This is a genomic window from Bradyrhizobium sp. USDA3010, from assembly GCF_056429065.1.
Genome location: NZ_JBWJZD010000005.1, coordinates 281,968 through 331,155, shown reverse-complemented (window position 1 = coordinate 331,155; position 49,188 = coordinate 281,968). Strand labels below are relative to the sequence as shown.

Below are 49,188 nucleotides of genomic sequence, written 5' to 3'. Positions count from 1 at the left end.
GTCGGCCATCTCGACATGCAGCGCGTCGCGGTCGGCCTCGGAGTAGACGGCAACCGTCTCAATCCCCATACGGCGCGCAGTCTTGATGACCCGGCAGGCGATCTCGCCGCGGTTGGCGATCAGGATTCGTTTGAACATGCTCTTCTTGCTTGGGCTTTGGGCAGGATTCCTCCCCGCGCAATCCGGCACGGGCGATTGGGCGTAACCACTCCGTCGTACAGCAAAATGCCCCGGAGGCAAATGCAGACCGGGCCAGGCGCCTGGCCGGTTCTTGGCCAGTTCTTGGCCAGTTCTTGGCGGTAGCCTGAGGGGTATTTCAGCCCGAATAGGTCTTGAAGCGGCCGCGCGAATGGGCCTTGGCGACGGCCTTCATCAGCTCGCTGACCTCATTCTCCAGGAATTCATTGGCAACGATCAGCGCCCTGATGGTCGCGCGCAAATTGCCGCCGCAGGCGGAAATGGCCTGATCGACAGCCACTTCCAGCCCGTCATCGTCATTAGATTCGGGCCGTGCAGACATCATGGGGCATCCGGGATTCAGGTGGCACATGATGTTCCTATTTTGTTCTCACGTAGTCAATCGCATCTTTGCTCGGAAGCTGTCTGCTGAGGCGCCTTTCTCGTGCGCCGCCAGCGCGCGAGGCATTGCAGCGTCCAGATGTCGGTGATGACATCGGCAATGATGGTGATGATGAACTCGGCCATGTCAGCATCCCTTCGATGGCAATGTCCGGCCGTTTTACGTCGCGGAATGCCGATCGGGATGTGACGGCGCGCGCGCATCTTTCGCGAACAGTCCTTGGTTGGATCGTACCTGCCTGTGCTAGAAGTTCGGCTGCCCGCCAAAGACCTGAAGTGAGAAAATGCGGTTTCGGAATCCGGTCATCACGACGCTTCTCCTGACATGCCTGTCCGTAAGCCCTGTCCTGTCTGCGACGGCTGCGCTGTCTGCGACCGGTGGCCCCTCCGCCACGGCGATCGTCAAGGACGCCGGCACGGTTCAGCTCGGCAACACGGTTTATCGGCTCGACGGCATCGACGCCCCGGCGGCCGACCAGCTCTGCATCGACGAGCACGCCGACGTCTGGACCTGCGGGATTGAAGCACGCGACCAGCTGACAAAGCTGATCGGCGGCAAACCGATTCATTGCGACGACATCGGCGTCGATCCGACCTTCAAGAAGCGCCGCCTCGGCGTCTGCAAGCTCGAGGGCGACCCGACCAGCCTCAGCCAGGTGATGGTGCAGAAGGGCTACGCCCTCAACGTCGAGACATCGGCCACTGGCCGATTCAAGCCGGATCAAGCCACCGCCACGGGCAGTCGTGCGGGGCTGTGGAAGGGCTGCTTCGTGGCGCCGCGCGACTTTCGCCTCGGCAAGAAGGACGGCGCCCTGCTCGGCAACGCCTGCCCGGCCGACCGTGACACGCAGATCCGCAATGCGCTCTTCCCCGACGACCTGCCGATGCCGGCAAGCTGCAACATCAAGGGCAAGTATGCCGTCCGCGCCCGCGTCACCGGCAATGTCGGCATCTATCACCTGCAGGCGTGCCGCAGTTACCCGGGCCTCGGCAACCCGGATCGCTGGTTCTGCTCCGAGGAGGATGCGCAGGCCGCCGGGTTCCGCAGGGCCTATAATTGCCGCCCGACCAAAGGCAAATGAAGGGCAAGCGACGAGCAAAGTGATCGCCGCAAATCACGCTGGAAAAGCCGCCTCGTCCTGTGTGAAACTGCGCCGAGAGGTTGCCGGCGCGTATGACCCCACCCGATCCCGCTGATGTGCTTCCCGAAACTGCGGCAGCCGAACGGCTGCGGCAGCACCTTGAGGAGATCGCGCGCGAACGCGATCGGGCCCATCGCGAGCTTCAGGAGCGCGAGGCCGAGTTGGCGCGGATCCAGCGCATCGCGCGAGTCGGCGGGCTCGAGATCGATTTCCGCGACGGCGTGCGCAACCGCCGCTCCCCCGAATATCTGCTGGTGCACGGCCTGCCGCCCGAGGAGGTCAACGAGACCTACGAGAACTGGGTCGCGCGCATCCACCCCGATGATCGCGAACGAACCATCAGTCACCTGTTCGGCGTGCTCAAGGCCGGCGGCGAGGATTACACCGCCGAGTACCGCATCATCCGCCCGAACGACGGCGAGAGCCGCTGGATCCGTGTCGTCGCCAAGATCGACCGCGACCGCAGCGGCCGTGCGCTGCGGCTGGTCGGCGCCGATCTCGACGTCACCGATCAGATGCTGGCGCAGGAAACCCTGCGCGAGAGCGAGGAACGCTTCCGCCTGATCGCCGACAGCGCGCCGGTGCCGATCTGGGTGACCAAGCTCGACCGCACCCGCTCCTTCGCCAACCAGGCCTATCTGGATTTCCTCGGCCTGCCGTTCGAGGAAGCGGTCGTGTTCGACTGGCGCAAGGCGCTGCATCCGGATGATCTGCCGAACATCCTGCAGGAGCAGATCACCGGCGAATTGTCGCTCAAGCCGTTCGTGCTCGAGGCACGCTATCGGAATGCGGCGGGCGATTGGCGCTGGCTGCGCTCGGAATCGCAACCGCGTTGGGACCCGAACGGCAAGCATATCGGCTTCATCGGCGTCGCCCACGACATCACGGCGGCCAAGGAAGCCGAGATCGAGCTGCGCAAGCTCAACGAGTCGCTGGAACGGCGCATCCTGGAGCGCACCGCACAGCTCGAATCCCGCGAAGCGCAGATGCGCGCGATCCTGGAAACCAGCCATCAATATCAGATGCTGCTCAACCGGGATGGCGATCTGCTCTATACCAACCAGACCGCGCTGGCCGGCATCCGCGCCGAGGCCAGTGACGTCGTCGGCAAGCCGTTCTGGGACACGCCATGGTTCACTGCGACCGACGGCATGCCGCGCGTGATCCAGAATGCCTTTGCGACCGCGCTGCGCGGCGAGGAGGTCAAGATCGAGCTGCAATTGCAGCTGCCGATCGGCGAGCGCTATTTCGATTTCGCGATGCGCCCGTTGCAGGACCAGCACGGCACGATCGTCGGCGCGGTGCCGGAGGCCGTCGACATCACCGAGCGGCGGCTCGGCGAGGAAGCCCTGCGGCAGTCGCAGAAGATGGAAGCGGTCGGCCAGCTCACCGGCGGCGTCGCGCACGACTTCAACAATCTGCTCACCATCATCCGCTCGGCGACCGACTTCCTGCGCCGCCGCGAGCTGCCGGATGAGCGGCGACGCCGCTACATCGACGCGATCTCCGAGACCGTGGAGCGTGCCTCCAAGCTCACCGCGCAGCTCCTGGCGTTTGCGCGCCGGCAACCGCTCAATCCCGAAGTGTTCAATGTCGGAGCACAGGTCGATAGCGTGGTGCAGCTGATCCGTCCGCTGGTCGGCGCGCGGATTCACATCGAGGTCAGGATCGACGATCCCGACTGCTTTGCGATCGCCGATATCGGCCAGTTCGAGACCGCGATGATCAACCTTGCGGTCAACGGCCGAGATGCCATGAACGGCGAAGGCCAGCTGACGATCGGCGTGAGGAAGGTCAAGCACATCCCTGCGCTGCGCGCCCAGGCCTCGCGCAGCGGTGATTTCGTGACGGTCTCGATCCAGGATACCGGTACCGGCATCTCGCCGGATAATCTCGATGCGATCTTCGAACCGTTCTTCACGACCAAGGAGGTCGGCAAGGGAACGGGCCTCGGGCTGAGCCAGGCCTTCGGTTTCGTCAAGCAATCCGACGGCGACATCGAGGTGACCAGCACGCCCGGGCACGGCGCAACCTTCACCATCTATCTGCCGCAGGCGATGCGCCCGGCGGACGCCAAGGTCGCGGCCAGCGCCGGCATCGAGCAGGCCTCGATCGGCCGCGGCTATCGCGTCCTCGTGGTCGAGGACAACGACGATGTCGGCCAGTTCTCCACCGAGCTGCTCGAGGATCTCGGTTATTCGGTCAAGCGCGCGGCGAACGCCAACGCCGCGCTGTCGATCCTCTCCGAGAACGAGTTCGCCGCCGACCTCGTGTTCTCCGACGTGATCATGCCCGGCATGAATGGCGTCGAGCTCGCCGGCGTGATCCGCGATCGCTTTCCCGGCCTGCCGGTGGTGCTGACCAGCGGCTACAGCAACGTGCTCGCCGAGAACGCGCACAGCGGCTTCGAGCTGATCCAGAAGCCCTATTCGGTCGAAGCGCTGTCGCGCACGCTCCGCAAGGCGATCGCCGAGCAGCGGGCGACCGCCTCAAAACCCTGATCCCGCCGCCGGCCGCGCGCTACTCGATCACCACATGCGCGACGCCGAGCTGAAGGATGCCGAGCGCGCGGGCCGCCGTGGTCGAGACATCGATGATCCGTCCGCGAACGAACGGTCCGCGGTCGTTGACCCGGCAGCGGATCGACTTCCCGTGATACGACACAGTGACCATGCTGCCGAATGGCCGCTTGCGATGCGCGCAGGTCATCTCGCCACTCCTGCCGATGCCATGATAATAGGACGCAAGGCCGCTCTCTGCGCTCGCCATGCACGAGGTAAAGAGCAGCATGGCCGCGGACGTTGCTGCGGTCTTCATTGATTGCCTGCCGGTCGAGCCCCGCAATGGAACGCGGTTCCACCGTTTCGGTTCCGCGGCCGACACGTCGGCAGGTCGATTTTTTGAAACTTTTCAGTGAGAGCCGCTCAGGCGGCGTCCTCGACGCTATCGGCCGCGAGCAGTGTCCGGAGGTCTTGCGCCGGAACCGGCTTGCTGAACAGATAACCCTGCATCTGCGTGCAGCCCAGCATCTGCACGGTGTCGCGCTGCTGATCGGTCTCGACGCCCTCGGCGGTCGTGATCATGTTGCGGTCGGCCGCGATCGAGACCACCGCGCGGATGATCGAGGCCGAGCCGCTGTTGCGGGTGACTTCCTTGACGAAGCTGCGGTCGATCTTGATCTTGTCGAACGGAAAGCGCTGCAGATATTGCAACGAGGAGTAGCCGGTGCCGAAATCGTCAAGCGCGATGTGGACACCGAGCGCGCGGAGCTGGCCGAGCGTGACCAGCGCGGCATCGTCGTCGGCGATCAGCACCGCCTCGGTGATCTCGAGCTCGAGCCTGCGTGGGTCGAGCCCGCTCTCGGCGAGCGCGCTCGCGACCTTGAGCGCCAGCGTCTCCGACTTGAACTGGATCGGCGACACGTTGACCGCCAAGCGCACATGCGCCGGCCAGCCCGCCGCCTCGATGCAGGCGGTGCGCAACACCCACTGCCCGATCTCCTCGATCAGCCCGGTTTCCTCGGCGACCGGTATGAACTCCGCCGGGGAGATCATGCCGCGCACCGGATGGCGCCAACGCAGCAGCGCCTCGCAGCCGGTCACCTCGTCGCTGCGCAGGTCGACCAGCGGCTGATAGTGCAGCTCGAAGCGGTCCTCCGCCAACGCACTTCGCAGATCGGCCTCCAGCGCGCGGCGCAGATTGACCTGCTTCTCCATCGCCGGATCGAAGAAGCGATAGGTTCTGCGGCCGGCGGCCTTGGCCGCGTACATGGCGAGGTCGGCGCATTTGAGCAAGCCGATCAGGTCGGAGCCGTGACGCGGGGCGATCGCGATGCCGATGCTGGCGTCGCTCGACAGCCAATGACCGTGGCAGTCGAACGGCGTACGCAGCGACTGGTAGACGCGCGCGACCAGATCGCTGACGTCGTCGTCCGACATGATGTCATGCTGGACGATCGCGAACTCGTCGCCGCCGAGGCGTGCGATGAAGTCGTTCGACCCGACCGACTGGCGCAACTTGTCGGCCACGCGCCGGAGGAATTCATCGCCGATCGGATGACCCAGCGTGTCGTTGATCCGCTTGAACTCGTCGATATCGATGTAATGGATCGCGAATTCGCAGACGGTAGCCTCGCGCAACAATTCTTCCGCGTGACGCTGGAACAGCGTCCGGTTCGGCAGATTGGTCAGGGCATCGTAATGCGCGAGATACTCGATCTGCGCCTGCGCACGCCGCCCATCGGTGACGTCCTCGAGCGTGGTAGCCCAGCCCCCGTCAGGTGCGCGCTTGTAGATCAGGCGGATGCTGCGGCCGTCGGGCGTCATGATCACCGAGTCCCGGATTTCATCACCCCTGGGGTTGGTGAACCGCGCACAATATTCATCGACATCGCCGACGAATGAACCGAGCGCCTGTCGATGCAGGATCAGATCGCGCAGATGGCAGCCGGGCCTGGCGACATCGGGCGACAGGCCGAACATGTCGATGTATCGCTGGTTGCAGATCACGAGCCGCGCCGAGGCGTCGAACAGCAGGAGCCCCTGCGTCATGGTGTTGATCGCGGTGTCGAGATGCTGGCTCTTTTCGGACAGCCGGCGCTGCGCCGCGTCGTGCTGCCGCTGCAACTGGCGGACGATCAGGAAGATCGTCATGACGACGATCAGCACCGCCAGCACAGCGGCGCAGAACTGCAGCTTGGTCTGGGCGCGCCAGTCCTCCAGCGCGCTGGAGGTCCTCGTGGTGGCAAGGATCAGGATCGGAAAATGCGACAGCGACCTGGCCGCGCCGACATTCTCCTCACCCGAGGCGCCGACGAACCGTCCCGACAGGTTGCCGCCAAGGCTGATGACCTTCCGGAACAGCGGCTGGTCGATGATGTTGCGGCCGACCACGCCGGCATCCTGCGGATAACGCGCGATGATCGTTCCGTCGCGATGGATCATCGAAATCACGGTGTCGCCGTCCAGCGCCAGCGAGGCCACGAAATCCTCGAAATGGCTGGGCTCGACGCCGCGGCTCGCGAAGCCGATGATCTCGCCGTTGCGCCCGGTGATCTTGCGCGCAAAGATCGTGGTCCAGTTGCCGGTCACCTTGCTCATCGCGGGTTCGACGATGACAGGCGACGTCGGCCGTCCCGAGGTGAACTCCTGGAAATAGCGCCGTTCGGCAATGCTGACGTCGGGCACCGGCCACATCTCGGACGAGTTGATCAGCCATCCCTTGGCGTTGAACAGATTGAGCCCGCCGACATGCGGCAGCGCGGCCAGCCGCGTGCGCAGCATCTCGTGCTCGCTCAGGAGCGACATGTTCTTTTCGAACTGATCGGCGGTCTCGACCTGCTCCGACCGCAGATAGTTCACGATGTCGTCGTGGACATGCTGGAGGTCGCTGAGCTGCTGATCGAAATGCCGCGACAGCAGCAGCGCGGTGTTGTTGAGCTCGCGTTCGGACATCTCCAGCGCGCGCTCGCGAAACTGCAGCGCGAGATAGCCGGTGCCAAGTGTGATGGCGAGCACCAGCAGCGCGGCGCTCAGGACGAGCCACTGAATGGCGCCCATCCTTGTGGCGCGCAGCATACCCTTGATCGACAGCCGCCGGTGCTCCGGCTTCACGCTGTTCGTTGAGATAACCGACATTTTCCTGCCCCTGCGGGTGCCCTTGTACGGGAGCACAACCCAAGGGGTCGTTAGGAAAATCAGTTATCGGACTGTTAAGGTGGATGAGTAGCTGAGCGCGATCGGCACGGGCATCCTCGGGACGCGACCGCCTCAGGCGACCCCGGCCGCCTCCTTCAGGCTGCACTCGATCAACGCGCCCTCAATGCTGAATTTCGAGAATGGAGAGAACGGCGTCGCGGCCTTGAGCGCGGCGAAGAATTGCGAGTCGCCAGGACTCTTGAGCAGAAAACGGATGTGAGTGGCCGCCAGCGCATCGCGCGACAGCCAGACGACGCCGGAGAACAGCGCCACGAGCATCTGCGCGTAATCGCTGACATCGGCGAGGCCGAGATCGTAAATCGGAGACACATTGATGAACCGCGCGCTGAGCGCCGGCGACGTATATCGGCTCATCAACAGACGCCTCACCTGACAGACCGCGTGGACCCGTTCGCCGTCGGTCAGGTGATACAGCCCCTGACTGTCGCCCTCCCTGGCGGTCAGCGCTTCAAAGGCACTGATGCCGCCAAAGGTGGCAAAATCCTCCCCGACGCCTTCAGCGTCCTTCTTCCATTGTGCCTTGATATGACGCCAGGACCGCTCAGGATCCTTGATTGGCAAAAGCCGCATGGTTAGGGGGCTGTTAGCACGGAGGGGAGTCGTCGCTGGGATAATATGTCGCAGGCATTAAGCCTTTGCTTACAACGGTAGCCGGCTGCGCCGACATGACGACGGCCCGGCGACGTCCTGGCGTCGGTATGCGCGACCGCCCGAGCTCACGATCTGCAGCAGGCCGAAGCCTCGGGCGGCGCGGCCTGGGGCTGTGGCGCACAACAGGCGCTCTGTTGCCCGTCCAGCTTCTCGTGCGCGACACGCGCGGTCCGCTCGCCGCTGCCGTCGCCGTAGACGATGCTTTCACCGGTCGTACGGAAGGTCTCCCACGCGATTCCCGCGGGATCGTCGATCCACGACTTCTCGGACTTGGCATAGCAGCACACCGTTTGGCCCTGCTCGATCACCTCGCCGCCCGCCTTGCGGAGCCGGTCATAAACCTCGCCGAGTTCCTCGGCGCTTTCCACCTGAATGCCGAGATGATCGAGCCCCGGCTCGCGGCCGCGGGTCGAGATCGCGAAGTTGACGCGGGGATCGTCGAGCATCCATTTGGCATAGTCGGATTTCACGACCGTCGGTTCGGCGCCGAACAACGCCGAGTAGAATCCGACCGATTGGTAGATGTCCTTGACGGCGACATGAACATGCATGCGCTTCATGGGGGCAATCCTTTCGGGCGGCGACGCTGGATGGATATTCCAGCCCAAGCATGCTCAGATATCAACAGCGTTACAACAGGAGTCTTGCTGCGGAATGGATGCGCTCACGCTGTTCGGTTTGTTCGCCGTGACGATGATGCTCGTCTGCTACGCAGCCGAAGATCGGAGCCCCTGGTTCATCCTGGCTTTCGCGGTCTCCTGCGCGCTCGGCTCGGCCTACGGCTTCCTGCAGGGCGCCTGGCCGTTCGGGCTGGTCGAGGCGATCTGGGCTGTCGTCGCAGCGCGCCGCTGGCTGATGCGCCGAACCGCTGAGAGCGTGTAACGTTATAGTATCCGCGGCAATTCTGTCGGGGCGTCGAACTTGAATGCGCGCGGTCGCGGCGCTAATGAGGGCCCATGGACGCTTCGCGCACCATGATTCAGAATTCCGCTCATGCAACAGGATCGCGCCGCTGGCGCAGCCTGCTTGCGGGGCTGATTTCGCTTGCGCTGGTGCTGTCGTTCTTCCACGGCTGGGCCTTCGACGGCGATGACGATGCAGCTTCCGGATTCTCGATCGCACAGTCGATCAACGACACCAGCGGCAATGCTCCCGCGCATCCGGCCTCATTGCATGGCGATCACTGCCTGACCCACGTCGCCTCGGTGGCGCCGCAGGAGACGGCATTCCCGATCGCCTATGCGCCGCACAGCTATGGCGACAGCAGCATCGGGCTGCCGGCGTCAGCCGATCGTCTCTCTCCCTTCAAACCACCCCGCGCCTGATCCGGTCGGCATGACCGGCCGTGCGCCGCCGCCATCCGGTAGCACGCACGCTTCCGCACAGATCGATGTCGCGACAGCGCAGGCCCATCGGCATGCGCTGCGGAGAGGCGCATATGAAACGGGTTGTTCTATTTTTCGCCGGCGTGGCTGCCGGCGTTGTACTGATCATTCTGGCGGCCGGATGGATCGGCTGGCCGGTCAAGTTCCCGGCCGCGACGCAGGAGACGGCGGCCGCAGATTCACCGAAGGCCGAGGCCAGGCATGAGGCCCCCGGACATATCGAGCTCAGCGAAGACCAGATTCGTGAATCCGGCATCACGCTCGCACCGGCCAGCGGCGGCGTGCTGAAGCGACATTTCCTCGCGCCGGGATCGCTTATCCCCGACGCCGATCATATCGGCCGCGTCTCGGTCCGCGTGCTCGCGACAGTCACGGAACTGCGCAAGCGTCTCGGCGACGTGGTCGAGAAAGGCGAGATCGTCGCTGCGATCGAAAGCCGTGAGGTGGCCGACGCCAAGAGCGAATACCTCGCCGCGCGGCTCACCAACGACCTGCAGCAGACGCTCTACGCGCGACAGAAGACGCTGGTCGAGACCCGCATCGTCTCGGAAAACGAGTTCCTGCGCACGCGGCTGACCGCGAACGACGCCCAGATCAAGCTCGACGGCGCGCGGCAGAAGCTGTTTGCGCTCGGCCTGTCGGAAAGCGAGATCGCCGATCTGCCCAACCAGCCGCCCGAAAGCTTGCGGACGCAGTTCCTGCGCGCGCCGATCTCAGGCCGGGTGTCCGAACGGCGCGTCGACCTCGGCGGACTGATCGGGCGCGAGGGCCAGGAAAGCGAGCTTTATGTCATCGTCAATCTCGATGACATCTGGGTCGATCTGGCGGTCTCGCCGGAGGACATCAGCGCAGTTCGCGAAGGCGTGTCGGTCAAGATCCGCGCCATCGGCACCGAGGATGAAGCGAGTGCCGGCGTGATCTTCGTCAGCCCCCTGCTCGACCGCGAGACCCGCAATGCCCGCGTGATCGCGACCCTGCCCAACAAGGATCACCGCTGGAAACCGGGCACCTTCGTGACCGCAGAGGTGCCGCTGTCAGGCGCGCCGTCCACCGTAATGGTCACGAAGAAGGCGATTCAAACCATCAAGGGGACGCCGACCGTATTCGTGCGTGATGCCGACGGCTTCGAGGCGAGGTCGGTGCGGACCGGTCGCGAGGACGATGACGACATCGAGATCGTCGCGGGTCTTGCCGCCGGCGAGACCATCGCTGTGCAGAACACCTTCACATTGAAGGCCGAGGTCGAGAAGGACGAAGCGGAGCACGGCCATGATTGAGCGCATCATCGGTCTTGCGATCCAACGGCGCTGGGTCGTCGTCACACTGGCAGCGGTCCTGATGTTCCTCGGCGGCCTCGCATTGACCAAGCTCCCGATCGACGCAGTGCCCGACATCACCAACAAGCAGGTCCAGATCAACACCGTCGCCCCGGCGCTGTCGCCGGCGGAAATCGAGAAGCAGATCACCTTCCCGATCGAGACGGCGCTGGCGGGCGCGCCGGGGCTGGAGAGCACGCGGTCGCTCTCGCGTAACGGCTTCTCGCAGATCACCGCGGTGTTCAGCGAAGCCACCGACATCTATTTCGCCCGCCAGCAGGTCGGCGAGCGCCTGACCGAAGTTCGCGCGCGCCTGCCGCAAGGGATCGAGCCGCGAATTGGCCCGACCTCGACCGGTCTTGGCGAAATCTACATGTGGACCGTCCACTACTCGGGCCAGAAGGTGCAGACCGATGGTGCGCCGGGCCTGCAGAGCGACGGCCGCTTCCTGACGGCGGACGGCCAGCTGCTGCAGAGCGAGGTCGAGAAGGACGCCTATCTGCGCACGGTGCAGGACTGGATCATCAAGCCGCAGATCAAGATGGTACCCGGTGTCGCCGGCGTCGATTCGATCGGCGGCTACCTGAAGCAGTACCAGGTCCATCCCGATGCGGCGAAGCTGATCGCGCTCGGGCTGACCTTCGCCGACGTCGCCAAGGCGATCCAGAGCAACAATGTCAGCCGCGGCGCCCGCTATATCGAGCGCAACGGCGAAGGGTTCGTGGTCCGCTCCGGCGGCCGGCTCGAGAACATCGAGGAGCTCGGCGCCGTCGTCGTCACCACGCGCGGCGGCGTCCCGGTCCGGATCCGCGACCTCGCCGCGCTCTCGATCGGCGGCGAGACGCGCACCGGCAGCGCCAGCGAGAACGGCCGCGAGGTCGTGGTCGGCACCGCATTGATGCTGATCGGCGCCAACAGCCGCACGGTATCGGCCGCGGTCGACGCCAAGCTGCGCGCGATCACGCCATCCTTGCCGGCAGGCGTCGCAGTCGAGACCGTGCTCGATCGCACCCAGCTGGTCGACGCGACCATCGGTACGGTGGCGCGCAACCTCAGCGAAGGCGCGCTGCTGGTGATCGCAGTGCTGTTCGTGCTGCTCGGCAATTTCCGCGCGGCATTGATCACGGCACTGGTGATCCCGATCGCCATGCTGATGACGGCGATCGGCATGTGGCAGGGCCGCATCAGCGCCAATCTGATGAGCCTCGGTGCGCTGGATTTCGGCATGATCGTCGACGGCGCCGTCATCATCACCGAGAACAGCCTGCGTCATCTCGCCGAGAAGCAGCACGCGCTCGGCCGCGTGCTGACGCGCGACGAACGGCTGGCGACGGTGCGGGAGTCCGCTGTGGAAATGGTGCAGCCGAGCCTCTACGGCCAGGCCATCATCCTGCTGGTCTACGTGCCGCTCCTCACCTTCACCGGCGTCGAAGGCAAGATGTTCGAGCCGATGGCACTGACCGTGATCCTCGCGCTCGCTGCCGCCCTCGTGCTGTCGCTGACGCTTGTTCCCGCGCTGATCGCGATCGGCATCACCGGCCGCGTGCAGGAGAAAGAGCACTGGCTCGTTGCCGCATTGAAGCGCGGATACAGCCCGCTGCTCCGGCGCGCGGTTGCAGCGCCCCTGCCCGTCATCGCGGTGGCGGTGGTGCTGTTCGCCACCGCCCTGTTCGGGTTCTTCCGGCTCGGCCAGGAGTTCATCCCCTCGCTCGACGAGAAGAACATCGCCATGCACGCGCTCAGAATTCCGAGCACGGCGCTGTCGCAGTCGCAGGCGATGCAGCTCTCGGTCGAGAAGGCGGTCAGCCGCTTCCCGCAGGTGTCGTTCGTCTTCTCCAAGACCGGCACCGCGGAAGTGGCGAGCGACCCGATGCCGCCGAACGCGTCCGACACCTTCATCATCCTGAAGCCGCGCGCGCAGTGGCCGGATCCATCGCTGACCAAGGAGCAGTTGATCGAGGAGATCTCGAAGGCGGTCGGCCGGCTGCCGGGCAACGTCTATGAATTCACCCAGCCGATCCAGATGCGCTTCAACGAACTGCTCGCCGGCGTTCGCGGCGACATCGCGGTCAAGGTGTTCGGCGACGAGTTCGAGCCGATGCAGAAGGCCGCCAACCAGATCGCCGCCGCGCTGCGCGGCGTGCGCGGCGCGACCGACGTCAAGGTCGAACAGGCCGGCGGCCTGCCCGTGCTCGAGATCAAGGTCGACAAGGCGGCGATCGCCCGGCGGGGCCTGAGCGTCTCCGAGGTCCAGGACGTGATTGGTGCCGCGGTCGGCGGCCAGGATGCCGGCGTTGTCTACGAGGGCGATCGCAGCTTCGACATCGTGGTACGATTGCCGGAGAGCGTGCGCTCCGATCTCGAGGCGTTGAGCAATTTGCCGGTCGCCTTGCCGAAGGCAACGCCGAGTTCGCCGGTGCAGAGCCTGCCGCTCAACCGCGTCGCGCAGTTCTCCTTCACCGAAGGGCCGAACCAGATCAGCCGCGAGAACGGCAAGCGCCGCATCGTGGTGACGGCCAATGTCCGCGGCCGCGATCTCGGCTCGGTGGTCGAGGAAGCTCAGGCAAAGGTCACGCAATCGGTGCAGCTGCCGCCCGGCTACTGGATGACCTGGGGCGGCCAGTCGGAAAATCTCGCCGCGGCGCGCCAGCGCCTTGCCGTCGTGGTGCCGGCCTGCTTTGCGATGATCTTCCTGTTGCTGCTGGCGGCGATGGGCTCGGCGCGCGATGCGCTGCTCGTGTTCAGCGCGGTGCCGCTGGCACTCACCGGCGGCGTCGCGGCGCTGTGGCTGCGCGGCATGCCGTTCTCGATCTCGGCGGCGGTCGGCTTCATCGCGCTGTCCGGCGTTGCGGTGCTGAACGGGCTCGTGATGCTGAGCTTCGTCCGGCAATTGCGCGAGCGCGGTGTGCCGATCCGGGAGGCCATCGAGCAAGGCGCCCTCACCCGCTTCCGGCCCGTGGTGATGACTGCGCTGGTCGCCTCGCTCGGTTTCGTGCCGATGGCGTTCGCCACCGGCACCGGCGCTGAGGTGCAGAAGCCGCTCGCAACCGTCGTGATCGGCGGCCTGATCAGCGCGACGCTGCTCACGCTTGCCGTCCTGCCCGCGCTCTATGCACGGTACGGGCATGCCGGTAGCGCTGCGCGCAATGAGAGAACCGCGGTTCAGCCCGCGGAATGGCGGAATGACGGTGTGTCGACCGGCCGTCGCCAAGAAAAATCCGGCAGTTGCAGCGCCGATCCGGCGCTGTAACATTTCTGTCATGTGGCAAAACTAAACGAAGGCTGCGGCGGGCTGCCGCGGGGCTTCATCAGGGGGAATGACAAAATGCGCCATGCCATTACACTACTGTCCGCGAGCATGATCGCGCTCTCGGCCGGCGCCGCTTCCGCGCAAAATGCAAAGCCCCGCAACCTGATCCTGTTCGTCCCCGACGGCCTGCGCGGTGGTATCGTGACGCCGCAGACCGCGCCTGCGATGGCCGAGATCCGCGACAAGGGTGTCCACTTCAAGAATTCGCATTCGCTGTTCCCGACCTTCACGATGGCGAACAGCTCGGCGCTGTCGACCGGCCATTATCTCGGCGACACCGGCACCTTCTCCAACACGATCTTTACCGGCTACACCTCGGTGCCCGCCGGCGACACCGTGGTCCCCTTCATCGAGAACGACGCCGTGCTCGCCGATATCGACGATCACTTCAATGGCGACTACCTCAACGAGGAGACGCTGTTGAAGATGGCCCGCGGCCAGGGCTTCAGCACCGCCGCCATCGGCAAGCTCGGCCCGACCCTGCTGTTCGACCACACCGACCGCGGCAAGAACACGATCGTGGTCGACGATTCCACCGGCGGCAAGGCCGGCGTGCCGCTCTCCGACGAGATGAAGGACGCGCTGACCAAGGCCGGCCTGCCGCTCGCCACCCCGAGCCGCGGCGACAATGCCAAGGCCGGCGACGCCAAGACGCCCGGTACCACGGTGGCCAACGTCGCGCAGCAGGCCTACATGGCCGATGTCGCGACCAAGGTCGTGCTGCCGATGTTCAAGGCGCGCAACAAGCCGTTCGTGCTGGTGTTCTGGTCGCGCGATCCGGACGGCAGCCAGCACAACAGCGGCGACAGCCTCAACACCATCACACCCGGCATCAACGGCCCGACCTCGATGGCCGGCATCAAGAATGCCGACAACAACCTCGCCCAGCTTCGCAAGGCGCTCGACGAGCTCGGGCTTTCCGGCAACACCAACATCATGGTCTCCTCCGACCACGGCTTCTCGACGATCTCGAAGGAGAGCAAGACCAGCCCCTCGGCGAAGATCGCCTATGACGACACGCCGAAGGATTTCCTGCCGATGGGCTTTCTGGCGATCGATCTCGCCAAGGCGCTGAACCTGCCGCTGTTCGACCCCAACGACAAGAACGCCAAGGTCGCCGACAATGCCCATCCGAAGGCCGGCAACGGCGTGCTCGGCCAGGATCCGGCCAAGCCTGACGTCGTGATCGCCACCAATGGCGGCTCGGACCTGATCTATCTGCCGAACCGCGACAAGAAGCTCGCCGACCGCGTGATCAAGGCGCTGCTTGAGCAGGACTATGTCAGCGGCCTGTTCGTCGATGACAGGCTCGGCACCTTCCCCGGCACGCTGCCGATGTCGAACCTGAACCTGAAGGGCAAGGCGGTGACGCCGAACCCGTCGATCGTGGTCAACTTCCGCTCCTGGTCGAGCGGCTGCGAGATCCCGACCAACTGCTCGGTGCAAGTTGCCGACACCGTGCTGCGCCAGGGCCAGGGCATGCATGGCAGCTTCAGCCGCGGCGACACCTTCAACTTCACCGCGGCGATCGGCCCCGACTTCAAGGCCGGCTATGTCGATCCGCTGCCGGTCAGCAACGCCGATGTCGGCATGACCGCGGCGCAATTGCTCGGGCTGCGCGCGCCGAATAATGGCGGGTTGATCGGCCGGGTGATGTCGGAGGCGCTGCCGAACGGCATCGTGCCGAAGATGGCCGAGGGCACCATCATGTCGAAGAAGCCGTCGGCCAACGGCCTGCGCACCGTGCTGAAATTCCAGCGCGTGCTCTCGACCCGCTATTTCGACGTCGCCGGGTTCCCGGGGCGGACGCTCGGGCTCGAGGAGAGCGGCGGCAAACAGAAAACGGCGGGGAAGTGATCCCCGCCGCTCTCGCCTGAAGCCGTTGGTTCGGGATGATGCACAGGCATCATCCCGAGTGATCACATCATCCCGATGTCGAACACGTTGGGCAGCTGGGCTGCGAGCGGCAGCGCAGTCGCGCCGACCAGCGTCGCCACCATCGCCGCGAGCGCACGGCCGGTGCGGCGCTGACCGCGCATCCGGCCCGCGATCCATTCCAGAACCTTGGTGTCCATCTTGGTGCCTTGCGTCGGCGCCCAGCGATCGATGTTCGTGTCCGGCGACAGCGCCACCGTCCGCGGCGGCACCGGCAGGCCGGACTCGGACGCGGCATGATGGGCGATCGCCTTGGCGAGCAGGTCGTCGAACCGGCCGCCATCGCTGCGCTCGGCAGCAGCCTCGTTGATCGCGAACAACGCCTCGATCTCGGCCCGGCTGACCGGCTGATGCTCGACCGCGGCCGCCGTCAGGATGCGCGCGCACCAGGCAGCGTCATCGGCGTCGAGTGAGCGGGAGAAATGGATACGGCCCTTGGTGGTCGGGCCTTCGCCGGTGATCACGCCGTCGCGCACAATGGTCAGCGCATGGGCAGCGGTCTTGCGGCAGGACGGATGCAACGCACCGCTGAGAGCCTCAGCGGTCTTGGTACTTGGGGCAGACATTTTGGGAGCTTTCAATTCCTATCTGGGGCCAGCTTTTCCATGCGGGCGTAAACGAGTGGTTAATGATTCGAAACTTGCGTTCCGAGATTTTTAGATGGTTGCCATTTGGTCGCTTTGGAAGCTTTCGCGGTTCAGCCCTATAGCAGCCGGGGCCGGCGTGATGACGGCGATAAGCGGCTTTATCTGGGCATTTCCAAGCTTTTGTGCCGCATCTGATATTTCGCCGCAGGGGTAAGGATCAAAACAAGTTGCTTGGAATTCCTCCGCTATGAGAACAATCTCACCTTTTTCATGAACCCGTTCACTTAAGCGTTGTCCTGTCCTATATTGGAACAGACGGCATCAAATACAAATTAGCATGTAACATCAATGAGATGAGGTAAAATCATGACACTTCCGATTGGCGCGACCGCACCCGACTTCGAGGCCCAGACCACCGAGGGCAAAATCAAGTTCCACGATTGGATCGGCAACAGCTGGGCCCTGCTGTTCTCCCATCCGAAGGATTTCACCCCGGTCTGCACGACCGAGCTCGGCGCGCTGGCCAAGCTGAAACCGGAGTTCGACAAGCGCGGCATCAAGCTGATCGGCCTTTCGGTCGATCCCGCAGATCGCCACGCCAAATGGGCCGAGGACATCCTGGAGACGCAGGGCGCCGCCCCGAACTATCCGCTGATTGCCGACACCGACTTCAACGTCTCCAAGCTCTACGAGATGCTGCCGGCCTCGACGTCGGGCGATCCCCTCACCCGCACGCCGGCAGACAATCAGACGGTCCGCAACGTCTTCATCATCGGCCCCGACAAGAAGATCAAGCTGGTGCTGGTCTACCCGATGACCACGGGGCGGAACTTCCAGGAGATCCTGCGCGTCATCGACTCGTTGCAACTCACCGCCAAGCATCGCGTCGCCACCCCCGCCGACTGGAAGCAGGGCGAGGACGTGATCATCGCGGGCTCGGTCACCAACGACGAGGCCAAGACGATCTATCCGCAGGGCTGGAAAGAACCGAAGCCCTACATCCGCATCGTGCCGCAGCCGAAGTAACGGCCGGCACGCAGCGTCCGGGTGGCCCGCGTACAGCCTGTTATCGTCTGGTTTCGCGACGATCTGCGGCTGTCGGATCACCCGGCCCTGCATGAAGCGGCCAGCCGCGGCGCGCCCGTGGTCGGTCTCTATGTCCGCGACGAAGAAAGCCGCGCCCTGAAACCTCCAGCTGCGCGCCCCCTCGGGGGCGCGACGCGCTGGTGGCTGGCGCAGTCGCTGCGCGCGCTCCGCACGAGCTGCGAGGCTATCGGCGGAACGCTGGTGCTGCGCACCGGACCGGCCGCGTCCGTGATCGCCACGCTGGCGCGCGACATCCGTGCGGGCGCCGTGTTCTGGAACGAGATCGCGCATGCGCCGCATCAGGCGATTGCCGCAGACGTTGAATCCGCGCTCGCAAGTGACGGCATCGCTTCGCGGGTTTTTCCTGGCGACCTGCTCGTCGAACCCAAAGCCATCCGCAACAAGGACAACCGTAGCCTGCGTGTGTTCACACCGTTCTGGCGGCGTGCGCAGGTGCTTGGCGATCCGCCAGCGCCGCTGCCGGCGCCGAAGAAGCTCGCATCCGTCAGTGGCGTCGCGAGCGAAGCCCTCGACGACTGGGATCTCGAACCGACCCGGCCCGATTGGGCCGGCGGCCTGCGCGACACCTGGACTCCGGGCGAAGCCGCGGCGCAGGCAAGGCTGAAGGCGTTCCTCGATGAGAATATTCGCGGCTACAGCGACGACCGCGACCGGCCCGACCGCGACGGCACCTCGCGCCTCTCCCCGCATCTGCGCTTCGGCGAGATCAGCCCACGCCAGGTCTGGTATGCCGCCCGCTTCGCCGCCGCCGAGCACCCGCGCCTTGCCGGCGATATCGACAAATTCCTCAGCGAGCTCGGCTGGCGCGAGTTCTGCCGCCATCTGCTGTTCGACGTCCCCGACATGGCGGATCGGAATCTGCAGGCGCAGTTCGACGCGTTTCCGTGGAAGCGCGACGCCCGTGCGCTGAAAGCCTGGCAGCGCGGCCTGACCGGCTACCCGATCGTCGATGCCGGCATGCGCGAGCTCTGGCACACCGGCGTGATGCACAACCGGGTGCGGATGGTGGTCGCCTCATTCCTGGTGAAGCACCTGCTGATCGACTGGCGCGCCGGCGAACAATGGTTCTGGGACACGCTGGTCGATGCCGATGCCGGCTCCAATCCGGCGAACTGGCAATGGGTCGCCGGCTCCGGCGCCGATGCCGCGCCCTATTTCCGCGTCTTCAATCCGATCCTGCAGGGCGAGACGTTCGATCCCGACGGCGCCTATGTCAGGCGCTGGGTACCGGAGCTGGCGCAGCTCCCCAACGACGTGATCCATCAGCCCTGGAGCGCGACGCCGATCGAACTTGCGAGCGCCGGCGTCGAACTCGGCAAGACCTATCCGCCGCCGATTGTCGATCACAAGGAGGGCCGTGAACGCGCGCTCGCCGCCTACGCGAAAATCCGCGGCAAGGATTAGAGCAAAGGTCAGGACCGGCGGTTGACCACCAGCACCGCGGCGGCGCAGGCGGCCATGCCGGCGATCGATACCGAATCGAGCCGCTCGCCGAACAGGATGTAGGCCATCAGCGCGGTCACCGCCGGCACCAGATAGAACAGGCTCGCGACCGAGGTCGCGGCATGGTGACGGATCAGCCAATACAGCAATCCGATCGAGCCGATCGACAGCGCGAACACCAGCCAGGCGATCGCCAGCACGAACTCGTTGGTCCAATGCACGACATTGGTCTCGAACAGCCAGGCGCCGATGCCGAAGAAGATCGTCACCGCGATGTACTGCACCAGATTGCCGGCGCGCCAGTCGATCTGATTGCAGTAACGGCGCTGGTACAGCGTGCCAAGCGTGATGCTGATCAGCGAGACGCCGGAGGCAAGCCAGCCCCACCCCGCATCGCCCCTCATCGGCCGGTTGTGCAGGATCAGCACGACGCCGGCGAGGCCGAGCACGAGCCCGCCCCATTGCAGCGGCGTGACGCGCTCGCCGAGCCAGCGGTTGGCGATGGTCGAGGTCAGGATCGGCTGCAGGCCCGGGATCAACGCGGACAGGCCTGCGGGAATCGAATGCGCGATCGCAATCGCGGTGCCACCGAGATAGAAGCCGTGCACCAGGATGCCGGCCACCGCACTGTGGAAAACGCCTGTCCGGTCCGGCCATTTCGGCCGTGCGACCGCGGCGACGACCGTCATCACCACCACCACGAACGCCATTCGGATCGCCAGATAGGTCAGCGGCTCCGCATTGTTGATGACGTATTTGGTGCCGATGAATCCCGTGCTCCATAGCACGACAAAAATCGCCGGCGCCAGACGAGCGGCAGTTTCCTCGAAGCTCTTGTTCATTGCACGGCGTCATTGCCTGAAGATGAGGCAGCGGGCAATCGCGAATTTCTATGGCGTTGCTGGGTGCCCGAAGAACGGTGTCATCACCCGCGCATGCGGGAACTATCGCTGAAGGGCCTCAGGGTGAGTGAAGGGCGGCCCTATGCCACCCTCGTCATCGTCGGTGACGACCGCTACCTGCTGCTCGGGCGGACCATCGTACCCGATCCAACGCTGTTCGGCACCGCCTTCGTGCCGATCACTCACGATACCTTCCGCTACTGGAAGGCCGGATCGCTCGAGCATCTGCAGCGGTTGAACGATCGCGTCATGGAAATCCAGCGCATCCAGCAGGAGTTCGGCTATTGCGCCATCCCTGATGACGACGACCGCTCCCCGCCTTACCGGCCGGCTCTTCTGCAGCGGTCGAAGGAACTGGGCGTGATACGCACGACGTGACGGCACCCGAGGCAGCGCACGTCAACTCGCTCGTTCGAGAAACAAGTGGCTGTGAGCGTCACCCCGTGAGACCCGCCTTGCGCAATCCATCAAGGAAATGTTCGCGGTCGGAGGGATCGCGATACCGTTCGGCTCTGGCCTGGGCGAGGTCGAGAGTTCTCGCGGGCGCCGCGTTGCCACTCGCATTCAGTTCGCGACACCGTTGGCTGACGAACGCGTCAGCCTCGGCCCGCGCCTCGCCGAGTCGTCCCATCTGCGCATAGCAGGCTGCTAGGAGGCCGTGCGACCACCTGTCGAACGACCGCGCCTCCATTACCGCCTTGACCGCCTGCTCGTACTCGCGCCCTGAATAGAGGGCAAGCGCGTGATACCAGTGGTACAGGTTCGGCGGAAACGGATTGAGCCGCTTGGCTGTCCCGATCCACATCAGTGCCTCGCGCCACCGTCCCCAGTAGACCAGGGTGTTGGCGAAAACGGCGGCGACATCGGCATCATTTGGATTGAGTGCGAGTGCGCGGCTGAAATGGATTTCGGCCTTGGCGTCATCTTTCAGCAGGAACAGCAGCTGAGCGAAGACGCCATGAGACCAGGCGTCGCCGTCCTCGATATCAAGCGCGTTCTCGATCTCGCTCCGCGCCTCGTCCAGAGTCGCGGTGGTGGGTGATTCGAGAAACACGTCACAGACGATGGTCCAGGCGATGTTGACGTGGGCGCGGGCATATTGCGGGTCAAGCGCGACGGCGCCTCGAAAATATTCTCGGGCCTGCGCCATGGCATTCACGGTCAGCTGACGCCATCGCTCGTTTCCGAGCAGGACCAGATCATAGGCGGTAATGCTGGAGGTCGGCTTGCGTCTCGCGACCTCCCGGCCGGCGTCCTCCATCCGGCCCGGCAGGGCCGCGACGATCGCCCGTACAATCTCGTCCTGTAGAGCGAAGATGTCGTCGAGATCGCGCTCGTAGCGTTCGGTCCAGAGATTGTAGCCGCTCGCAGCATCGAGCAGCTGGATGGTCACCCGCACACGGCTGCCGAGCTTGCGCACACTGCCTTCGGCCACGTAGCGGACGCCGAGTTCGCGGCCAACCCGTTTGATCTCGGGTGTCCTGCCTTTGTAGGCGAAGCTGGAGTGACGGGCGACGACGAATAGTGACCTGAACCGCGACAGTTCGGCGATGATGTCTCCCGTGATCCCGTCGGAAAAATACTCCTGCGCGGGATCGCCACCCAGATTCGACAACGGAAGCACCGCGAGCGACGGCTTGTCGGACAGCCCCTGCGCCGGTGATACGGCAGCGCTCGGTTCGAGCACGGTCGCAACCGGGGGGCCAACATAGCGATAGCCGCGACGGGGCAGCGTCTCGATCCAGGTCGGGCCTCCGTCGATATCGGCAAATGCCCTCCGCAAGGCGGCGATCTGCACGGTCAGGTTGCTCTCCTCGATCGCAAGCCCCGGCCAGGCCTCCTCCATCAGCGCACCCTTGGAAACCAGCGATCCGGCCCGCTCGACAAGCAGCCGAAGCAGCACCACCGCGCGCCGCCCGAGCGCGACCGGTTCGGACTCCCGGAACAGCATCTCGGCCCCGACGTCGAGGCGGAAAGGACCGAATTCGTGGATCGTCGCCATGGCTCCGGAGACTACATTTTTTGCAACTTTTTCGGAACGGATTCAGGACCTCGGGGAAGCGGACGATCATGCTTCTGCAGCGGTGCCGAACCTCAAGGAGAACCCGATGCGCGATCCAGGCCATGCGGCCAAAACGGACGGTCCGATGACCCGTCCCGGTCCGGAGGTGAATGACGGTGACCCGACCCACGCTTGCCGCGTGCTCGATGCCGTCCAGGCGTTGGCTCCGTTCATCGCTGCGCAGCGCAACGCGTTCGACAGCGGACGGCGGCTGCCGGCCGCGGTTTTCGCCGCGCTGGCGGATGCCGGCCTGTTCCGCCTGTGGCTGCCGCAAGCGCTCGGCGGACCCGAACTGTCTCCCTTCGCGTTCATGCGGGTCGTCGAAGCCGCCTCGGCACTCGATGGCTCCGTCGGCTGGCTGGTCGGCAATGGCGCCGGCATGAGCCGGATCGGCGGCTACCTCGACGAGGCTGTCGCACGCGAGTGGTATGCTGACCCGCGCGCCTTTGTCGCAAGCGCGACCGGTGCGGTCGGCACGGCGAGCGCCGTCGCAGGCGGCTATCGCATTTCCGGGCGCTGGCCGTTCGGCAGCGGCGCGCATCACGCGACGCGCTTCATGGTGCTGGCCAGCGTCAGGCCCGACGATCCGGCTTCGCCGCTTCTCTGCTGCTATCTCGGGCGGGCGGACGTGACCATCCTCGACAACTGGCATGTGTCCGGACTGCGCGGCACCGGCAGTTGCGATTTCGAGGCGCGAGATATCTTCGTGCCAGCCGCTCACGCCCATCCCTTTCTCGGGCTGCAACCGACCCAGCCCGGACTGCTCTATCGCATGCCGCCGTCATCGGTGTTCGCGTGGAGCATCTGCGGGGTGCCGCTCGGCATCGCGTCCGGCGCCATGACCTCGTTCACGGAGCTCGCCAAAGGCCGCTTCGGAAACCGGGCTGCCCTTCGCGATCGCGAGACCGTTCAGGCGACGGTCGGGCGGACCAGAGCGATGCTTCGCGCCGCCCGTGCGCTTCTGGTCGATGCCATGAACGAATTGATGGCCGCAACCGACACGGGCGGCCAACGGCTGGTTGAGGCACGCGCGGACATTCGGATCGCCAACGCCCATGCGGCCGAGACTGCGACATCCGTCACCGAGATGCTGGCCGCCAGCGCGGGTGCCGTCGCCATCTTCGAGACCTGCGCCCTGGAGCGTGCGGTCGGCGATGTGCGCGCCGCGGCGAAGCATGTCGCGATGAGTCCGAACAATTACGTCATCGCCGGACGGCTGGCGCTTGGGCTCGATCCCGGCACGGCGAGGTTTTGACCATCATCCGGTCACCAACGGAGTTGCCCATGTCAGTGGTTTGCCGGCCGGCGCGCGCGCAGGATCTGGAATTCGCCGACGCCCTCGTCGTCTCCAGCATCAACGATCTCACCGAACGGCACGGCTTCGGCCCGATGGCGGTGTCGTCTCCACCCAATTTCCAGTTGTTTTGCATGAGGGACGATCCCGATGGTCTCTGGGTGGCGGAGGAGAACGAGCGGATCCTCGGCTTCGCCTGGAGCTGGGTCTGCGGAGACATGTGGTTTCTGGCGCAGCTGTTCGTGTCGCCCGATCAGCAAGGGCGGAGCATCGGCAACGAACTGATCAAGCGGACCATCGCGCACGCGGAGAAATCGGGCGCGTCCAACAAGGCGCTCATCACCTTCAGCTTCAACACGGTATCGCAGGGGCTCTACATCCGTCACGGACTGCTTCCGCGATTTCCCATCTACAGTGTCAGTGCGTCGCGCGAGCAGTTGATCGGTCATTTGCATGGTCCACGATACGACGTCACGCCGCTCGAGCCAGAGGCCTCGACCCTGCGCCGCCTCGCGCAAGCGGACGAGCGGATCCTTGGCGTCTCGCGCGAAAAGCATCATCGCTATCTGATCAATGACGGCGCGGCGACCGGGTTCAATCTCCACGATGGAAACGACTGGATCGGCTACGCCTATGTGGACGCCGGTGGTCATATCGGACCGCTCGCAGTCATGGAGCCGCACGCGGTCGCTCCCGCTTTGAGGACAGCGCTGTACCTGGCGGCCGGGAGCGGCGCGTCACAGATATCTGCATTCCTGCCCGGTGCGAGCAAGGCGGCGCTTGATGCCGCAATGGCGCACGGAATGCGGATCAAGTGTCCGATGCTGCTGATGTCGTCGCGAGAATTCGGCAATTGGGGCCAGTATCTGCCGCGCAATCCGGGCTTCATGTGACCCGCGCGGGTCTCGATTCGACCGTCGCATGGCGCCGGCCGTCATCTGAGGTGATACTTCCTGCCGTTGGTGTTCGGGTCGGTATTGTCGCTCGTCGAGAACATCAAGGCCAGCCCGAAATAGCCCCAGCTATCCCGGTAAAGTCCAAATCGGCCGGCGCCCTTGTCGATGATCTCCTGCTGGGTGCTGTTCGCCGGGCCGAGCAGCCTGTCGTCTTCATACAGTCGGGCAGTCTTGATCTCGCCATCCACGTATTTGACGGGGACGAGAAACGCGTGCCCCTGATAAAAGTGAAAGGTGCCGCGCAGCAGTTGCGGGTCGATCGGGCTCGCCGGAACCAGATAAAGCAATGCACTCGACGCCAGGGCAAAAAGCGTCGATCCGATCACGATGCGCGTACTGGCGGATATCCTCAACGGCACTTTCCCCGGGCTCTTGCTTGCCAAGCGTCTCCATAGCGCGCGGGTCCATCGCATACAACCGACGGGCATCCGCCGTCCCCTGTATGCGGTCTTGACCGGCCGCATGTCCGCATACAGCATCAGATCGTTGTCGCACGTCCGGCGAAGTTGCCAAGGACCGCCATCAGCGCGGTCGCAACGGCACAGCAGACGAGCGCAACCTCCCAGCCTCCGGTCGCATCGCGGGCAAGTCCGGCAAGCGGCGGGCCTGCAGCCGCGAGCGTATAGCCGAGGCATTGCGCCATGCCTGACAGCGCGGCCGCCTGATGGCTGTGCGCGGTTCGCAAACTGACGAATGTCAAACCGAGGATAAAGGCAGCTCCGGCTCCGGAACCGAACAGCGCGACCCACAGCATCGCAAGCGACGGAAGCTGCCACAATCCCAGCACCGAGACGCAGGTCGCGAGCGACACCGCGATTGCGATGCCGCGCTGATCCTTCATGCGGCGGACCATCGGACCGAGGATCAAGCCGGGAACCGCCGTCGCCAATTGCGACACACCGTGCAGCGTGCCCGCCGCCGCCGCTGAATAGCCTGCCTGCACGAGAATGGCGGGCAGCCATCCGACAATGATGTAGAACACCAGCGAGGTCAGGCCGAGAAAGCCGGTGACTTGCCAGGCGAGCGGCGAGTGCCAGATGCGCCCACGATGCGACGCCGAACCAGGCTCGGTCGCCGGAGCCGAGTGCATCCCCAGTTGCGGAGCCCAGACCATCAGCGCCACCAGCGGAAAGATCAGTGTGCTCGCAAGCGAAAGGTGCCAGTTCGATCCGGGCAACAGGGCGAGCGGGATCGCCACAACAGAGGCGAGCGCCTGCGCCAATGCGGACGTGATCGCGTAGGCGCCCGTCAGGCTGGCGATGCGGGTCGGGAAGTCCCGCTTGAGCAGGCTCGGCAGCAGGACATTCGCGACAGCGATCCCGGCGCCAAGCGTGGCAGTGCCGGCGAACAGCGCCCAGACCGGACCGGACGAGCGCAGCGCGATCCCGGCCGCCATGACCAGCAGCGCGCCGAACAGCCACCGCTCCATGCCGCATCTGCGTGCGACGATGGCTGCAACCGGTGAGATCGCGGCGAACGCAAGCAAGGGCAGCGTCGTCAGGATCCCCGCCTCTGCCGCGCTGACCCCGCTGCTCTCGCGGATCAGGCCGAGCATCGGCGCCACGCCGGTGATGGGCGCACGGAGCGCCGAGGCGATCAGCAGGATCCCCGCGACCAGGAGCCCCTGCCCGCCCAACGTCCGCATCGGCGCAATCATCGTCATCGCATGCTCCCAGCTATCTGCATGCGCGGAAACTATCGACTTGGCGCCCGGAAGAATTTACATATCTGCTCTATTGATCGCTAAATTCGGTCACGTCATGGGCTTTTAGCTCCGCTATGGGTTTTGAGCTTCGCTATGGGTTTCGAGCTTCGCTATCCCTGGCCCGACCTCGATCCGGATGACGTCGCGGCCCCGGCCCTCGCCGTGCGCCTCGACATCACCGCGAACAAGGTCGAGGCGGCCGAGCATGCGCACCGCAAGGGACAGCTGGTGTTTGCGCTCGGCGGCGGCGTGATGTGCCGCGTTCCGAACGGACTGTGGATGGTGCCGCCGCATTGCGGCGTCTGGCTCCCCGGCGGCACCCGCCACACCAATATCGCAACCGCCAATGCGCGGATCTTCTTCGTCTTCATCGAGCCCGGGGCCGCCGACCTGCCCGATCGCTGCTGCACACTGTCGATCTCGCCGCTGCTCCGCGAGCTTATCGTCGCGCTTTCAGATCGCATGCAGCATGACGTCGGCGATGCGACGCTCGTCACGCAATTGCTGCTGAACGAACTGCCGCAAATGCCGGTCCAGCAGCTGCATCTGCCGATCTCAGGCGAACCGCGCCTGCGACGGATCGCGGCTGATCTCGCCGACGATCCCTCTGATCGCAGCACGATGGCCGAATGGGCCGACCGTGTGGCAATGAGCGAAAGCAGCCTTGCGCGTCTCGTCCTGAGCGAAACCGGCCTGACGTTCGGCCGCTGGCGCCAGCAGCTGCATTTGATCGTCGCGTTGCGTGAGTTGTCGGCCGGCGCAAGCGTTCAGCAGGTCTCGACCGCGCTCGGCTATGAATCCGTCACGGCGTTCATCACCATGTTCAAGAAGGCACTCGGCAAGCCGCCGGCGAAGTATCTCAGCGACATCGTGCAAGGCGGCGGTTCGGCCTTTGCGGCGTGATGGGGCTCCGGCTGGGGTCTTTTCTGGCAAGGACGGCCGCCAATCGCCGGCTAAAGATCGCAAATGCGTGATCAGGCGCCACCACCGGTTGCCTTCATTTGGGCACGTATCGGGAACAGGCTGTGGAACCAGGACGCAAAGGCGGCCGCCGCAGGGGGTGCCTGCAATTGACGTATCGATCCCACAGCAGCTGGCAGGACGTGGATCTGCGCAATCTCGTTCGGGTCATCTCGGCCTGCACCCTCGGACTCTGGGCATTTGCGGCCGGCCTCCTGATCGGGACCTTCCTGTTTTCATGACTGGCTTGGTGGACGCGCCGCCCGGTCTACCCGCCGCTCAGGTGATGTGCGGCGACGAACAGGACGAGCGCGCTCAGCACCAACGCTGACGCGGCGCCGGCAACGCCGCGGGCGAGTTCGGCCTTCGAAAGATTGGACTTGGTTGCCATCACAACCTCCCGCGCGTGCGACCTGAGGCCGGTCCGTTCCGGCGGTGAGGCTCGCTCTCGCTGCTCGGACCACAATCGCAACATGAGGATGAACGCATCATGAGCAAAACGAATGGCCCGTGCTGCCGGTTCCAAATTCCGACCGTAGGGTTTCGGGTCGCGGGCACCGGCCGCACGCGGCAAGCGGGCAAAGCGGCGCTGGAAGAAGGTCGAGTGTGCGCGAGCGTCCGCACCTACCACTCTTCCGGACAGGGATCGACGATCTTCCAGAGATCGACGCCGTTCTTGATCTTTTTCATCTCGGTGGTGAGCCCGCCATTGCGGCGGATCCAGTCCTTCACCGTGTCGGGATAGTAGGACATCAGGTCGGAGGTGCCCTCGAGGCTGGTGACCTTGATGCCGAAGGTGAACGCCTTGTCGTAATAGGCCTGGTGGAAGCCGATGCTGGCCTTCGGCGTCACGCAAATCTTGTTCAGCGGCACGATGCCGAACACCAGCGTGCAGGCCGAGTTGCAGATGCCGTCGATCACGACGCGCTCGCGGCGCTCGCGGATCTGCTTGTACTTGGCCTTGTACTCCTCGACATAACCGCCATGGTCGCGCGTGATGTGCAGAACGGCCCGCGCCGGCGTGACCGCCAGAACCGAGAGCAGCAAGGCGACAAGGGGCGTGATGCGCATGGAATGTTCGAAACCGAGGGAAAGGCGGCCCGGGCGGACCTGACCGCAAGACTCTGGCCGGACTGTGTTGGCAATCCGTTAAGCATCCCCAAAAAGGCAAAATTTGGCGCGCTGTGGCTGATTTCCCGCAGCTTTTGGCCGGATTTCGGGTTAAATGAAGCGCTAGAGGACCTTGGACCGGCTGCGCAAGCCGATTCCAGCGTGAACGCCAGGAGGCCGCCAATGACCAAGACCAAGCTTTTCGCCGCCCTCGCCGCGACCGTTTCCCTGGCCATCCCGGCCCTCACCCCGGCTTCAGCCGCCGACCTCTCGGCCACCCCGCGCCACCACCGGCATCACCACCACGCGCATTGGGGCCTGCCCTACCACATCAGCTATCTGCACAATTACGGCCCGGGCCCGGCCGCCGGCAGCTTCGCCTATTACGACGGCCCGTCGACCAACAAGTGCTACCAAGGCTCGGCTGCCTATATCGGCCAGGATCGTCGCCGTCATCCCTGCTTCTGAGCTCAAAGGTAGGCCGGCGGGAGGCGTGGACGCCGTGCCGTCCCTGCTGGCCCCCGCAGCCCAAGTCTGATAATCGACCGCAACGCGCTCGTAGCTCAGCTGGATAGAGCATCGGATTTCGATTCCGAGGGTCGGGAGTTCGAATCTCTCCGAGCGCGCCATGTTTTCATCGATGGTACAACGGTTTAGGACGAACCGGTTTCGTTCTGGATGATCGTTTTCGTGCTGTGAGCAAGCTTAACTCGCTGCGAGCAAAATCAACACATTACCAACAGCTTCAAATCCCTCCGCGCAACAAGGGCGCAATAGGGCGGTTTGGCGTTTGTCCTGAAATGCGATGCGCACAATGAGGAACGACCCCGACGCGGACGACGCGCCGAGGTCGCTATTCTGTTAACTCCCGACCGGGTGGGGGTGTAAGGGTCGGGAGCCGACAGACTACCTCTGATACCGCCGCTCGTCCGCCCCTGAGCAACGCCATAAGGGTTACTCCGACCCAGCCTGCCGGAAAACGATATCCATTCGCCGCTGGTCGAGAGCTAGCCGAGCGAGGCCGTTAGCAAATCAGCAAGCAGGTCGGCGCAGGCTTCTCAGAGGGACGGGACCGATTTGGGGAACGTCTTACGGTCTCCGTTTCGGAGGAGCTGGCGTACGGGCCCTGGCGCCGGCTCCTCTCGTGCCGGTGCTCTGCGTCGGCTGCCAACACCACCACGGCCGGCTGAAGCTTTCCGACTTCCCGACCGGGACTGGTACGACATCTCGGCGCACCTCAAACGCACTTCCTGCGACAAGGTTCGGTGGGTCAATACTCGGCTGGACGGGGGGCGAGGTCGTCAACTTCGCGATGGGCGTTTCGGGCCAGCCCAAGTAGGCTGAAAGTTCCAAGTTGCCAGCCTCTGCTTAATCTGCTCGGCCTGCTCCTTCGTCAGTTTCTCAGCCAAACTGTAATCGTTCAATTGGGCCGCCCCCTTGCGTTGTCGATCGTAAACCATCCAGTCAGTGCTTCCCTTTCGAACGAGGAACCTTGGCTGCATCGGTGCCATGTAATTCACCGCAAACTCCCTCAGCAATATGAACGACGTAATATCTTCTTAAGTATAGCACTTGGCATTCGATGCTTTTGTGAACTTGCACACACACCGAACGCCTCGTGCGCTCCGCTTCGCTCCAATCGTCACCGGCGCAGGCTCATGAAAATATCGGGCTCGCGGATCACCGATTGCATCGAACGAGGATCCGCGGTTCGGACTACCGTCGTGCACGAGCCATTCGAAATCCTGATAGATTTGATTGCGAACGCAATTCCAAATTGCCGGCAAAAACTCTTGCGATCTCTTGTCGGCGTAATGATCGTACTGGCGCGCACGGAATCGATAATCCGTCCGGGCTCTGACCAAGATTCGCGAGCGATATAGATCGCTCCCAGGTCACAGAAGTGTGTCGCGCTCGCAACGTCACAACAGTTCCCTGTGTGGATGAGCGTGTTTGGACTTCACTGCGTCGCGCATTTGCCGTCTACTAATATCGGACCTTCGGTGGCGATTTTATTTCCAAGACGTCCATTTGAAGTCGGGGTCAAGGAGGCCGCTGTTCAGCGGCCAGCGGCCTCTTTCGTTATTTGAGATTCATCGATTGCAATGACATCTTCCGACGCCAATCTGCGTCAATCGGACTGCCATTAGGTCATGGGGACAAGATGATTGAAGAACGCAAACCTTACGTGGCATTTGGAGTAGACCCGGCCGGCGTCGCACGCGCAACGTATGAACTTCGTTGCAGTGACGACGAGGAGGCAAAGCGCCGAGCTGAGGGTTTTTTGGACGAGCACGAATTCGTCGAGTTGTGGATCGACTACAAAAGGATCGCTCGTCTGAAACGAAGCTAGGAAGAGCGTCGACGCGGCATCAAACTCCGAACGAATGCCTCATTTGAACGGAGGCCGTCAGCGTCTGGCCGTCATGCTCGCTTCAGCAAGGCGCCTTTTCTCGACCCCTGGAGAAGCTGCTTGGCCGTTCGCGAAATTTACCGGCTGAAGTCACCGGCCGGACAGCTTGCGCAGAACGAGCAGCAGTAGAAGCTGGCCCGCTCCGATGCCGGCGAGGCCTCCTGCAACCTTGAAGATTGCGTCGGCCAGGTGGCCGTGCCGGTCAGGGGTTAGCAATTGCATTGCTTCGAGCGTGAACGCACTGAAAACGACTAAGAGCACGACCAGCATGGCGCGCCGGGGATAACCCACCACAAGGGCCAGTGCCATCACCGCGAACGCGGCGAAATGCTCGACGTGCGGATCAGCAGCAAACGAGGGGCGGTCCCGGATCGGGGCCAGTGTGGCGAACGCAATAAAGGCCAGCGTTAGCCAGCCAATGACCATTCCGAACGTCCTGATCCTTGATTCAAGCAAGCAACAATTTCCAAGTCGTGGTGCCCTGGATGCACCGTCGCTGAATTAGCCCATCGCGCGTGTCAGCGACAGGCGGGATCGACGCAAAACCGGGTCGCCCGCAAGGACTAATCCCGATGGCTTTCCCGTAGAGCCCCCGTAAGTCGAAATTCCAACTCCTCGGTGCACAGCAAGCGCTACGATGAACAACGAGGGGGCGGCACCTCACCTTGAAGGGCAGCGAGGCCGTTATGGAGCGCTTATACTTGGGCATTACCGTTACCAGCACATACGTCTTGGTCACGATTGCGCTGATCGTGGCTTTCATGCACTGACCGGCAGGTAGGTCTCGCACGGCTGGTCTTGTGGCGAGCCACAACAACTTTCGCCGCTCACGCGCAACTATCGACGAAAGCCCCGAAAGCCGATCGAGATCCGGCGGGAAGTCGCCCGCCAGTTTGCGGCCGACATGCAGGCCGGCACCAAGTTGCGGTTGACAAACGACTTTTGAGTTGATGCGAACCGGGCCGATTAACTCTCCCGCTTAACGCTCCTTGGGCTTGGGCTTTCCTTCCTATCGACGCTGTTGGGAGCCGAGGTGATAGCTACCGCCATTTCAGGCGGCCATTTTGAATGGCGATTATTTGGATCGACGATCCGTCGGCCATCCAACCTCTGTCGCAAGGTGGAGAGCCTGCGCAGCCGCGCCAGAGCGCGCCGCTGAGCTAGCTGAGCAAACTTCTCTCGCCGAACCAGCGCCGGCAGGCGCGGCTGAAGCTCGTCGCGTCGGTGTAGCCGAGCGCGGCCGCCATCTCGTCGCGCGATTGGGTTCCCGCGGCGAGCATTGTCCGGGCGCGCTCGCGCAGCACGCCGTCGAGCAGCGGCCGGAAGGCGCAGCCCGCCTCCGCCAGCCGCCGCACCAGCGTCCGCCGCGAGGTGCCGACGAGGCGCGCGGCCTCCTCCTCGCCGAGCCGCTGCGGCAGCCGCGCCGCAATCAGGCTCTCGACGATCCGCGCCAGCGCCGCGGTGTCCGAGCGCGGCTTTTCGATCTCCTCGAGCGCTTCGATCGCCTTGGCGTGCAATTCCGGATCGGCAAACGGCGAAGGCCGCGCGCATAGCTGCTTGGGCACGTCGAAGATGAAGGCGGCGGCGTTGAACTTCACGGCGCAGGAATAATGCTGCATCAGCCGCTCCACGCCCGCAGGCGGCGGCCAGGGAAACTGCAAGGTCGCCTGATCGATCGCATCCTCGAGCAGCTGCACATAGACCGCGTGCACGTTGAGGCTGACCGCCAGCGCCACGGCGCGCCACAGCGCGCCGTCCATTGCCACCGCAGGAGAGATTTCAATCTGGATCGAGCGCGGCGTTGTGCGCAGTCGGTTGCGGATGAAGGGCGCGCGGGTCGACCCGAAGCGCGCGCCGGTGTTGAGCGCGTCCGCGATGGTCGGCGCCGTCCTGGTCGCGACGTCGAGCGCCCCCTGCAGCGATGTCGACCAGACCGCCGCGGCCGACAGCGGCCACAACTCGCCATGCCGGCGGGTGATGTTGGCGGCGAGGATCACCAGCGACGACACCGGCATATGAGCGCCGGGCTGGTCGAGCACGTCCTGCTCGATTGCAGTGCCCTGCAGCAACTCGTCGCGTTCGCCCCGCGTCTTGCCGAACGCCCGCACCAGCGCCCGCGCATAGCTCACGGACACCGGCGTGCGAATGGCATCGGCCTTCGACCCCTGCATTGCCTCGGCGCCCTCCCTCGCGAGCGTCCAGCCGAACACATCCGGTGGAACCGGTTTGGCGCAAAATGCCACAAGATTGGCCTGTTGGGAACTGGCGGCGCAGGCCCGTCTCGCGGCATCCTCTGCACAACAACGGCGAACGCCGCCTCGACAAGAGATGCTGGAGGGAATGCGATGATCTTCACGGGCACCAATGCCGCTGGCGAGACGATCACCTACCGGGACGGCAAGCGCTATCTGTGGATGCTCTCGTTCATTCCGCCGCTGATCCCGCTGTTGTCCTACTGGCTCTTCCTGCGGACGCATAATCCGCTGGTGACGCTGATTCCGTTCGTCTTCATCTTCATCCTGATCCCGCTGCTCGATGTCCTGTTCGGTGAGGACACCCACAATCCGCCGGCGGAAGTGGTCGCCGCGATGGAGGCCGATCCGTATTATCTGCGGCTGGCGCGCATCACCGTGGTGTTTCCCTGGATCAACTACGTTGCCCTGATCGCCTTCTTCGGCACGCAGGAGCTGCCGTGGTGGTCCTACGTCGCTTTGCTGCTCGGCGTCGGCACCATCAATGGCGGTGCGCTCCTGATCGGGCACGAGCTCGGCCACAAGGCGGACAGGCTCAACATCGTCTTCGGCATGCTCGCCAACTGCGCGGTGGGTTACGCCCATTTCCGCGTCGAGCACAATCGCGGCCATCACACCTGGGTCGCGACGCCGGAAGATCCCGCCAGCGCGCGATTCGGTGAATCGATCTATGCCTTCGCGACGCGTGAACTGCCGGGCGCCTTCAGGCGCGGCTGGCGCAATGAGGCCGAGCGGCTCACCCGGCGCGGCGAGCCGGTCTGGTCGGTCAACAACGAGATCCTGCAGGGCTTTGCGCTGACGCTCGTCGTCGCGGCGATTCTGATCGCGCTGTTCGGCTGGAAGGTCGCGCCGTTCATCGTCGCGCATCATTTCCTCGGCTGGTATGCGCTGACCCAGGCCAACTACGTCGAACACTACGGGCTGCTGCGCGAGAAGCTGCCGAACGGCCGCTACCAGGCGGTCGAGCCACGCCACTCCTGGAACACCAACCACATCGTCTCGAACCTGATGACGTTCCATCTGCAACGTCATTCCGATCACCACGCCAACCCGATGCGCCCCTACCAGTCGCTGCGCGATTTCGACGACATCCCGCGGCTGCCGAACGGCTACACCGGCATGTTCGGTCTTGCTGCGATCCCGCCGCTCTGGTTCCGCGTGATGGACCCGAAGACACTGGCGTGGGCCGGCGGCGACAAGAGCAAGCTCAATCTGGGCGAGCGGCCGGCGAACGCGTGATCGCGACGGACCGCCGCTTCATCGCGCCGATGCCGAGGAACGATCCGTTGACGGACGGATACTGGCTGGTGAATTCGAACGCATCGAAGCCAGGTGCTTCGAGTTCCTTCAGCGCTTTCCAGAGCAGCGTCGTATCCGGACAGGCCTGGGAGTGGATGTCGTGATGTACGATGATGCTGGCGTGGGAGCGCACCAGCAGCTGATCCTGGATCACACCGCGCAGGCCGTGATCGCCGTCGATGAAACCGAGGTCGGGCTTCAGCCGATCGACATGGGAACCGACCAGCGGTGACGTTGAACAGGCCTCGAGATAGATCGGCTCGATGTCAGTCTCCTCCTCCCTCAACGGCGCGAGCGCGCATCCCGGGCGGAGATTCTTGCCGCCGCCGGCTTTCATCCGCTCGGGATCTTCCGGCGCACGGCCTCCACGCCGGCGTCGGTGACGCGATATTTCCGTCCCATCTCCGGCAGGATCCAGCCCTTCTCGATCATTCCGGCAATGGTGCTCGGGCCGACACCCGCGGGAAACGGCCGGCGATGTCGGATCGCGTCGATCGCGACCCGCTCGAGATGGGTGGCGACATGCGAGGGGCGCGCGCGAAACGCCTTGGCGATGATGAGGACCGACAGCACCTCGGCGCGCCGGCGCACGGCCGAAGCGCTGCGGGTCAGTTCGTTGCTGATCTCGAGAGCGTTCTTGCCGGCCCTGGCGAGTTCTCTGAGCTTCTCATCCTCGTCAGAGCTCCAGCGCCGCACGATCCCCATCTGGCCCTCACCGCCTGGATACCCATCTCGAACCGATGCATACGCAGGCGGTGCTGATTTGCCATGTGACTTTCGGCACCTCTTGATGTGACGTTGGAGACTGTCGCCATCAGGAAGGCCGATTTCGAAAACGCTCCTAGTGCTTGCTGGGTTCAAGCGTGATGAGCACGCCGGTCGGTTCGGGCTCGTGCGGCCGCAGCGACGTCAGCTCCGGATCGCTCCACTCGGCAAGGCTCACCACCTCGCCGGTCTGCCCCGGCATGTCGGAGGACTGGGCGGGTTCGAGCACCTTGAGCCCGGTGGTGTCGACGAAGAATGTGTGCTCGCCGAACACGCTGTTCAGTTGCGCCACTGCCGGATGATCATCCGGAAGCACCTGAGCGTTCAGTTGCGTCATGGTCTGCTTGACTTGCGTGGAATTGAGCTTCATCCGCTGCTCCTGCTTGTTGGTTCCGGCCTTGGATTTTTCCCTGGCTGGTTCCTCCCCGCCCGCGCCCGTCGCCGCGGGCTTCGAAGTCTCGAACCGATCAGGCAACGAAACGTTCCGCACACGCGACGCATTGACCGCCTGCGCGCGGGTTCCACATCCATCCATGGCAATGTGAAGTGTGACGCGACGTCCGGTGCACCCGCTCTCTACGAGGCGGACGGCTTCTTCCTGGCGAGCCCTTCCAGATGCACGCGGCGCGCGGCGGATTTGCGTGCGCGCGCCCGGGTGCGGCAGGCCCGGCAACGCACGGCCTTGGTGAACACGTCGCCCTTGGCGGTCTCGTACCACCATTTCTGCTGCAACGGCGTCCAGACCTCGGCAACGCCGCAATCCTTGCAGACGAACGGCTCGGGCCGATAGGTTCCGCGTTCGACGAAATCTGGAGTCGAATAGCTGTTCGTGGGCGCGAGCTGGCTCGTGACCACCGCAACCTCGTCGCGCGCCAGCGCGATTTTGTAGTCGCGCAGGCGCTGCCGTTCGGCGGCGCGTTGTGCCAGCGTGCGACGCCATTCCTCAGCCTTGCGCTGTTTGGCTTCGATCTCGCCGTGCGTCTGCTTGCTGCGCTTCATGCCCATGCCATCCGCCTTGCACCGTATCGACGAACTTGCCGCCCGGGAGCCCGGACATATCAAGACGACTCATTGATACGCAGCAGTTCGGCGCAGGCTCGGCATGGTAGCCGCAGCATCGCCGGGCGGCCAGATCGATCCGGGCAGAGGTTACGTCCGCCCCTGCTCCGCCGGCCGCATGTGGATCAGCGCATCGAGAACCAGGACAAGCACGGGACGCTGCTCGTCGTTGACGAGCTCGGTCTTGAAGATCACGACCGCGTCGCGCCGCTCCGGCCTGATGGTGATTTTCTGGATCCGGGATTGGCCGGTGAGCGTGGCTCCCGGGCGGACCGGGCTCGGCAGGCGGATCTCGAAGCTCCGCCCGACGATGCCCGCCACCTTGGTCCAGATCGCCTCCACGACGAGCCGCTGATAGATCGCAATGGTGTTGAAGCCGCTTGCGATCAGTCCGCCGAACGGGCCCGCCGCAGCCGCGACGGGGTCGGTGTGGATCGGCACCGGATCATATTTGCCGGCGAACTCCAGGATCTCGGCTTCGCCGATCGTGTAGGTGCCGAGCTGGAATGTCTGGCCCTCGGTGAGATCTTCTGCATACAGCATCGCGCGCCTCCGTCTGTCGCGCGACGATAGACCAACGCTGCGGGCTTTCCATTACTTCCGGGGTCATGTTCTTGGCGCACCGGACTGCGCGTGCAAAAAGAGACGCGCGCGGCGCCGGCCGCTCGCGTCTCGCTGCAAGCCCCGCGGCTATTGCAGCCGCGCCGCCCTCGCCTTCGCGGCCTTCACCGTGTTCTCCATCAGGCAGGCGATCGTCATCGGGCCGACGCCGCGCGGCACCGGCGTGATCGCGCCGGCGACCAACACCGCTTCGTCGAAGAAGACGTCGCCGCACACCGCGTAGCCGCCTTCCGGCTTCTCGACGCGCGTGGTGCCGACGTCGATGACGATGGCCTGCGGCTTGATCCAGTCGCCGCGCACGAGCCCAGCCTTCCCCACCGCGCTGACCAGGATATCTGCCTGACGGCAGATCTTGCTGATGCCGCGGGTGTGGATGTGGGTCTGCGTCACGGTCGCCTGCTCCTGCAGCAACAGCGCGGCCATCGGCTTGCCCACGATGTTGGAGCTGCCGATCACCACGGCATGAGCGCCGGTGAGATCTGGCCGGATCGACTTGATCAGCCGAAGACAGCCGAGCGGCGTGCACGGCACCAACGCATCGTCGCCGTGAAACAGCCGGCCTGCGTTCAGCGCGTGCAGGCCGTCGACATCCTTGGCGGGATCGACCGCCGCCATCACGCGCAAGGCGTCGATATGCGCCGGCAGCGGCAGCTGGATCAGGATGCCGTCGATATCGTCGCGCGCGTTGAGCGCGTCGATCCTGGCGAGCAGATCGGCCTCGCTGGCGTCATCCGGCAGGCGCTCGACCTCGCCGCGCAGACCAAGCCGCTCGGCCATCCTGACCTTGCTCTGTACGTAAATCTGGCTCGCCGGGTCACAGCCAACCAGCACGACCATGAGCCCGGGCGCGCGGGGCAGCCGGTCCAGTTCGCTCGCAACCTTGTCGATGACAATTTGGGCATGTGCATGCCCATCAAGAATGTTCGCCGTCATGGCACCTCCGTTTCGAAGCGGTGCCCAGGCGCGCGGCGTTCAGTCTCTGCGCTCCCCGATGGTGGTCCATCCAAGCGCCAGTCGCGCAGATGACGTCCTCATAGCCCCCCGGCCCGGCAAACGCAAATCACGCTCGCTTGCGGCCGAACCGGCGACCAATTGCCCCTGTTTTGCCGGTGGATCGGTGCCGGGCGGGGCCCCTCCGGGGTAGGATTCGGGCAGAACTTGCGATAAGCCTCGGCGCTTGCCGGGCTTTTCCGATCCCCGGCGCCATCCTTCCGGTCATCACGCCACTTCGGACATTTTCACCATGAGACATATCATCCTCGCGCTGGCGCTCCTCTGCCCGGCTGCCGCGCTTGCTCAAGGCACCGCTCCAGCCACCACGCCACCCCCCGCCGCCGACAAGCCGGCGGCGGCCCCGCAGCCGATGGTCGGCGACAAGCCGCTGGTCCAGGTCGGCAAGAAATCGGCGGCCAAGAAGGGCGAGAAGGCCGCAGCACCCGGCAAGCCGCAGTCGGTCGCGCAGAAGCTCCAGGCCTGCCAGGACATCGACGACGCAACCAAGGAGCGGCTGATGTGCTACGACGAGATCTTCAAGCCGCAGCCCAAGCCGAAGGCCGCCCCTGCCAAGGGCGTCGCCGAATGCCGGTTCGTCAAGGAAGAGGACGAGCGGCTGACCTGTTACAACGGCTTCGCCGACAAGATTCCGCGCCTGCCGCGCTAACGACTTTGGGCCACCCGGGCTCCGGCCGGCAACCGGTTACCCGGCTGGCATCGCGGGCATGAAAATGCCGCCGCAAGTGTTTGCGGCGGCGCATCGATTGCGATTGCGGCGTGTCCTTGCCTACCAGGTACCGAAGCCGCCGAAGAAGCCCATCCGCGGCTGCTGCTGCGCGACACGGTAAGGCTGATACATGCCGGGCTGGGCCAGCCGCATCGGCTGCTGGGAATGGGTATGGCTGCGCGCAATCTTGCGCTTCTTCGGCGCCTGTACCGGCTGCTCGGCCGGCTTCGCCTCGGCCACGACCGGCCCCTTGCGCGCGTCAGCCTTCTCCGGCGGAATGAACTGGGCGAACGTGTCACGGACGCGGGCCTGCGCCGACGCATCGCTGGCAGCCGCCGGGGTCGCTGCGGCAACCGCGTTCACCTGCGACGGAACGACGGTCGGCAGGTTGGTGTCGTACACCACCCGCTCCGGCAGTTTCTGGGTCGACTTGATGCGTACCATGGTCTTGTTGTCGACGCCGGGCGACGACAGACCCTGGCTGGCGACCACAGCCTCCTGCGGTACGATGGCATTGACGACGAAGAGCAGCGCGAGCAGCACGCCACCAACGAACAGGAAATAACGCGCCACAGGCATTTTGATAGCTCCCCCCGCGCTACGGGCGCGGTTCAACTCGACGCGACGACATCTGTCATCGCGCAACGAATTCATCGTCTGCGCATGATCACCCGGGCAGACGCTATCCGCGCTCCCGGGTCGTTCTCTAACGGTCGGCTTATTAGTTAGTTCCTGCCTGGCCATTGCGGTTCACCCGGCAAGTCAATTCCTGGTCACTTTTTCGGGATGCAGGGTTCAGGCGCGGCTGGCGGTCGCAACCGTGCATTTCGCCTTGTTTGCGTTAACGTTTACGAACCCGATCAGCATCTGCGGGTAGGTCTTGCGGCTTTTCATGGCGATGGTGTCCGGGATCAGCCGCTTGCGTTCGGTCACGGGGCTGCCGTCGCTACGGATGAAGGTGCAGGCGATTTCGATATCCTTCACCGCGAAATCATTGGCATTGCGCAGCGTCAAGGTGACCAGCACCTTCGAACCCAGCCCGCCGCGCCGCCAGGATTGCGAGGCGATCCGCAGCCGGTCCAGCGGCGATCTTTCAGTACCGGGCTCGGACGCCTTGGTCGCCTCGGCCGGCTGCGCGGCGGTGGCCACGCCGACCGTGGCCGGTTCACCTGCCGGTGCGGCCGGGGCATCCGTTGCGGCTTGATTTGTGATTTGGGCAAGCTGCGCCCCGCGCGAAGCATCTTGCGCGGTGCGGATGACGGCGGAAGGCACCGGCCCGACATCCTGGTCTCCGGCATCGCTCGGCTCGGGGAGCATGAACCACGCCGCAATCCCGGCGACCGCGATCACCGACAGCAGCAGGCTAGCGTAAAGGCCGCCCTCACCGAGACGTCCGGCCCCAAACCTTCGAAACGACGCCAAGCCGATCCGCATCGTCGTGCCCTCACCCTCGACGCCCGATCAAGCCGCCACCCAGCACAGAAGCCGCAGGCATCACAGCGTGCGGCATCCAGGACGGCCGCAGGTCGAGCGGCCACGCAAGATCAATCACCGACCGCCGGAATGGTTTCATTCCGGGACGACAATCTTGCGGCTGGCATCACGGAGGGATGGTATCCCAACGGACCGCTCGCTAGATTTGCGCCGCCCGAGAGCGAGCGCCGCGCACCCCAGCGCGCGCGAGAACAACAAGGAGATCGCAATGCCTGTCGTCACCTGGGACCACGTCCATCTGCGCAGTCCCGATCCCGAGGCCACCGCGACCTGGCTGCGCGACATTCTCGGCGGCGAGATCATCCGCGGACCCGGCCGCATCGACGTCCAGCTCGGCGGCGCCAAAGTGTTCATCGCGGAGGTGACGCAAGGCGACGGCGTCAACGCCCCGCCGGTGACGCCGTATCAGGGGCTCGATCATTTCGGCCTGACCGTGAAGGACATCGACGCGGTCGCGGCCGAGATCAAGGCCAAGGGCGTCGAGTTCACCAAGGAGCCGACCACGATCCGCCCTGGCGTGCGGATCTGCTTCATCCGCGGCCCGCAGGGCATCTCGATCGAACTGCTCGAGCGCGACCAGAAATACGCGTGAGCGACGACCGATCCGCTACGTCATGCTGCCGGGCATGAAGCAGCGGATCGTCACGCCCATGTAGCTCTTGATCGGCCAGACCATCGCGCGCCCGACCCGGTTGGGCTCGGTGACCACGGCCTCGTCGGGAACATCGACCCAGGCCCCATCGAGTCGCACGCGATAGTGCCCGTCCTTCGATTCCCAATCGACGTCGCTGACCGCGCTGCCGTCGGCATCCGAGCAGCACGGTCCCTTGCCGCTGCGCAGACCGTCGAACCATTCCTTGAGCGGCGAATTGGCGTAGCGGCCGTCGGGATCGCGCGCCCGCGCGATTTGTACGGCCGCCGCCAACACCAGCATCGTCAGCCCGAGAGACACCATCACACGGCCCGCACGACGGGCCCAAGTTCCATTGGCATTGCGAGGGCGTGCCAAACGGCCGCCCGATTCAATCCAGTCCGACATGTGTTCGCTCCAGCACTCACCGGCCAGTGCAATCAGAGCTATGCATTTCGCGGGCCAGTTCGATTCGCGCGCACGGTCCGCTGTCATCGCGCCGTCACACCGCCTGGCAGGAACCGAGGGTTCACGGTCAGTCCGGATACCCCCGGAATCAACCTGCCGCATTGCACGAGGTTGCTCGCTTTGGCATAAAAAACCAATCCGGATTGCTGCGGGCGCGGCAGCCGGTAAATGGGACGTTATGAAGAACGGGCTGTACTCAATCCACGTCACCCTGCTGGACGGACGCGTCGGCAAGGGCAGCGGAGTGATTCTTTTCCGCGACGGGCAAATTCTCGGCGGCGATGCCTACCTCTATTACACCGGCAGCTACACGGTGAAGGGTGACGCGTTCAAGGGCGAGGTCCTCGTGCAACGCCACACCACGCCGCGCGAGACCGACAACCCGCTGTTCGGCGGGCCCGCGCCGGTCGGCATCGGCGTCTCCGGCACCTTCACCGACACCCGCGGCACCATGAGTGGAACCGCGCTGGTCGGCAAGGCGAGCCTGATCTTCGGCGCGACGCTGCACAAGCTCGCGGATATCAATTAGCTCTTCGAGACTCGCTGCTAGATCTGTCACCCTGAGGAGCGCGCCCTTGCGCGCGTCTCGAAGGGTCGACGGCCACCAGCCGGGCCGTGCATCCTTCGAGGCTCGCTCCGCTCGCACCTCAGGATGACGGTGACGGAGTTGGCACACGCTTGGAGTTCTACTCCACTCGCTCTCTCTCGCGGCGTCTCACGTCGCGCCGTGCGCCTCGACATAGAGTGCGTAGATCGAATGGCATGACGCCATGTAGAGGCGGTTGTTCTTGGGTCCGCCGAAGGTCAGGTTCTCGCAGCGCTCTGGCAGGCGGATGAATCCGAGCGGCTTGCCCTGCGGGCTGAACACCATGACGCCGTCGAGATCCTCAGGCCTGCCCTTGAGCTGATACACCTTGCGGCCGCCCGTCTCGGTCGGCTCCGACTGCAGCGCGCCGTTGCTGCCCCAGCCGCACCACAGATTGCCGTCGCGGTCGACGCGGAAGCCGTCGAGCGATCCCTGGTCAGCGGCGTCGATCAGCTTGGTCTTGTTGCCGACCGTACCGTCGGGATTGACGTCATAGCTCCAGATGCTGCGGTTCGGCGTGCCCTTCCACTCGACGACGTAGAACTTCTTCTCGTCCGGCGAGAACGCGAGTCCGTTCGGATTGACCAGATCGGTGATGACGGCGGTCAGCTTTCCGTCGGTGCCGATCCGGAACACGTTCGTGTTGTCCTGCTCGCGCTTAGCCTTGAAGCCCTCCCACTCGCCGGCGATGCCGAACACCGGATCGGTGAACCAGATCGTGTCGTCGGACTTCACCACGATGTCGTTCGGCGCATTGAGGCGCTTGCCTTCGAAACTGTCGGCCAGCACGGTGATCTTGCCGTTCTTCTCGGTGCGCGTGATCCGCCGCGTCACCGAATGCTCGCAGGTGACGAGCCGCCCCTGACGGTCGCGGGTGTTGCCGTTGGCGAAATTGGCGGGACTGCGGAAGACGCTGAGGCTGCCGTCCTTCTCGCTGAACTTCATGATGCGGTTGTTGGGGATGTCGCTGAACAGCAGACAGCCGCCTTCAGGGAAATAGGCCGGCCCTTCCGCCCAGCGCATCCCGGTCGCAACCTGCTCCAGCGTGCTGCTGTAGAGGCGGTACTTGGCAAAGCCTTGATCGAGGATTTCGACGGCCGGATCCGGATAGCGCTGATTGGGCTTGAACGGGAACGACTGCGCCATGGCGCGGCTGGCCGCTGCGCTCACAATGCCCGCACCGATGCCGGCCATCAGAATGCGCCGTGAAATCATGTGTTCCTCCCTGCCCATACCGTCCGTTGATCCCTGGGTCGGCTGAGCGAGCCGTAGGAGTGTTGTCGCCGACGGTCCAATGCCGTTCGGGCATCGATCGATGCCGATCGAATATTGGTCTTCGCGCCATCGCAGTCGCGCGCGCCCCGCCCCGTCACCCTGAGGAGCGCGCGCTCTTGCGCGCGTCTCGAAGGGTGCACGGCCCGGCTGGTGGCCATCGATCCTTCGAGGCTCGCTCCGCTCGCGCCTCAGGATGACGGAACTAGAGCACGAGCCGATCAAGCCACCGCGCGTCGGCTCTACTCCGCCGCCTGCTCCAGCGGTGCGACGCGCGGCAGGATCATCTGGATGCGGGTGCCGTTGCCCGGTGCGGACTCGAGCGAGAGCCGGCCGCCGAGGCGGTTGGTGATGATGCTGTAGACGATGTGCAGCCCGAGCCCGGTGCCGCCCTGGTCGCGCCGCGTCGTAAAGAACGGATCGAAGGCGCGGCGGCGCACGTCGAGGCTCATGCCGCAGCCATTGTCGGCGAAGATCACCTCGACATAGTCGTTGCCGGAGGCGTGCACCTGGATCTCGACCTCACCGGCCTTGCCGTCCGGGAACGCATGCGCGACCGCGTTGAGGAACAGATTGGTCAGCACCTGGCCATACGGTCCGGGATAGGAATTCATGATCAGGTTCGGCTCGCAATCGACGTTGAGCGTCAGATTGTGCTTGCGCAGGCCGGGCCGCAGACTCATCACCACCTGCTCGGTGAGATCGCCCAGATCGAAGGAGCGCTGGTCCGAATAGTTGCGGTCGGCGGCGACCTGCTTGAACGACTGGATCAGCTCGGCGGCTCGATTGAGATTGGCGACCAGCTGCGACGAGGCATCGCGCGCCGTGTTCAGGAAGTCGTTGAGGCTCGAGCGGCGCACGTCGCCGCGCTCGACCTCGGCCGCGAAGTTCGCGGTCTTGCGCTCCAGCGCGGAGGCCACCGTGAGGCTGATGCCGACGGGATTGTTGACCTCATGGGCGACGCCGGCGACCAGTCGGCCGAGCGCGGCGAGCTTCTCGGCCTCGATCAGCGAATTCTGGGTCTCGCGCAGATTGCGCAGCGCAGCCTCCGCGGAGTCCCTCGCCTTGCGCATCTCCTGTTCGGACCGCTTGCGCTCGCCGATGTCGAGCGCGACCGTGACGATGTTCTCGATGTCGCCCTGGGCATCGAGGATCGGCAGCTTGTTGACGAGCCATTGCCGCATGTTGCCGGCTGCGTCCTTGTATTCCTCTTCATAGAAGCCAAGTTCGCGGCGCGCCGACAGGACGCGCTTGTCGTTCTCGTCGGTCTTGGCTGCGCCGTAACGCGACATCAGCTCGGCGGTGGTCTGGCCGATCGCGTCCTGCGGCTCGATGCCGAAGATGCCCGCCATGTAGCGGTTCATCAGCACGTAGCGCAGGTTGCGCTCCTTGACGTTGATGACGGCGGGCACCGTGTCGATGACCATCTGCAACAGTCGGCGGCCTTCGGCGATGGCGTCCTCTGCGCGCTTCTGGTCGGTGATGTCGCGCACCGTGCCCTCGTAGCGGATCACCTCGCCCTCGTCGTTGCGCACGACGGTCGCGGAATCGGACAGCCACAGCACGGTGCCGTCGCGCGAACGCACCTGATACTCGTAGTCGCGCACCGTGCCGTCGCGCAGCATCAGCTGCTGGTACTGCTCCCGTGCCGCCGGATCGACATAGACGGTAGAGGCGATGTCGCCGATGCCGTTGATCAGGTCCTGCGGCGTGGCATAGCCCATCATCCGCGCCAGCGCCGGATTGGCATTGAGCAGCGCGCCGCCCGGCGTCGTGACGTAGATGCCGTCGACGGACGCTTCGAACAGCTTGTGGTAGCTCTCCTCGGCGAGCCGCTGCTCGGCAAGCGCGCGCAGTGCCGCCTCGCGCGCGCTGTCGGCGTCGACCAGGGTCTGGCGGAACACCTCGGCGGCGCGCGCGATGTCGCCGATCTCGTTGTCGAGATCGGCGCCCGGAATGAACGCGCTCTTTTCGCCGCCCGCGACCTTGCGAATCGATCCGGCGATCCTGGCGAGCGGGCGAACGGTGCGGCGAACCACCAGCACCGAAGCGAACAGGCCGATCAGCACCCCCGCCGTGCCGAGCACGATGCTCTGCCATTTCGCCTCGGCCAGCGTGCGCGCGAAATCGCGCGCCAGCACATGGCCGCGGCGCGAGCTGAGCTCGCGCAACAGCTCGGTGACCTTCTGGATCAGGCGGCCTTCGGCGCCGAGCACCTCGCGGTCGATGTCGGCGATCTGGCCCTCGCGCACCGAAATCGCGCTGATCGCCTCGGCATAACTGTCGACCGCGCCGCGCAGGGCGGGCTCGGCGATGGTCATCGCCCGCATGCTTTGCGCGGCCTGCTCGGCAGCCGACGTGTTGTGCGCCAGGAGCGCGGTGGCAATGCGGCTCTGGGCCTGCGACAGCGTGTTGGCCAGCACCGCATCATTGCTCGCGGCGAGCGCCTTGTCGAACGCGTCGCGCAGCGGAGGCAGCCCGGCGACGATCTCGGCGCGGCGGCCGAGCAACGCCGAGATGCGCTCGATCCCGCTGCGATAGGTCGCCAGCCGCTGGGTGACGCCGTCGATCATGTCCTGCTGCTCGGGCGCCAGCTCGATCCGGGTCTTCTTCAGGATCTCGCTCAGCGACTGGGCCGCCTCTGCGACCTGGGCCGACTGGTTGCCGGGCTCGGTGACGAAGTCCCGCGCCGCCAGCCGCAGTTCGTTGGTGCGACGATCGATATCCTCGGCGATGTCGCCGACGCTTTGCAGCCGCTGCAGCTCGGCGAAGGTCGTATCGATGTGCCGGATCGCGATCACGCTGGCCGTGGACGTGATGATGATCACAGCCAGCACCAGCAGGAAGCTGCCGAACGTGAGCTGGCCAATGGAGAGGGAGAACGCACGCGGCGCTTGCGAATTCGGCGGCAATTCAGCGGTCATGTCATCAAGGCCGGGGTCCAATGCGCCCCAATATACGGGAAATTACGGGCTTTGGGGAAACATGCTGAAGCCCCTCGCCGGCTGGCGGTGTGACCCGTGTCACCCGGGTGACGCCGGTGGCCGATTCCGGCACAGGGTGACGTCAGGCCTCGTCCGGCGGGATGCCGGCCTCCTTGACGCATCCGGGGACATCCAGTCGGCGGCCGGTTTCGGGAGACAGGACATCGGGCGTCGGCAGCCTTCGGCGCCGGAATCGACCTCAGGCCGTGGTGGTCCTTCGCGAAGGAATCGTCATCGCGGCGACGCCGATGACAACGCAGGCGAGCCCGAGCCACGCCGTCGGGCTCAGCCGTTCGCCCAGAAAAACGACGCTGAGCGCAACCCCGATCGGCACCCGCAGATAGGCCTGCGCGGTGGTGCCGACCGAGCCCAAGGTCTGGATCAGGCGGAAGTAGATCACGAAGGCGATCGCGGTCGAGAACACTGCCAGCGCCAGCAAGGCGAGCAGCGAGCTGATCGACGGCGAGAGCGTCCAGGGCCGCTCGACGACGAGGCTGAGCGGAATCAGCACCGCCGCGCCCGCGATCAGCGAGCCCGCGGCCGGCGCCATCGGATCGAGCTCCTTGAAGCCGCGGCTGAAGATCGCGGCGCAGGCGTAGCAGATGGTGGCGGCGACGATCGCGACCTCGGCCACGATGCCGTCCCGGAGATCGCGGAACGCATCGACGCCGACGATCAGGCAGATGCCGGCCATGCCGGCAATCACCCCGAACAGCTTGCGCGGGCTCGCGCCCTCATGGTGGGTGATCGCGGCCGTGAACAGGAAGGTGAAGATCGGCGAGGCCGAATTCAGGATGGTGGCGAGGCCGGCGTCGACGAAGCGTTCGCCCCAGGCGATCAGCGTCCACGGGATCACGCTGTTGAGGCAGGCCTGGAAGATGAAACGGCGCCAGGTCGGGCCATCCGTCGGCATCGTCACGCCGCGCATCCGCATGATGACGAGCAGCAAGAGCCCCGCGATTGCGGTGCGCGCCGCGATCAGCGTGATCGGCGGAATGGTCGCGACGCCGAGCTTGATGAAGGTGTAGGAGCCGCCCCAGAGGGTGGCGAGCGCGAGCAGCAGCGCCAGCTCGAAGCCCATAGAGGGCTGGCGCGCGCCGCCGGTCGCGGGGCCGCTCACGACGCGCTCCTTGCGAGCCAAGCGGCGGTCGCCGCAAACAGACCTTCGCGTCCGTGTTCTAGATGCATCAAATGCGTTGCCCTCGGCACGACGACATCGGCCTTCTGCGACGCGCCCAGCGCACGTGTCAGCCAGGCTGCGTCGGCATCCTGGCAAAGGTTGTCCCATTCACCGCGGACGATCAGCGTGGGAGCCTGGACGCCGCGCGGGTCGTAAGGGAGCTGCCCCGACATCGCGGCGATGATGTCGGCCAGGGGCCCGTTTGGAATCCGGACGGCCGGCGGATTGCGTTCGGCCGCACCGGCATCGCTTGCCAGATAGGCCGGCCCCCACTCGGCGAGGTCAGGCTCGATCAGCACCGGCGAATGCGACGGTGGGACGTCCTCGACAAATCGCTTCAATTGATCCGCGATGGTGACCTCGCGCCATGCGCCGACGCTCTCGGGGAGTGGCAGCCCCTCGAGCTTCCGCCGGACGATCGGCCCGAACAGCACGAGGCGGCCGACGGCATCCGGACGAGACCGCCCGCCAAAGCGATAGCCGACCGACAGCGCTGAGGGAAACGTCGCACCGTGAACGTAAAGCACGGGATCGCCCACGCCCGGCCAGTGCCGCAGCAGCAGCGTCTCGTCACTGCCGGGCAGCGTCAGGTGGGCTTCGAGAGATATTGCCGCGTCGAGAGATGTTGCCACGTCGGTTCCTTTGCGCCGGGCTGTTGGCCCAGCGCAGTGATTGACGTGGTTATAGCGAGCTTCTGGTGGCTATACTTCGATGCTCGCCGAAGTATCGCGGCTCTGGTCCGCGGGAGCTCAGCCCATCACGCCGACGTCGAACACCTCGCCGTCGTAGCCCGCTTCCTTGGGGATCCGGAGCTGGCGGCCGGTGGCGGTCTTGGTCATCACGGGCATCACCGCGACGATCGGCTTGCCCTTGCTGTCGGCGAGCGCGGCGCCGACGTTCGGCTGCTTGCCGAGCCTGATCAAATTACGCGTGGTCGGGAACGGCAGCTTGAAGCGGCCGGTCTCGCCGCCCTCCAGCGCCTCCCGCGTCGACACCCAGATCGAGTCGGTCGATTCCTTGCCGTCATGGGCACCGAGCTGCTCGGGCGGCGCGGCGGCGAGGAAGAACCAGGTGTCGAAGCGCTTCGGCATGCCTTCCGGCGTGATCCAGTGCGCATAGGGCACGAGCTCGTCGAGCGCGAGCACCATGCCGTTGTCCGTGAGCACCTTGAGGAAGGTGATCTTGCCTTCGTTCAACGCCGCACGATGCTCAGTCGCGATGTCGTTCGCGCGCCCGGCGTCGACCAGATCCTTCGACCCCCGCGGCCGCGCCAGCAGGATTCCGCTCTCCTCGAAGGTTTCGCGGATCGCCGCGATGCGGAAACCGAGCGCGTCGCCGTCGAGCCCTTCCCCGCCCGAATAGAGCGCGGGATCGCCGGCGATCTCCCTGTCGTTCTTGTCGACGCTGCCGCCCGGAAACACCAGCGCACCCGAATTGAACTCGATCTGGTGATGGCGGACCATCATGAAGACTTCAATTTCGGACGACGCTCCGTCACGCAGCAGCAGCACGGTCGACGCAAGGCGCGGGGCAACGATCTCGGTCATAATTATCCTGCTGCACTGGATTGCGGTTGCAGATTGGCGCGACGGTCGACGCGCGCCACGCGGGAGAGCAGATAATCGACCTCCGCCCTCGCCTGCGGCGTGATGACGGCACCGGGCTTGCGCTGGGCGCTGGAGGAGATGATGCCGCGCTTCTGCAGCACGTATTTGCGGACGGTCAGGCCAACGCCAGGCTGCTGCTCGTAGCGGATCAGCGGCAGATGCGCGTCGAACAGATCATGCGCGGCATCGCGCTTGCCGGCCTTCGACAAATTGACGACGTCGATCAGGAGCTCGGGGAAAGCATAGCCCGTCATCGCGCCGTCGGCGCCGCGCTCCATCTCGAAATCGAGGAACAGGCCGCCATTGCCGACCAGGATCGACAGCGGCCGCAGCGAGCCGTCCTTCTGGAAGTTGCGCAAGGTCGAGATCTTCTCGAGGCCCGGCCAGTCCTCGTGCTTGAGCATCACGCAGGACGGCGAGTCCATCACGATCTTGCGGATCACGGCGGGCGTGAACACGACGGTCAGCGTCAACGGATAGTCCTGCAGCACCCAGGGAATATCGTCGCCGATCGCTTCCTGCGCCTGCTTGAAATAGCCTGTGATCTGGTCGTCAGTGCGCAGATGCGGCGGCGGCGCGATCATGACGCCGGCGGCGCCCGCATCCATCGACTTCTTCGCCAGCGAGCGCATCGTGGCAAAGCCCGGCGCCGAGACGCCGACGATCACCTGCAGCT

General features: G+C 64.8%; 48 protein-coding genes, 1 tRNA gene, 1 pseudogene and 1 riboswitch (1 of these 51 only partly in view). Of the genes and pseudogenes, 19 read left to right on the top strand and 31 right to left on the bottom strand.

What is annotated here, in order from left to right:
* The 3 genes from AC066Y_RS11655 to AC066Y_RS11645 form a co-directional block, all read right to left on the bottom strand.
* Positions 1-138, bottom strand: a 138-nt coding sequence (locus AC066Y_RS11655; RefSeq protein WP_478273996.1) for a biotin carboxylase N-terminal domain-containing protein, incomplete at its 3' end; no start/stop codon positions are given.
* A 178-nt stretch (positions 139-316) separates the two neighbouring features.
* A complete protein-coding gene (locus AC066Y_RS11650; RefSeq protein ID WP_478273977.1) occupies positions 317-523 on the bottom strand; it encodes a hypothetical protein in 207 nt (68 codons plus the stop codon).
* Positions 524-576: 53 nt separating this feature from the next.
* The gene (locus tag AC066Y_RS11645; protein WP_478273976.1) at positions 577-705 is read right to left on the bottom strand and encodes a hypothetical protein; all 129 of its coding nucleotides are present in this window, start codon (positions 703-705) and stop codon (positions 577-579) included.
* A gap of 158 nt (positions 706-863) precedes the next feature.
* Here AC066Y_RS11645 and AC066Y_RS11640 point away from each other — a divergent pair, with 158 nt between their 5' ends.
* Both AC066Y_RS11640 and AC066Y_RS11635 read left to right on the top strand, forming a co-directional pair.
* Complete coding sequence (locus tag AC066Y_RS11640) at positions 864-1,661, top strand: thermonuclease family protein (protein WP_478273975.1); 798 nt, start codon at positions 864-866, stop codon at positions 1,659-1,661.
* A 92-nt stretch (positions 1,662-1,753) separates the two neighbouring features.
* Positions 1,754-4,222, top strand: coding sequence for a PAS domain-containing hybrid sensor histidine kinase/response regulator (locus AC066Y_RS11635; RefSeq protein ID WP_478273974.1), 2,469 nt, complete (start codon positions 1,754-1,756; stop codon positions 4,220-4,222).
* Positions 4,223-4,241: 19 nt separating this feature from the next.
* Here AC066Y_RS11635 and AC066Y_RS11630 read toward each other — a convergent pair whose 3' ends face one another.
* From AC066Y_RS11630 to AC066Y_RS11615, 4 genes are all read right to left on the bottom strand, one after another.
* Positions 4,242-4,538 carry a septal ring lytic transglycosylase RlpA family protein gene (locus tag AC066Y_RS11630; protein WP_478273973.1) on the bottom strand — a complete coding sequence of 99 codons (297 nt, stop codon included), beginning with the start codon at positions 4,536-4,538 and terminating at the stop codon, positions 4,242-4,244.
* A gap of 107 nt (positions 4,539-4,645) precedes the next feature.
* A complete protein-coding gene (locus AC066Y_RS11625) occupies positions 4,646-7,357 on the bottom strand; it encodes a bifunctional diguanylate cyclase/phosphodiesterase (protein WP_478273972.1) in 2,712 nt (903 codons plus the stop codon).
* 132 nt (positions 7,358-7,489) lie between these two features.
* Positions 7,490-8,008 (bottom strand): hypothetical protein, encoded by a 519-nt coding sequence (locus tag AC066Y_RS11620; protein WP_478273971.1) that lies wholly within the window; start codon positions 8,006-8,008, stop codon positions 7,490-7,492.
* 146 nt (positions 8,009-8,154) lie between these two features.
* Positions 8,155-8,649, bottom strand: coding sequence for an ArsI/CadI family heavy metal resistance metalloenzyme (locus AC066Y_RS11615; protein WP_478273970.1), 495 nt, complete (start codon positions 8,647-8,649; stop codon positions 8,155-8,157).
* A 94-nt stretch (positions 8,650-8,743) separates the two neighbouring features.
* On the opposite strand from AC066Y_RS11615, the gene AC066Y_RS11610 reads away from it, so the two are divergent.
* The 5 genes from AC066Y_RS11610 to AC066Y_RS11590 all read left to right on the top strand — a co-directional run bounded on the left by AC066Y_RS11610 (position 8,744) and on the right by AC066Y_RS11590 (position 15,957).
* Positions 8,744-8,971, top strand: coding sequence for a hypothetical protein (locus AC066Y_RS11610; protein WP_097675156.1), 228 nt, complete (start codon positions 8,744-8,746; stop codon positions 8,969-8,971).
* Positions 8,972-9,045: 74 nt separating this feature from the next.
* Entirely contained in the window at positions 9,046-9,414 is a 369-nt protein-coding gene (locus tag AC066Y_RS11605) for a hypothetical protein (RefSeq protein WP_478273969.1), read from the top strand.
* A 113-nt stretch (positions 9,415-9,527) separates the two neighbouring features.
* Positions 9,528-10,751, top strand: coding sequence for an efflux RND transporter periplasmic adaptor subunit (locus AC066Y_RS11600; RefSeq protein WP_478273968.1), 1,224 nt, complete (start codon positions 9,528-9,530; stop codon positions 10,749-10,751).
* A complete protein-coding gene (locus tag AC066Y_RS11595; RefSeq protein WP_478273967.1) occupies positions 10,744-14,040 on the top strand; it encodes an efflux RND transporter permease subunit in 3,297 nt (1,098 codons plus the stop codon). The genes AC066Y_RS11600 and AC066Y_RS11595 overlap by 8 nt, the downstream gene beginning before the upstream one ends.
* 75 nt (positions 14,041-14,115) lie before the next feature.
* Entirely contained in the window at positions 14,116-15,957 is a 1,842-nt protein-coding gene (locus tag AC066Y_RS11590) for an alkaline phosphatase family protein (RefSeq protein WP_478273966.1), read from the top strand.
* A 62-nt stretch (positions 15,958-16,019) separates the two neighbouring features.
* On the opposite strand, the gene AC066Y_RS11585 is transcribed toward AC066Y_RS11590, so the two are convergent.
* Positions 16,020-16,601: a hypothetical protein gene (locus AC066Y_RS11585; RefSeq protein ID WP_478273965.1), complete on the bottom strand. Its 582-nt coding sequence runs from the start codon at positions 16,599-16,601 to the stop codon at positions 16,020-16,022.
* A gap of 387 nt (positions 16,602-16,988) precedes the next feature.
* Between AC066Y_RS11585 and AC066Y_RS11580 the strand changes: the two genes are divergently transcribed.
* Positions 16,989-17,648 (top strand): peroxiredoxin, encoded by a 660-nt coding sequence (locus AC066Y_RS11580; RefSeq protein WP_338689569.1) that lies wholly within the window; start codon positions 16,989-16,991, stop codon positions 17,646-17,648.
* A gap of 21 nt (positions 17,649-17,669) precedes the next feature.
* The gene (locus AC066Y_RS11575) at positions 17,670-19,133 is read left to right on the top strand and encodes a cryptochrome/photolyase family protein (RefSeq protein ID WP_478273964.1); all 1,464 of its coding nucleotides are present in this window, start codon (positions 17,670-17,672) and stop codon (positions 19,131-19,133) included.
* 8 nt (positions 19,134-19,141) lie between these two features.
* Here the strand turns inward: AC066Y_RS11575 and AC066Y_RS11570 are convergent, their stop codons facing one another.
* Positions 19,142-20,014: a DMT family transporter gene (locus tag AC066Y_RS11570; RefSeq protein WP_478273963.1), complete on the bottom strand. Its 873-nt coding sequence runs from the start codon at positions 20,012-20,014 to the stop codon at positions 19,142-19,144.
* 99 nt (positions 20,015-20,113) lie between these two features.
* Between AC066Y_RS11570 and AC066Y_RS11565 the strand changes: the two are divergent.
* A pseudogene (locus tag AC066Y_RS11565) lies at positions 20,114-20,452 on the top strand (YkgJ family cysteine cluster protein); the annotation flags it as partial.
* A 58-nt stretch (positions 20,453-20,510) separates the two neighbouring features.
* Here the strand turns inward: AC066Y_RS11565 and AC066Y_RS11560 are convergent.
* The gene (locus tag AC066Y_RS11560; protein ID WP_478273962.1) at positions 20,511-22,076 is read right to left on the bottom strand and encodes a winged helix-turn-helix domain-containing tetratricopeptide repeat protein; all 1,566 of its coding nucleotides are present in this window, start codon (positions 22,074-22,076) and stop codon (positions 20,511-20,513) included.
* A gap of 106 nt (positions 22,077-22,182) precedes the next feature.
* Here AC066Y_RS11560 and AC066Y_RS11555 point away from each other — a divergent pair, with 106 nt between their 5' ends.
* Positions 22,183-23,391, top strand: a complete 1,209-nt coding sequence (locus AC066Y_RS11555; RefSeq protein WP_478273961.1) for an acyl-CoA dehydrogenase family protein — start codon at positions 22,183-22,185, stop codon at positions 23,389-23,391.
* Between the two features lie 29 nt (positions 23,392-23,420).
* Positions 23,421-24,323, top strand: coding sequence for a GNAT family N-acetyltransferase (locus AC066Y_RS11550; RefSeq protein WP_478273960.1), 903 nt, complete (start codon positions 23,421-23,423; stop codon positions 24,321-24,323).
* 41 nt (positions 24,324-24,364) lie between these two features.
* Here AC066Y_RS11550 and AC066Y_RS11545 read toward each other — a convergent pair whose 3' ends face one another.
* On the bottom strand, positions 24,365-24,769 hold the full coding sequence (locus tag AC066Y_RS11545; protein ID WP_478273959.1) for a hypothetical protein: 405 nt from the start codon (positions 24,767-24,769) through the stop codon (positions 24,365-24,367).
* A gap of 95 nt (positions 24,770-24,864) precedes the next feature.
* The gene (locus tag AC066Y_RS11540) at positions 24,865-26,049 is read right to left on the bottom strand and encodes an MFS transporter (protein ID WP_478273958.1); all 1,185 of its coding nucleotides are present in this window, start codon (positions 26,047-26,049) and stop codon (positions 24,865-24,867) included.
* 135 nt (positions 26,050-26,184) lie between these two features.
* Between AC066Y_RS11540 and AC066Y_RS11535 the strand changes: the two genes are divergently transcribed.
* Entirely contained in the window at positions 26,185-26,994 is an 810-nt protein-coding gene (locus tag AC066Y_RS11535; RefSeq protein ID WP_478273957.1) for an AraC family transcriptional regulator, read from the top strand.
* 325 nt (positions 26,995-27,319) lie between these two features.
* Here the strand turns inward: AC066Y_RS11535 and AC066Y_RS11530 are convergent, their stop codons facing one another.
* Positions 27,320-27,442 (bottom strand): hypothetical protein, encoded by a 123-nt coding sequence (locus AC066Y_RS11530; protein ID WP_478273956.1) that lies wholly within the window; start codon positions 27,440-27,442, stop codon positions 27,320-27,322.
* Positions 27,443-27,675: 233 nt separating this feature from the next.
* Positions 27,676-28,122 carry a hypothetical protein gene (locus AC066Y_RS11525; protein ID WP_223967421.1) on the bottom strand — a complete coding sequence of 149 codons (447 nt, stop codon included), beginning with the start codon at positions 28,120-28,122 and terminating at the stop codon, positions 27,676-27,678.
* Positions 28,123-28,344: 222 nt separating this feature from the next.
* On the opposite strand from AC066Y_RS11525, the gene AC066Y_RS11520 reads away from it, so the two are divergent.
* Together AC066Y_RS11520 and AC066Y_RS11515 are read left to right on the top strand one after the other, a co-directional pair.
* Positions 28,345-28,629: a hypothetical protein gene (locus tag AC066Y_RS11520; RefSeq protein ID WP_478273955.1), complete on the top strand. Its 285-nt coding sequence runs from the start codon at positions 28,345-28,347 to the stop codon at positions 28,627-28,629.
* A gap of 84 nt (positions 28,630-28,713) precedes the next feature.
* A tRNA-Arg gene (locus tag AC066Y_RS11515) sits at positions 28,714-28,790 on the top strand.
* Between the two features lie 1,874 nt (positions 28,791-30,664).
* Here the strand turns inward: AC066Y_RS11515 and AC066Y_RS11510 are convergent.
* Together AC066Y_RS11510 and AC066Y_RS11505 are read right to left on the bottom strand one after the other, a co-directional pair.
* Positions 30,665-31,000, bottom strand: coding sequence for a VanZ family protein (locus AC066Y_RS11510; RefSeq protein ID WP_478273954.1), 336 nt, complete (start codon positions 30,998-31,000; stop codon positions 30,665-30,667).
* Between the two features lie 734 nt (positions 31,001-31,734).
* The gene (locus tag AC066Y_RS11505) at positions 31,735-32,745 is read right to left on the bottom strand and encodes a helix-turn-helix domain-containing protein (protein ID WP_478273953.1); all 1,011 of its coding nucleotides are present in this window, start codon (positions 32,743-32,745) and stop codon (positions 31,735-31,737) included.
* Positions 32,746-32,919: 174 nt separating this feature from the next.
* Here AC066Y_RS11505 and AC066Y_RS11500 point away from each other — a divergent pair, with 174 nt between their 5' ends.
* Positions 32,920-34,065 carry an alkane 1-monooxygenase gene (locus AC066Y_RS11500; RefSeq protein WP_478273952.1) on the top strand — a complete coding sequence of 382 codons (1,146 nt, stop codon included), beginning with the start codon at positions 32,920-32,922 and terminating at the stop codon, positions 34,063-34,065.
* Here the strand turns inward: AC066Y_RS11500 and AC066Y_RS11495 are convergent.
* From AC066Y_RS11495 to AC066Y_RS11470, 6 genes are all read right to left on the bottom strand, one after another.
* Positions 34,034-34,462 (bottom strand): hypothetical protein, encoded by a 429-nt coding sequence (locus tag AC066Y_RS11495; RefSeq protein WP_478273951.1) that lies wholly within the window; start codon positions 34,460-34,462, stop codon positions 34,034-34,036. The genes AC066Y_RS11500 and AC066Y_RS11495 overlap by 32 nt on opposite strands.
* Positions 34,459-34,830, bottom strand: coding sequence for a hypothetical protein (locus AC066Y_RS11490; RefSeq protein ID WP_478273950.1), 372 nt, complete (start codon positions 34,828-34,830; stop codon positions 34,459-34,461). Before AC066Y_RS11490 ends, AC066Y_RS11495 begins: the two co-directional genes overlap by 4 nt.
* A gap of 136 nt (positions 34,831-34,966) precedes the next feature.
* Positions 34,967-35,260, bottom strand: coding sequence for a hypothetical protein (locus tag AC066Y_RS11485; protein WP_176530699.1), 294 nt, complete (start codon positions 35,258-35,260; stop codon positions 34,967-34,969).
* A 206-nt stretch (positions 35,261-35,466) separates the two neighbouring features.
* Positions 35,467-35,889, bottom strand: a complete 423-nt coding sequence (locus tag AC066Y_RS11480) for a zinc-ribbon domain containing protein (protein ID WP_478273949.1) — start codon at positions 35,887-35,889, stop codon at positions 35,467-35,469.
* Between the two features lie 150 nt (positions 35,890-36,039).
* Positions 36,040-36,492, bottom strand: coding sequence for a MaoC/PaaZ C-terminal domain-containing protein (locus AC066Y_RS11475; protein ID WP_176530697.1), 453 nt, complete (start codon positions 36,490-36,492; stop codon positions 36,040-36,042).
* Positions 36,493-36,639: 147 nt separating this feature from the next.
* Entirely contained in the window at positions 36,640-37,503 is an 864-nt protein-coding gene (locus tag AC066Y_RS11470; protein WP_478273948.1) for a bifunctional 5,10-methylenetetrahydrofolate dehydrogenase/5,10-methenyltetrahydrofolate cyclohydrolase, read from the bottom strand.
* Between the two features lie 15 nt (positions 37,504-37,518).
* Positions 37,519-37,598: riboswitch (ZMP/ZTP riboswitch) on the bottom strand.
* A 215-nt stretch (positions 37,599-37,813) separates the two neighbouring features.
* Here AC066Y_RS11470 and AC066Y_RS11465 point away from each other — a divergent pair.
* Positions 37,814-38,230: a hypothetical protein gene (locus tag AC066Y_RS11465; protein WP_342728542.1), complete on the top strand. Its 417-nt coding sequence runs from the start codon at positions 37,814-37,816 to the stop codon at positions 38,228-38,230.
* 120 nt (positions 38,231-38,350) lie between these two features.
* Here the strand turns inward: AC066Y_RS11465 and AC066Y_RS11460 are convergent, their stop codons facing one another.
* Positions 38,351-38,869 carry a hypothetical protein gene (locus AC066Y_RS11460; protein WP_478273947.1) on the bottom strand — a complete coding sequence of 173 codons (519 nt, stop codon included), beginning with the start codon at positions 38,867-38,869 and terminating at the stop codon, positions 38,351-38,353.
* Positions 38,870-39,085: 216 nt separating this feature from the next.
* A complete protein-coding gene (locus AC066Y_RS11455) occupies positions 39,086-39,724 on the bottom strand; it encodes a hypothetical protein (RefSeq protein WP_478273946.1) in 639 nt (212 codons plus the stop codon).
* A 268-nt stretch (positions 39,725-39,992) separates the two neighbouring features.
* Between AC066Y_RS11455 and AC066Y_RS11450 the strand changes: the two genes are divergently transcribed.
* The gene (locus AC066Y_RS11450) at positions 39,993-40,376 is read left to right on the top strand and encodes a VOC family protein (RefSeq protein WP_173642388.1); all 384 of its coding nucleotides are present in this window, start codon (positions 39,993-39,995) and stop codon (positions 40,374-40,376) included.
* A gap of 15 nt (positions 40,377-40,391) precedes the next feature.
* On the opposite strand, the gene AC066Y_RS11445 is transcribed toward AC066Y_RS11450, so the two are convergent.
* Entirely contained in the window at positions 40,392-40,823 is a 432-nt protein-coding gene (locus AC066Y_RS11445; RefSeq protein WP_478273945.1) for a hypothetical protein, read from the bottom strand.
* 238 nt (positions 40,824-41,061) lie between these two features.
* Between AC066Y_RS11445 and AC066Y_RS11440 the strand changes: the two genes are divergently transcribed.
* Positions 41,062-41,412, top strand: coding sequence for a GrlR family regulatory protein (locus AC066Y_RS11440; RefSeq protein WP_092114933.1), 351 nt, complete (start codon positions 41,062-41,064; stop codon positions 41,410-41,412).
* Positions 41,413-41,598: 186 nt separating this feature from the next.
* On the opposite strand, the gene AC066Y_RS11435 is transcribed toward AC066Y_RS11440, so the two are convergent.
* The 6 genes from AC066Y_RS11435 to AC066Y_RS11410 form a co-directional block, all read right to left on the bottom strand.
* On the bottom strand, positions 41,599-42,684 hold the full coding sequence (locus tag AC066Y_RS11435; RefSeq protein ID WP_478273944.1) for an SMP-30/gluconolactonase/LRE family protein: 1,086 nt from the start codon (positions 42,682-42,684) through the stop codon (positions 41,599-41,601).
* Between the two features lie 299 nt (positions 42,685-42,983).
* Entirely contained in the window at positions 42,984-45,665 is a 2,682-nt protein-coding gene (locus AC066Y_RS11430) for a PAS domain S-box protein (protein WP_478273943.1), read from the bottom strand.
* A gap of 259 nt (positions 45,666-45,924) precedes the next feature.
* The gene (locus tag AC066Y_RS11425; RefSeq protein ID WP_478273995.1) at positions 45,925-46,806 is read right to left on the bottom strand and encodes a DMT family transporter; all 882 of its coding nucleotides are present in this window, start codon (positions 46,804-46,806) and stop codon (positions 45,925-45,927) included.
* Positions 46,807-46,841: 35 nt separating this feature from the next.
* The gene (locus AC066Y_RS11420; RefSeq protein ID WP_478273942.1) at positions 46,842-47,537 is read right to left on the bottom strand and encodes an alpha/beta hydrolase; all 696 of its coding nucleotides are present in this window, start codon (positions 47,535-47,537) and stop codon (positions 46,842-46,844) included.
* 117 nt (positions 47,538-47,654) lie between these two features.
* Positions 47,655-48,452 carry an NUDIX hydrolase gene (locus tag AC066Y_RS11415; RefSeq protein ID WP_478273941.1) on the bottom strand — a complete coding sequence of 266 codons (798 nt, stop codon included), beginning with the start codon at positions 48,450-48,452 and terminating at the stop codon, positions 47,655-47,657.
* Between the two features lie 2 nt (positions 48,453-48,454).
* Positions 48,455-49,188, bottom strand: the 3' portion of a protein-coding gene (locus AC066Y_RS11410; RefSeq protein ID WP_478273940.1) for a dihydrodipicolinate synthase family protein. 223 nt of this gene lie beyond the right edge of the window; 734 of the gene's 957 nt are visible here — the last part of the coding sequence; its start codon lies off the right edge, out of view; its stop codon occupies positions 48,455-48,457.

Coding starts and splice junctions, on each gene's coding strand:
- AC066Y_RS11650 (WP_478273977.1), bottom strand. CDS start 523: ATGATGTCTGCACGGCCCGAATCTAATGACGATGACGGGCTGGAAGTG.
- AC066Y_RS11645 (WP_478273976.1), bottom strand. CDS start 705: ATGGCCGAGTTCATCATCACCATCATTGCCGATGTCATCACCGACATC.
- AC066Y_RS11640 (WP_478273975.1), top strand. CDS start 864: ATGCGGTTTCGGAATCCGGTCATCACGACGCTTCTCCTGACATGCCTG.
- AC066Y_RS11635 (WP_478273974.1), top strand. CDS start 1,754: ATGACCCCACCCGATCCCGCTGATGTGCTTCCCGAAACTGCGGCAGCC.
- AC066Y_RS11630 (WP_478273973.1), bottom strand. CDS start 4,538: ATGAAGACCGCAGCAACGTCCGCGGCCATGCTGCTCTTTACCTCGTGC.
- AC066Y_RS11625 (WP_478273972.1), bottom strand. CDS start 7,357: ATGTCGGTTATCTCAACGAACAGCGTGAAGCCGGAGCACCGGCGGCTG.
- AC066Y_RS11620 (WP_478273971.1), bottom strand. CDS start 8,008: ATGCGGCTTTTGCCAATCAAGGATCCTGAGCGGTCCTGGCGTCATATC.
- AC066Y_RS11615 (WP_478273970.1), bottom strand. CDS start 8,649: ATGAAGCGCATGCATGTTCATGTCGCCGTCAAGGACATCTACCAATCG.
- AC066Y_RS11610 (WP_097675156.1), top strand. CDS start 8,744: ATGGATGCGCTCACGCTGTTCGGTTTGTTCGCCGTGACGATGATGCTC.
- AC066Y_RS11605 (WP_478273969.1), top strand. CDS start 9,046: ATGGACGCTTCGCGCACCATGATTCAGAATTCCGCTCATGCAACAGGA.
- AC066Y_RS11600 (WP_478273968.1), top strand. CDS start 9,528: ATGAAACGGGTTGTTCTATTTTTCGCCGGCGTGGCTGCCGGCGTTGTA.
- AC066Y_RS11595 (WP_478273967.1), top strand. CDS start 10,744: ATGATTGAGCGCATCATCGGTCTTGCGATCCAACGGCGCTGGGTCGTC.
- AC066Y_RS11590 (WP_478273966.1), top strand. CDS start 14,116: ATGCGCCATGCCATTACACTACTGTCCGCGAGCATGATCGCGCTCTCG.
- AC066Y_RS11585 (WP_478273965.1), bottom strand. CDS start 16,601: ATGTCTGCCCCAAGTACCAAGACCGCTGAGGCTCTCAGCGGTGCGTTG.
- AC066Y_RS11580 (WP_338689569.1), top strand. CDS start 16,989: ATGACACTTCCGATTGGCGCGACCGCACCCGACTTCGAGGCCCAGACC.
- AC066Y_RS11570 (WP_478273963.1), bottom strand. CDS start 20,014: ATGAACAAGAGCTTCGAGGAAACTGCCGCTCGTCTGGCGCCGGCGATT.
- AC066Y_RS11560 (WP_478273962.1), bottom strand. CDS start 22,076: ATGGCGACGATCCACGAATTCGGTCCTTTCCGCCTCGACGTCGGGGCC.
- AC066Y_RS11555 (WP_478273961.1), top strand. CDS start 22,183: ATGCGCGATCCAGGCCATGCGGCCAAAACGGACGGTCCGATGACCCGT.
- AC066Y_RS11550 (WP_478273960.1), top strand. CDS start 23,421: ATGTCAGTGGTTTGCCGGCCGGCGCGCGCGCAGGATCTGGAATTCGCC.
- AC066Y_RS11540 (WP_478273958.1), bottom strand. CDS start 26,049: ATGACGATGATTGCGCCGATGCGGACGTTGGGCGGGCAGGGGCTCCTG.
- AC066Y_RS11535 (WP_478273957.1), top strand. CDS start 26,185: ATGGGTTTCGAGCTTCGCTATCCCTGGCCCGACCTCGATCCGGATGAC.
- AC066Y_RS11530 (WP_478273956.1), bottom strand. CDS start 27,442: ATGGCAACCAAGTCCAATCTTTCGAAGGCCGAACTCGCCCGCGGCGTT.
- AC066Y_RS11525 (WP_223967421.1), bottom strand. CDS start 28,122: ATGCGCATCACGCCCCTTGTCGCCTTGCTGCTCTCGGTTCTGGCGGTC.
- AC066Y_RS11520 (WP_478273955.1), top strand. CDS start 28,345: ATGACCAAGACCAAGCTTTTCGCCGCCCTCGCCGCGACCGTTTCCCTG.
- AC066Y_RS11510 (WP_478273954.1), bottom strand. CDS start 31,000: ATGGTCATTGGCTGGCTAACGCTGGCCTTTATTGCGTTCGCCACACTG.
- AC066Y_RS11505 (WP_478273953.1), bottom strand. CDS start 32,745: ATGCAGGGGTCGAAGGCCGATGCCATTCGCACGCCGGTGTCCGTGAGC.
- AC066Y_RS11500 (WP_478273952.1), top strand. CDS start 32,920: ATGATCTTCACGGGCACCAATGCCGCTGGCGAGACGATCACCTACCGG.
- AC066Y_RS11495 (WP_478273951.1), bottom strand. CDS start 34,462: ATGAAAGCCGGCGGCGGCAAGAATCTCCGCCCGGGATGCGCGCTCGCG.
- AC066Y_RS11490 (WP_478273950.1), bottom strand. CDS start 34,830: ATGGGGATCGTGCGGCGCTGGAGCTCTGACGAGGATGAGAAGCTCAGA.
- AC066Y_RS11485 (WP_176530699.1), bottom strand. CDS start 35,260: ATGAAGCTCAATTCCACGCAAGTCAAGCAGACCATGACGCAACTGAAC.
- AC066Y_RS11480 (WP_478273949.1), bottom strand. CDS start 35,889: ATGAAGCGCAGCAAGCAGACGCACGGCGAGATCGAAGCCAAACAGCGC.
- AC066Y_RS11475 (WP_176530697.1), bottom strand. CDS start 36,492: ATGCTGTATGCAGAAGATCTCACCGAGGGCCAGACATTCCAGCTCGGC.
- AC066Y_RS11470 (WP_478273948.1), bottom strand. CDS start 37,503: ATGACGGCGAACATTCTTGATGGGCATGCACATGCCCAAATTGTCATC.
- AC066Y_RS11465 (WP_342728542.1), top strand. CDS start 37,814: ATGAGACATATCATCCTCGCGCTGGCGCTCCTCTGCCCGGCTGCCGCG.
- AC066Y_RS11460 (WP_478273947.1), bottom strand. CDS start 38,869: ATGCCTGTGGCGCGTTATTTCCTGTTCGTTGGTGGCGTGCTGCTCGCG.
- AC066Y_RS11455 (WP_478273946.1), bottom strand. CDS start 39,724: ATGCGGATCGGCTTGGCGTCGTTTCGAAGGTTTGGGGCCGGACGTCTC.
- AC066Y_RS11450 (WP_173642388.1), top strand. CDS start 39,993: ATGCCTGTCGTCACCTGGGACCACGTCCATCTGCGCAGTCCCGATCCC.
- AC066Y_RS11445 (WP_478273945.1), bottom strand. CDS start 40,823: ATGTCGGACTGGATTGAATCGGGCGGCCGTTTGGCACGCCCTCGCAAT.
- AC066Y_RS11440 (WP_092114933.1), top strand. CDS start 41,062: ATGAAGAACGGGCTGTACTCAATCCACGTCACCCTGCTGGACGGACGC.
- AC066Y_RS11435 (WP_478273944.1), bottom strand. CDS start 42,684: ATGATTTCACGGCGCATTCTGATGGCCGGCATCGGTGCGGGCATTGTG.
- AC066Y_RS11430 (WP_478273943.1), bottom strand. CDS start 45,665: ATGACCGCTGAATTGCCGCCGAATTCGCAAGCGCCGCGTGCGTTCTCC.
- AC066Y_RS11425 (WP_478273995.1), bottom strand. CDS start 46,806: ATGGGCTTCGAGCTGGCGCTGCTGCTCGCGCTCGCCACCCTCTGGGGC.
- AC066Y_RS11415 (WP_478273941.1), bottom strand. CDS start 48,452: ATGACCGAGATCGTTGCCCCGCGCCTTGCGTCGACCGTGCTGCTGCTG.